This window comes from uncultured Brevundimonas sp., from assembly GCF_963977465.1.
Lineage (GTDB): Bacteria > Pseudomonadota > Alphaproteobacteria > Caulobacterales > Caulobacteraceae > Brevundimonas.
In genome coordinates, this window is sequence record NZ_CAXBOQ010000005.1 from 111405 (window position 1) to 166608 (window position 55204).

Here is a 55204-nt window from a genome sequence, read left to right on the forward strand (position 1 = left end):
GCGGCGTGCCAGGAGGTCGCGAATGGAGACGCCCGGTCAGCTTGAGACGGGTCTGGAGGGCTTCCGGTTCTGGCCCGGTGCGCTGGGGCCGCTGGACCAGACCTGTCTGTTGGCGCAGGTCCGGGCGGCTGTGGCCCAGGCCCCCTTCTATCGTCCCGAAACCCCGGGCGGGCGGCCGTTTTCGGTATTGATGACCAATTGCGGTCCGCTGGGCTGGGTCTCTGACCGGACAGGCTATCGCTATCAGCCGCTCCATCCGCTGACCGGGCGGCCGTGGCCGCCGATTCCGCCGCTGCTGCTGGCCCTGTGGGACCGTCTGACCGGTCTTGAGTCACCGCCGGACGCCTGTCTGGTCAATCTGTACCGGGGTCCGGCCCGGATGGGGCTGCACCAGGACCGGGATGAGGCCGACCTGACGGCCCCGGTCCTGTCGGTCTCGCTCGGCGACACGGCCATGTTCCGTATCGGGCCGGCGGCCGGCGGTGCGACCCGCGTGGTGCGGCTGGCATCCGGGGACGTCTGTGCCCTGACCGGACCGGCGCGTCTGGCCCGCCACGGAATCGACCGGACCCTGCCGGCGACGTCCCGGCTGCTGACCGGCGGTGGGCGACTGAACCTGACCCTGCGCCGGGCGCGTTAGGTCCGGACCGGGATCAAGGGCCGGGATCCGGGCCTTGGATCAGGGGTTCGTGACTCGACACCCGGACCGGGTCAGGGTCACTGTCGGTGTTCCCGTCCGTGTCCGGAGCTTCCCTGATGACTGTGCTGATCCGGCCGGAAGGCCAGACGTCCGATGATTTCCGTTTCAGCCGCCGCGCCCTCGGTGGTCTGTTCTTCGCGGGCTATGCCACCGCGGCCCTGGCCCGGGACGCCCAACCGGTGACGACCAGTGCCGACGGACTGACGCTGGCCGATGTCAGCTATCGCGCGCCTGACGGTTTCGAATTGCCCGCCTATGTCGCCCGCCCCGACGGGGAGGGGCCCTTCCCCGTGGTCATCGTCGTCTCCGAGATCTTCGGGGTGCATGAATATATTCGCGACGTCTGTCGCCGCCTGGCGCAGGCCGGTTATGCCGCGATCGCGCCGGCCTTCTTCGTTCGGGTCGCGGACCCGGCTCCGCTGGACGACATGCAGCAGGTCCAGGCCATCGTCGCCGCCGCCGGTTATGAGCAGGTGATGGGCGATGTGGCGGCGACCCTCGACTGGGCCAGCCAGCAGCTCTGGGCCAACAGCGACCGGGTCGGGATCACCGGCTTCTGCTGGGGCGGCAAGGTCGTGTGGCAGGCGGCGGCCCGGTTCGCCGCGATCGACGCCGGGGTCGCCTGGTACGGGCGCCTGGCGCCGCCGGACAGCGCGACGCCGGATCAAAGGGCGGCGGGCGCGCCCTGGCCGGTCGATCTGGCCGCCGACCTCAAGGGTCAGGTCATTGGCCTCTATGGCGAGCTGGACCGGGGTATTCCCCTGTCGAGCGTCGAGACCATGCGCTCGGCCCTGGCCCGGGCCGGGGCCGGTGGCGACGAGATCACCGTCTATCCCGGTGCGCCGCATGGTTTTCATGCCGACTACCGGGCCAGCTATACGCCCGAAGCCGCAGCGGACGGGTGGCACCGGTTGCTCGCCCTGTTCGCAGCGAAGCTCAGGGCCTGACCTCAGGCGGTCTCGTCGAACTGACCGCCGGTTTCATCGGCCTTGTCATAGGGGTTGGAGCCCGCAGCACCCGTTCCCGCCGTCGGGCCCGAACCGCGGGCCGCCACGACGACCATGGCCGGACGCACGGTGCGGCCGAACAGGGCGTAGCCGGGCTGCAGCGTCTGGACGACCGTCCCGCCCGCAACCGTGTCGGAAGGCTGTTCCATCACCGCCTGATGCTGATGCGGGTCGAAGGTCTCGCCGGCCTCGGGGGCCACCCGCTTCAGGCCGTTGGCGTCAAAGGCCGAGAGCAGGGATTTCTCGATCAACTCCAGGCCGGTCACCAGATTGGTGGCCACCGGATCGGCGTCGCGCGGTGCGGCGGTCAGGGCCCGCTGCAGGCTGTCGGCCACGCCCAGCAGGTCCTTGGAGAAGCGCTGGATGGCATAGGCCCGCGCGTCGTTCATCTGGCCCTCGGCGCGGCGGCGGGTGTTGTCGGCCTCGGCGGCGGCGCGCAGGGCGCGGTCCTTCCACTCATCGCGTTCGGCGATCAGGGCGTCGATCGGGCCGAGTCCGTCGTCGTTGTGGTCGGCCGGGTGCGCGTCCAGTCCGGCCTCGGCGTTGGCCTCAATCTCGGGGTCGAAGTCGGTGTCGTTGATGTCGTTCACGTGTCTTGTCCGTCCAGCATTCTTCCCAGCACCCGGGCGGTATAGTCCACCAGCGGGATGACTCGGGCGTAATTCAGTCGCGCGGGGCCGATGACGCCGATGGCACCGACGACCCGTTGTCGGCCCGTCATATAGGGTGCGGCGATCAAGGCGGAACCCGACAATGAAAACAACCGTGTTTCTGCCCCGATAAAAATGCGCACCCCCTGGGCCTCGGAGACGCCGTCGAGCAAACCGATCAGCTGTTCTTTCTGTTCCAGATCGTCGAACAGGACCCGTACCCGTTCCAGATCCTCGGCCGTCTCGCGATTGTGCAGCAGGTTGGCGCGTCCCCGCACGATCAGCGCGCGGTCGCGCTCGGCCCCGCCGGACCAGGCGGCCATGCCGTCCTCGACCAGACGGGCGGCGGCGGCGTCCAGGGCCTGACGGGCGGCGGCCAGTTCGGCCCCCATCTCGCTGCGGGCCTCGGCCAGCGGACGGCCCTTCAGCCGGGCATTGAGGAAATTGGACGCCTCCTGCAGGGTCGAGGGGGTGACCCCGGCCGACAGGGGCATGATGCGGTTCTCGACCGAGCCGTCATCGCCGACCAGCACGGCCAGCGCCTGATCATGGCCGAGGGCGACGAACTCGACGTGTTTGACGCCGGCGTCGCGCACCGGCGAGGCCACGATCCCGGCACCACCGGCAAGGCCGGACAACAGGTTGGAGGCCTCGTCCAGGGCGTCCTCGAAGTCGCGACCCCGTCCGGCGAGGCGGCCGTCGATTTCGCGCCGCTCTTCCTGACCGATGTCACCGATCTCGAGCAGGCCGTCGACGAACAGGCGCAGACCGGCGTGGGTCGGAATGCGACCGGCCGAACTGTGCGAGGCGGCCAGCAGGCCGGACAGGGTCAGGTCCTGCATGGTGTTGCGGATCGAGGCCGGGGACAGATGCACACCGCCGCGCGACAGGGTGCGCGATCCGACCGGGTCGCCGGTCTCGAGATAGGATTCGACGATCCGGCGGAAAATATCGCGGGCCCGACCGTCAAGCGCGGCCAGTCCGCCCCCTGCGGCGAGGGGGGTGGGGCCGAACGGCGAACGGTTGGGGGCATACAGGCTCACCCTTTCAGGATAAGCAGCGCCGCTGCCGCTTGCCAGAAGGAACGTCAAATGACTTCGATCCGCCCCTCGGAACGTCAACCCGACCAACTGCGTACCGTGACGCTGGAAACCGGCGTCAACCGCTATGCCGAGGGTTCGTGCCTGGTGACGTTCGGCCATACGAAGGTACTGGTCACGGCCTCGGTCGAGGACAAGGTGCCGGGCTGGATGCGCAACAGCGGCCAGGGCTGGGTCACGGCCGAGTACGGCATGCTGCCGCGGGCGACGCATACGCGGGGCCGGCGCGAGGCCGCCAGCGGTAAACAGTCCGGCCGCACCCAGGAGATTCAGCGCCTGATCGGCCGCTCGATGCGGGCCGTGGTCGACATGAAGGCGCTGGGCGAGCGTCAGGTGGTGCTGGACTGCGATGTGATCCAGGCCGACGGCGGCACCCGTACAGCAGCGATCACCGGGGCCTGGGTGGCCATGGCCAGTGCCTTTGACTATCTGCGCGCCGAGGGGGTGATGAAGACCGATCCGATCCTCGACCAGGTCGCGGCCGTGTCGTGTGGCGTGTTCCAGGACCTGCCGGTGCTGGACCTCGACTATGAAGAGGATTCCAACGCCGAGGCCGATTCCAACTTCGTCCTGACCGGCGCCGGCCAGATCGTCGAAATCCAGGCCACCGGCGAGAAGCGCGGCTTTTCGCGGCCCGAGTTCGACCGGCTGTTCCAGCTGGCCGAGGGCGGTTGCGCCGATCTGTTCGCCCTGCAGCGCGCCGCCCTGAAGCGCTAGAGGGGTCGGCGGACCCGGCTTGCGGCTTCGGGGTATCGTCGTGCGGCGAACCGGGGCATCGTGGGGGACCCGATCGACCGGAGACCCGCCATGCGCCTTGCCCCCGCCTTCGCCCTTCTCGCCGGCCTGTTGATCCTGTCGGCTTGCGACAAACCCGCCGAGACCCCGGTCGATGCCGTCGAGGTCGCGCCGGTGCCGACGACCGTGATGCCGGCGGACGCCCCGCCCCAGGAAGAGGTCGATCCCGGCCTGACCCCGGCCGCGGCGGGGATCAAGGGGTCCTGCCTGTCCGAGGTCGGGGCTGCGGCCTCTGCCCGTCTGGTCGAACGGTGCATCCAGGTCAGTCCGGCCACCCATCCGCCGTGTAACGTCCAGAACAGCTGTGCCCTGATCCAGGGTGAAATCGACCGGTCCTGCGCCATGTTCGGACCGGACGAGACCCGCCCGCCCGAATGCACGGCCTGACCGACGGCGTCTCAGCGAGACATTCCGTCGGGCGGGAAGCAGGGTTCCCCGACGGGTGAGATGTCAGACGGGCATGCAAATGACCATTTGACATTGTTCGATGATTAGCTAATCATTGATGCATGAACCGGGTATTCAAGGCACTGGCTGATCCGACGCGCCGCAAGGTGCTGGAGTTGTTGCGGGCACAGCCCATGACGGCGGGGGCCCTGTGCGACCATTTCCCGGTATCGAAGCCGACCATGTCGGCCCATTTCGCGGTCCTGCGCGAGGCCGACCTGGTCGACAGCCGCAAACAGGGCACCACCGTCACCTACCGGCTCAAATTATCGGTGCTGGAAGAGGCCCTGCTGGGCTTTTCCCAGAGTTTCGGCATCGGGGCCGGGTCGGATCCGGCACCGCCGCGCGTCAACCCCCTCAAAGGACCTGTCCCATGACCTTCAAGACCCTGTTACCTGCCCTGATCCTCGCGGGACTGCTGCTGGCGCTGGCCGCGGGCCTGCGCCTGGCCGAGGGCAATGGCATGATCGATGGCGAAACCGCCCGACGTGGCGTCCAGGTGGCCATCGGTCTGATCCTGGCCGCCTTTGCCAACCGCATGCCCAAGCAGATCCGGCGCTGGCGCGGGGAACAGGCCGACATCCGCGAACAGCGGGCGCTCCGGGTCGGCGGCTGGTCCCTGACCCTGGCCGGTCTGGCGCATGCGGGCCTGTGGGCCTTCGCGCCCCTGACCGTCGCCGACACCATGGCCATGGTGGTGGTCGCCGCAGCGACTGTGCTCACACTCGGCTTTGCCTTCTGGTCCATGGCCCTGTGCCGTTCGACCGATGCGGGGTCGGCCCACTCCTGATCGAGACGGCTCGTCGCGTATGAAAAAGGCCCCGCCGTCACCGGCGGGGCCTTCGTCAATTCAGACCGGATACCGGTCCGATAGTGTCCTAGTCGCGACGCGGACGGCTGCGACCGCGATCACCGCCACCGCCTTCACGCTTGCGGCCACCACCGCCGGTGTCCTCGGTCAGCGCCGGTTCGCCACGTTCGGCGCGGTCGGCGTTGATCTTGTCGGTCAGGTCCTCACCGGTGGTCTGGTCGACGACCTTCATCGACAGCTTGGTCTTGCCGCGATCGTCGAAGCCGAGGAACTTCACTTTGACATCCTGGCCTTCGGACAGGACGTCAGTCGGGTTGGCGACGCGTTCCAGAGCGATCTGGGACACGTGAACCAGACCGTCCTTGGCCCCGAAGAAGTTCACGAAGGCACCGAAGTCGACGACCTTCACGACCTTGCCGGAATAGATGGTGCCGGGCTCGGGCTCGGACACGATCGACGAGATCCAGGCCTTGGCGGCGTCGATCTTTTCCTGGTCCGAAGCGGCGATCTTGACGGTGCCGTCGTCCTCGATGTTGACCTTGGCGCCGGTCTTTTCGACGATTTCGCGGATGATCTTGCCACCGGTGCCGATGATGTCGCGGATCTTGTCGGTCGGGACCTTGATCGACTCGATCTTGGGCGCGTACTCGCCGAGCTCGGTGCGAGCACCGTCGATGGCCTTGTCCATCTCGTCGAGGATGTGCAGACGGCCGGCCGAAGCCTGGGCGATCGCCTTGCGCATGATCTCTTCGGTGATGCCGGCGACCTTGATGTCCATCTGCAGGCTGGTGATGCCTTCGCGCGTGCCGGCCACCTTGAAGTCCATGTCACCCAGGTGATCTTCGTCACCCAGGATGTCGGACAGGATGGCGAACTCACCGGTGGGCTCGAGGATCAGGCCCATGGCGATGCCGGAGACCGGACGCACCAGCGGAACGCCGGCATCCATCAGGGCCAGCGAGGCCCCGCAGACCGTAGCCATCGAGGACGAGCCGTTGGACTCGGTGATCTCGGACACCAGACGGATGGTGTAGGGGAAGTCTTCCGAGGTCGGCAGCATCGGACGGATGGCCCGCCAGGCCAGCTTGCCGTGACCGATTTCCCGACGACCCGCGCCGCCCATCCGACCGGTCTCGCCGACCGAATAGGGAGGGAAGTTGTAGTGCAGCAGGAACTTCTCTTTGTAGGTCCCTGCCAGGGCGTCGACGTATTGCTCGTCCTCGCCGGTGCCCAGGGTGGCGACCACTATGGCCTGGGTCTCACCACGGGTGAACAGGGCCGAACCGTGGGTCCGCGGGAAGATGCCGACTTCCGAGACGATCGAACGCACCTTGTCGAGGGCACGGCCGTCGACGCGGTGGCTGTTGTCGATAATGTCGCGACGCAGGACGTTGGCTTCGCATTCCTTGAAGGCCACGCCGAACCGCGAGGCGTCGACGCCGTCGGGGTTCTCGTCGGTCTTCACCAGGGCAGCGGAGGCCTTCTTCTTGGCCGTGCCGACCGCTTCGTGGCGGGCGTGTTTGGCGACGTGGGTGTAGGCGGCCTTGATGTCGTTTCCGACCAGCTTCTTGATGTCGGTGACGATGGCGGAGACGTCATCGGCCTGGAAGTCGAACGGCTCCTTGGCGGCGTGCTCGGCCAGGTCGATGATCGCGTCGATCACCGGCTGCATGCCGCGATGCGCGAACATCAGGGCATTGAGCATGATGTCTTCCGACAGTTCCTTGGCCTCGGACTCGACCATCATCAGCGCGTCCTGGGTGCCGGCGACGACGAGGTCGAGCTGGCTGTCCGGGAGCTGGTCGAGGGTCGGGTTGAGGATGTACTCACCGTCGATATAGCCGACGCGCGCGGCACCGATCGGGCCCATGAACGGGACGCCCGAGATGGTCAGGGCGGCCGAGGCGGCGATCATGCCCAGCACGTCCGGATCGTTTTCCATGTCGTGCTGCAGCACGGTGATGACGACCTGGGTCTCGTTCTTGAAGCCCTTGACGAACAGCGGCCGGATCGGACGGTCGATCAGGCGCGAGACCAGGGTCTCTTTCTCGGTCGGGCGACCTTCACGCTTGAAATAGCCACCCGGGATCTTGCCGGCGGCGAAGGTCTTTTCCTGGTAGTTGACGGTCAGGGGGAAGAAGTCGAGGCCGGGCTTGGGCGCGCGACCGTAAACGACCGTGGCGAGCACGACGGTCTCGCCGTAGGTAGCCAGAACGGCGCCGTCGGCCTGGCGGGCGATACGGCCCGTCTCCAGCGTAAGCGGGCGTCCGGCCCAGTCGATCGTCTTGCGTTTGATGTCGAACATGATTTGTCTTTCGTCGTCCCGCGGGCGGATTCCGCGCGGGGTCCCATAATCGGGTGGAGCGTCGGGCGTTCAGTCCTTCGATCCGGAGGTCGCCGCGCCATCGCGGAAGACCCGGGAGTAAAAGAGGACCGGTCTGGCCCTCGCGTCATGCGCCGGAAAAAACCTGCGGCGCGCAGGGAGGTCGTAGGTGCGGAACGAGGCGCGGACGTGACCGTCGCGCGCCTCGAGAAATGTTTCCGCGGAGAACCGGGGCCTAGCGGCGCAGGTTCAGCTTGCCGATCAGGGCGGTGTAACGCTCGCGATCGACCTTGGTCAGGTGGTCAAGAAGGCGACGACGCTGCGAGACCATCTTGAGCAGGCCGCGGCGCGAGTGGTTGTCCTTCTTGTGGGTCTTGAAGTGCTCGGTCAGGTTGGCGATGCGCTCGGTGAGGATCGCGACCTGGACTTCGGCGGAGCCGGTGTCGCCCGAGGTGCGGGCGTTGTCGGCGATAACTTCGCCCTTGCGTTCAGCAGTAATCGACATCGGGTGGCTCCTTGATGGGCCTATCGCGCGCCGCGCTACTTGAGGCGGAGACGGGCAGGCTAGAGGTTAAATACGCGGTCGGGTTCAAGCCGACCGGCCCGCATCTCGCAGAGCGCCACGAGCGTCTGACCCTGAAAGGCGGAAACAGTTCTTGAGCCCTCCCGAAGGCGGCTCTTGAGTGTTTCGACCTGTCTGGGGAGCAGTACGATCGGCCGTCCCTGCCGAAGCGAGAAGGCATCTTGATCCGTAACGGCCAGCTCCGGGATGTCGTCCAGGGCGGTCGCCACGGGAAGAAGACCTTCCAAGGCGGCGTCCCTATGCACCAGATCGGCGAGAATATCCAGTGTCACCGCGTTATCGGTCGAGAACGGACCGACCCGCTCGCGACGCAGGGCCGAAACATGCCCTTCGGCCCCCAGCATCACGGCCAGGTCGCGCGCCAGGGACCGGACATAGACGCCCTTACCGGTGCGGATGGTGATCTCGACATGGTCAGCGTCAGGACTGGCCGAGACGGCCGCCTCATGGATGGTGACGCGGCGGCTGGCCAGTTCGAACTCGGCCCCGTCGCGGGCCAGGTCATAGGCGCGCTGGCCGTCGACCTTGATGGCCGAGAAGCGCGGCGGGGTCTGGTCGATCTCGCCGACGAAGGCGGGTAGGGCGGCGCGCACGGCCTCGATGGCCGGCCGCACGTCCGAACGGCCGATGATCTCGCCCTCACGATCGAGGCTGTCGGTCGAGGTGCCCCAGTTGATCGTGAAGCGATAGACCTTCTGCGCCTCCATCATCTGCGACACGGTCTTGGTCGCCTCGCCCAAGGCGATGGGCAGGATGCCACTGGCCAGCGGGTCGAGGGTTCCGGCGTGGCCGGCCTTTTGGGCGTTGAACAGGCGGCGTACCCGGGTGACGGCCTCGGTCGAGCCCATCCCGAACGGCTTGTCGAGACAGACCCAGCCGTGGATCGGATCGCCCTTCTTGGTGCGACCCATCAGAAGTCTTCCTTTGGCCCTATCGCGCTTCGCGCTACTTGAGGACCGTCTTCCTTTGCCCCTACCGCGCCTTGCGCTGCTTGAGGGCCATCTTGGGTTTCGTCGTCTTCGACCGGGACGCGGAACACATCGGCCTGGACGCGCGGGTTGTCGAGGATGCGGTTCAGCCGTTCGGCGGCGGCGAAGCTGACATCGTGGCGGAAGCGCAGGTCCGGGGTGAAGCGCATGTCGATATGGCGACCCAGGGCGCCGCGCAGGAATTTGGCGTGGACGTTGAGGGCCTTGACGATCTCATCGACATGGCCGGCGACGGGGTCGGTCTCAATGCCGGCTCCGAGCGGTTCGACGAAACAGGTGGCGTGTTTCAGGTCGGGTGACAGCCGCACCTCGGTGACGGTGATCGACACGCCGGTCAGGGCCGGATCGCGAATCTCGTTTTCGCGCATCACCTCGACGAGGGCGTGGCGGATCATTTCCGAGGCGCGCAGCTGGCGCTGGCTGACGGTGCCGGCCTTGGCGGCAGGCTTGGCACCCTTGGGCTTGCGATTACTCATGCGATGTCCTCCACGCTCGCCGGGGATCGGACCCGGACGGAAAAGCGAAGGGGCGGGGTCTAGTCCCCACGGGCCGCCCTGTCCAATTTCGTCATCCGGCCGTCTAGCGCTTGGCGGGCAGAGGGGCAGGCTCGTCGAGGCTGGGGCCGGCCGGCGGCATCGACCACTCCCCGCGCCAGTTGTAGGCCAGTCGCACGCAGTGCCGCAGGGTGCCGTCAGACCAGCGGCCGACGGCGTGCATCTCGAGCGGGCGGGCCAGGCGCACGCGACCGACCGCTAGCCAGGTCTCGTCGGCCCCGGGGCACAGGGCCCGGCTGAGGCCGCGGCCGTCGCCTTCCGGAGCGATGCTGTAGATGTTCGGGGCGTTGACACCCTCAGGCAGGGCCTGACGCACGCGGTCGGGGCCGCCGTGGCGGATCTCGGCCGAGCCGCGCTGGGACGTAGAGATCAGGCGACGCACGCTGATGGATCCGAACAGGCTGCGCTCGACCTCGAGGGTCACACCGCGGGTCAGGGCCTGGGTTACGCGATCGGCGGCGTCATAGGCGAGATAGCGGGTCTCGGCGGCGGCGGCGGGGCCGGCCGGGATCGTCAGGAGCAGGGCAAGGATCAGCAGGGGACGCATGACATCATCATCCGGTCCGGTTGCGGCGGAAGTCGGGCGGGGCCTCCCCGCCGCGTTGTGACGGGGAGGCCAGCCGGATTACAGCGTGCGCTGGATCTCTTCGACGGTGAAACACTCGATGTAGTCGCCGGCCTTGATGTCGTGGAAGCCCTGGAAATGCATACCGCACTCCTGGCCCGCCGGGACTTCGTTGACCTCATCCTTGAAGCGTTTGAGCGTCGCGAGCGTGCCCAGTTCCAGCACCACCACGTCGTCGCGGATGATACGGACCTTGGCCCCCTTGCGGACCACGCCCTCGGACACCCGGCAACCGGCGATCTTGCCGGTCTTGGAAATGTCGAACACCTGGAGCACCGCGGCATTGCCGAGGAAGGTTTCGCGCTGGAGCGGAGCCAGCATGCCCGAGAGCACGCCTTTGATGTCGTCCAGCAGGTCGTAGATGATCGCGTAGTAGCGGATCTCGACGCCTTCACGCTCGGCGAGTTCGCGGGCCTGTTTCGAGGCACGGACGTTGAAGCCGAGGATGGGCGCGCCGGCCGACTTGGCCAACTGGACATCGCTTTCGGTGATACCGCCGGCACCGGACATGATGGTGCGGGCGCGAACCTCGTCGTTGCCCATCTTGTCGAGCGACCCGACGATGGCCTCGGCCGAACCCTGGACGTCGGCCTTGATGAGGACCGGCAGTTCCGAGACCTTCTTGGACTGCAGCTTGGACATCATGTCGACCAGCGACACCTGGTTGATGCCGCCGGTGGCCTTGTCGCGACGCAGACGGTCACGATAGTCGGTCAGCTCGCGGGCGCGAGCCTCGGATTCGACCACGGCGAAGGGTTCACCGGGGCCGGGGGCCTCATCGAGGCCGAGGATCTCGACCGGGATGGCGGGACCGGCAGCGTCCAGTTGTTCGCCACGCTCGTTGAGCAGGGCGCGAACCTTGCCCCAGGCGGAGCCGGCCACGACGATGTCGCCGCGCTTCAGCGTGCCGCGCTTGACCAGGACGGTACCGACCGGGCCGCGACCCTTGTCGAGCTTGGATTCGATGACCACGCCTTCGGCCGAACGTTCCGGATTGGCGCGCAGGTCCATCATCTCGGCCTGGACCAGGATGGCCTCGATCAGACCGTCCAGATTGGTGCGGTTCTTGGCCGAAACCTCGATGATCTGGGTGTCACCACCCAGGCTCTCGGAGATGACCTCGTGCTGCAGCAGCTCGTTGATGACCTTCTGCGAATTGGCGTCCGGCTTGTCGATCTTGTTGACCGCCACGATCATCGGAGCCCCGGCCGCCTTGGCGTGCTGGATGGCCTCGATGGTCTGGGGCATGACGCCGTCGTCGGCAGCCACAACCAGGACCACGATGTCGGTGACATGGGCCCCGCGGGCCCGCATGGCGCTGAATGCCGCGTGACCCGGGGTGTCGAGGAAGGTGACGCGGGCGTCGTTGGGCAGACGAACCTGGTAGGCCCCGATGTGCTGGGTGATGCCACCGGCCTCGCCTGAAGCGACGTCGGTGGTGCGCAGGGCGTCCAGCAGCGAGGTCTTGCCGTGGTCGACGTGGCCCATGATGGCCACGACCGGCGCACGCGGCGTGGTCGCACCGCTGTCGTCGTCGGGGGCGAGGAAGCCGGTCTCGACGTCGCTTTCCGAGACGCGACGCACGGTCATGCCGAATTCGTCGGCCACCAGTTCGGCGGTGTCGGTGTCGATGACGTCGGTGATCTTCACCATCAGGCCCTGACGCATCAGGAATTTGACGATGTCGACACCGCGCACGGCCATCCGGTTGGCCAGGTCGCCAACGGTGATGATGTCGGGAATGATGACTTCACGCGGGCGGTTCGGCGCATCGGTGGATCCACCCTTGCGCTTTTCCTTCTCGCGTTCGCGGGCGCGGCGGACCGAGGCCAGCGACCGCATGCGCTCGGCAGTATCGCCGTCACCGGCCAGGGCCTGGATGGTCAGGCGGCCTTCGCGGCGCTTGGGCTCGCCACGGGTCCGGGACACGGCCTTGCCGGCGTCGGAGAAGCGCTTGTCGCGGTCATCCTCGGGCCGGATCGGACGACCGAAGCCGCCACCGGGGGCGCGGCTGGGACGGGCCACCTCGGGCGTCGACGGCGGCTGGTTGGCACCACGCGGACCGGCGGCACCCGGACGGGCGGCTCCGGGGCGGGTGGCACCGGGTGCCGGTCGCGGCGTCAGGGCCGAATAGCGGACCGGTTCGGCCGGACGTCCGGCCGCGCCTTGCGGGCGGGCTGCCTGCGGACGATCGGAATAGGCGCGTTCACCGCCGCCCATGGCTTCTTCACGGGCCGAGCGGCCCCCGAAGGCCGGACGATCGGCCGGCGCGCGCGGTGCGGCCGGAGCCTTGGGCACGCGTTGACCGAAATTGACCACCGGACGAGCCGGGGGGGCCGGGCGGGCAGGTGGAGCCGGCGTTTCGGCAACCGGGGCGGCCGCCACAGGGGCCGCAGCCTCCGGGGGCGGCGCGACCGGAGTCTCGACAGGCGGTGCGGCGGGCGCGGCCTTGGCCGGGACCAGAGCCTTGGGGGCGCGGGCCGGGGCCTTGGCGGCCGGGGCGTGCTTGGCGGCCTCGGCGCGCGCAGCCTCGGCGGCGGCGCGAGCGGCGGCGGCGTCAGCCTGGGCGGCGGCGGCGGCCTTCTCGGTCGCAGACGCCTGTTCGCGGGCGGCCGCGTCGCGGCGGGCCTGTTCCGCAGCCGCGGCCTCGGCGCGTTCGGCCTGGGCCTTGGTGGCCAGTTCGATGGCGCGGCGGCGGGCTTCCTGCTCCTCGGATGACAGACTGCCGCCGGCGGGCTGGGCTGCCGTCGGACGCGGGGCCTGGGGTGCCGGGATTTCGGTACGCGGACGGGCGACGTCAAAGCCCTGGGGGCGTTGATGTCCGGGCGTCGCGCCGGGACGACGCTTGGTCTCGACCACGACCGTCTTGGTCCGGCCGTGACTGAAGCTCTGGCGCACGGTGCCGGTCGAGACCGAGCCCGTCGGGCGCGGTTTCAGGCTCAGCGGCGCGCGGGGGCCCGTCTGGGACGGCGTCGTGCCGCCCGGTGCCGGGGTGCCCGGGTCCTGGCCTTCGTTGGTCTTGTCGATCTCGTCGCTCATCCGGTCGCTTTACTCGGGGCGGAGAATCCCGCCATCGTCTCGTTCAAACACAAATAGCCGCGCGCTGCCCCACCTCCCCGTTCAGGAGGCGGAACCCCGCCCGTCAAAACCCATTCCAGGGGTCTCGTCCGACCCGCTCTCGGTCTCGGTTCCAGGACGTTCCTGGAGCCAGTCCCGAGGGTGGAGCGGTCGAAATCCCGCCAGTCGCTCGACCTCTACGGTCCAGCGATCGGCCCGCCCGCCCACAAGCAGGACGGCGTGTATCGCATTTTCCAGCCCAAGGGCCAAACTCAAATCGTCCGCGCTGAAGGTGCCGCAGACTTTGGGAGGCGGTTGCTGGTGCCGGGCGAGGCCCAGAAGCTTGCCGCGACCGTCCTGTGAACCGTCGCTGGCCTCGACCAGCCAGGCCGCCTTGCCGGAGCGGATCGCCGCCGCCGATTTTTCGAACCCGGAGATAAGCACACCTTCGCGCCGGGCAAGGCCCAGCTGGTCGAGAACCCGGCGCACCAGCAGGGTTTCTACCGTGTCGGCCAGGTCAGCGGCCGGCTTCAGCGGGGCCTTGGCGGCCCGCGAGAACAGGTTTTTCTTTACTGCGGCCTCAATCGAGACCCTGTCAGCGGCGACCCAAAGGCCGCGGCCGGGCAATTTGCGCCCTAGGTCGGGGGCGACCGAGCCGTCCGGGGCGGCGACGAAACGGATCAGGCGAGATTCCTCCATGACCTGGTGCGTGACCAGGTCGCGGCGTTCCCTATCGATCGTTGCGTCGCGCAATCCCATGAACGGCCCGGCTTCCCATCACGCGTCGCTGGGGGTTTCGGGATCCCCGGCGGGGACCTCCGTTTCGATGTCGTCTTCGGCTTTGACTTCGGCTTCCGTCTCAGCGTCAGCGTCAGCCTCGGCCGGGGTCTCGAACACCGCTTCAGCGTCGAGCACCGCATCTTCGCCGGTGTCTTCGTATTCAGGCTCGGGTTCCGGCTGCGGCAGTTCCGAAGCGTCGATCCAGCCGGCGGCCACACGGGCCTGGAGGATCAGCATTTCGGCGTCGGCCTGGACCAGGTTGAAGCTTTCCAGCACGCCCGGGAGCTTGATCCGTTCGCCATCCTTGATGTCGAAGCCGCCGCGGATCTCGTCGGTGGCCAGGTCAGCCAGATCGTCGACCGTCTTCACGCCACCCTCGCCGAGGGCCACGGCCATCGGCAGGGTCACGCCCGGAACCTGCAGCACGGCGTCTTCGACGCCCAGCTCGATGCGTTTGGCATCCAGCACGGCGGCCTGTTTGGCCAGATAGTCGGCGGCGCGAGCCTGCAGTTCCTCGGCCGTGTCCTCGTCGAAGCCTTCGATCTCGGAGATTTCATAGGCCTCGACAAAGGCCAGATCCTCGACCGTGGCGAAGCCTTCGGTGACCAGCAGCTGGGCGATGACCTCGTCGACGTCCAGCGCGTCCTGGAACAGCTGGGTGCGTTCGGCGAACTCGCGCTGGCGACGCTCGGAGTCCTGGGACTCGGTGATGATGTCGATCTGCCAGCCGGTCAGCTGGGAGGCGAGACGCACGTTCTGGCCGCGACGACCGATGGCCAGCGACAGCTGCTCGTCGGGTACCACGACCTCAACGCGGTCAGCTTCCTCGTCCAGCACGACCTTGGAGACCTCGGCCGGGGCCAGGGCGTTGACGATGAAGGTCGGCTCGTCGGGGTTCCACTGGATGATGTCGATCTTCTCGCCCTGAAGCTCGGCGACCACGGCCTGGACGCGCGAGCCGCGCATACCGACGCAGGCCCCGACCGGATCGATCGAGGAGTCATTGGACAGGACGGCCATCTTGGCGCGCGAGCCGGCGTCGCGGGCAGCGGCGCGGATCTCGATGACGCCATCGTAGACCTCGGGCACTTCCTGGGCGAACAGCTTGGCCATGAAGCCCGGATGGGCCCGCGACAGCATGACCTGCGGGCCCTTGGCCTCGGCGCGGACATCATAGATGTAGGTGCGGATGCGGTCGCCGATGTTGAACACCTCGCGCGGGATCGAGTCGTTGCGGCGCATGATGCCCTCGCCCCGGCCCAGATCGACGATAGTGTTGCCGTATTCGACGCGCTTGACCGTGCCGTTGACGATCTCGCCGACGCGATCCTTGAACTCTTCGTACTGGTTGGCGCGCTCGGCCTCGCGGACCTTGCCGGTCACGACCTGGCGGGCCATCTGGGTCTGGACCCGGCCAAATTCGAACGGCGGCAGGACCTCGACATATTCCTTGCCGACCACGGCCTCGGGGTCGCGCTTCATCGCGTCGGTCAGGCGCACCATGGCGCTGTCGTTGAATTCTTCCAGCTCGTCTTCCGGCTGCCAGTCGTCCTCGACGATGGTGACGTGACGGGTCAGCAGCATCTCACCGGTCTTGATGTCGATCTTGGCGCGGATGTCGTGATGCGCCCCGTAGCGCGACTTGGCGCCCTTCTGGATCGCTTCCTCGATCGCCTCGACGACGATCTCCTTGTCGATGTTCTTCTCACGCGCGACAGCGTCCGCGATCTGCAGAAGTTCGAGGCGGTTGGCGGAAATACCGGTGACGGCCATCAGGCTTTGTCCCTTTTGGTCTTGGTTGTCTTGGGGGAAGGGGTCTTGAGAAAGGTCTTCTTGGGCTGGGCCACGCCGCGCTGCGGCAGGTCCGGATCGTCAGCCGGGCCACCGCCGGGCTCGTCGGATTCACCGCGCGCGGCGCGCAGGGCGGCCCCGCGGTTGAGCAGGGCGTCGGTCAGAACCAGTTTGGCGTCGAACAGCCATTCGAACGGCAGCAGGGCGGTGTCGTCCTCGCCGTCGAGGTCGATGGCGACCGTGTCACCCTCGGTCCCGGCCAGGATGCCCTTGAAGCGTTTGCGGCCCTCGACCATCCGGTCGGTCTCGATCCGGGCCTCGAAGCCCTCGAACAGGTCGAAATCCTTGAGGCGGGTCAGCGGGCGGTCGACGCCGGGCGACGACACTTCCAGCAGATATTCACCGGCGATCGGGTCGGCGGCGTCCAGCACTTCGGACACGGCGCGGCTGAGACGGGCGCATTCCTCGACGGCGATGTCGTTGTCTACGGCCCGCTCGGCCATGATCTGCAGCCGTCGGCGCAGGGTGCCGCCCATCAGGCGCACGCGTACGATCTCCAACCCGAGGCTTTCAGCGATCGGGTCGATCATCTCGAGCAGTTTGCGGTCTTCGGGGGTCTTGGCGCGCAAGGCGGGCATTACTCAATAAAAAAGCGGCTGGCCGTCCCCGGGCCGCCGCTGTGAACGACGCCGTTGGACGCCGGTCTAACGATGTGGGAGGCGGTATAGATGGCCTTTCTGACAAATGCAAAGTGGCAGACGCTGATCCGTCGATTGTTTGCCGTGGCCGGGTTTGCCGGGCTGATGGCGCTTTGCGCCCAGGTCGCGGTGCCGATGGTTCCGGTTCCGATGACGCTACAGACTTTCGCCGTCCTGCTGGCCGGGGCGGTGCTGGGTGGAGGTTGGGGCGCTGTGGCGGTCCTGATTTATCTGGCGCTCGCGGCGCTCGGCCTGCCGGTGCTGTCGGACGGAGCCGGGGGCTGGCAGCGTTTCGCGGGTCCGACAGCCGGCTATCTGATCGCCTTCCCGACCGCGGCCTTCGTCGCCGGGAGCTTGGCCCGCCGGCCGATGTTCGCCGCCCCCGCGGCCGGCGTCGCCCTGATGATCGGGGCGCATCTGCTGATTCTCGGACTCGGCACCGGCTGGCTGGCAACCCGGATCGGGGTGTCGGCGGCGATAGCGGCGGGCTTGACGCCCTTCCTTGTCGGAGCCGTGGTCAAGTCGATCGCGGTGGTGGCCGGTGCCGCCGTCCTGCACCGGACGTCGTGGTTCAGGCGCGGCTGAATTCCAGGAAGATGGGGGCAGTGTCGCCCAGCTTCTTTTCCTCATAGCGGGTCACGACATGGTCGGCGGGCGGGGTCATGGCCCGTTGCGGCCAGTCGCCCTCGCCCACTTCAATCTCGGTCAGGCCGGGGGTGCGCTGCAGCCGCTCCAGCGCCCAGTCGGCATAGTCGGCCCAGTCAGTGACGAACCGCACCCGCCCGCCGGGTTTCAGCACCCGGGCGATGACCGCGGCGGTTTCATCATTCAACAGGCGGCGCTTGTTGTGGCGCACCTTGTGCCAGGGGTCGGGGAACAGGATCATGACCCGGTCCAGCGACGCATCGGGCAGGGCGTCCAGCACATCGCGGGCATCGTCGGCGTGCAGCCGGACATTCTTCAGGCCACGATCATCGATATGGCGCAGGGCCGAGGCCACCCCATTGAGGAACGGCTCACAGCCGATCATCAGGGTGTCCGGATGCCGGGCGGCCTGTTCGGCCAGATGTTCGCCGCCGCCGAAACCGATCTCCAGCCAGACCGCCCTCGCACCGGGCATCAGGGCGTCGGGGTCGAGCGGGCCTGTCTTGGGATCGGGTACGACGATGTCCGGCAGCAGGGTGTCGAACAGGGCCGCCTGACGCGGCTTGATCGCGCGCGACTTGATGCGCCCGAAGGAGCGCAGCGGACGGTCGATGAATGGGTTGTCGGGGTCGGAGGACATGGGCGGCCTATAGCGCCCCCGCCCCGCGAAGGGGAGGGGCGCCTGGCGCTGGTGCTAGACCAGTGCCTTGAGGCGATCGACCAGATCGGTCTTTTCCCAGCTGAAGCCGCCGTCGGCGTCCGGCTCGCGACCGAAATGGCCATAGGCGGCGGTGCGGGCATAGATAGGCCGGTTCAGGCCCAGGTGCTCGCGGATGGCGCGGGGCGTGGCTCCGCCGATCATTTCCGGCAGGGCTGTTTCCAGCGCCGCCTCAGCGATCTTGCCGGTGCCGTGCAGGTCGACGTGGACCGACAGCGGCTTGGACACGCCGATGGCATAGCTGATCTGGATGGTGCAGCGGTCGGCCAGGCCGGCGGCGACGACGTTCTTGGCCAGGTAGCGGCAGGCATAGGCGGCCGAACGGTCGACCTTGGTCGGATCCTTGCCCGAGAAGGCCCCGCCGCCGTGTGGAGCCGCGCCGCCGTAGGTGTCGACGATGATCTTGCGCCCGGTCACCCCGGCGTCACCATCGGGTCCGCCGATCTCGAAGATGCCGGTCGGATTGATGTGCCATTCAGTGGCGTCGTCGGTAAAGCCTTCCGGCAGAACCGCGAGAATGTGCGGCTTGACGATGGCCGCGACCTCTCCGGCCGACAGTCCCGCCGCGTGTTGGGTCGACAGCACGATCGAGGTGGCGCGCACGGGCACGCCGTTCTCGTACAGGATGGTGACCTGGCTCTTCGCGTCGGGCTCCAGCTTCGAGCCGCCGGCGTGGCGCACTTCGGCCAGACGTTTGAGGATGTTGTGGCTGTATTGCAGGGTGGCTGGCATCAATTCGGGGGTCTCGTTCGAGGCATAGCCGAACATGATGCCCTGGTCGCCGGCCCCTTCATCCTTGTTGCCGGCGGCGTCGACGCCGACGGCGATGTCGGCCGACTGGCCATGCAGGCGGTTGATGAATTCAAACGTCTCCCAGTGGAAGCCGGTCTGTTCATAGCCGATGTCGCGCACGGCGGCGCGGACGGCGTCCTCGATCTCTTTCTCGACGCCGGGGGCCCACTGGCCGTCCTTGCCCATGATGCCGTTGCCGCGGATCTCGCCGGCCAGCACCACCAGATTGGTCGTGGTCAGGGTCTCGCAGGCCACCCGGGCCTCGGGGTCCTTGGTCAGGAACAGGTCGACGACGGTGTCGGAAATGCGGTCCGCGACCTTGTCGGGATGGCCCTCGGAAACGCTTTCGGAGGTGAAGAGGAAAGAGGAACGGGACAAGCAAGGGCTCCTGGCCGGGGGGATCCATCGGGGAATCCGGCAAACATATAAAGATATGCTTATATGTTCAAGCGCGCTGGAGTTAAGGCTTCGGCTGGCGCGGCGGCGGACGGCGGCGCCTCCAGACTGCGGAAGCGCTGGCGGGGGTCTCGCCGGCCAGGATACGCTCCAGTACACCGCCCAGCAGGCAGTAGAGACCCAGGACGCCGAGGACCATGATGGCGACAATCCCGGACCGGGTGCTGAAGCCCGGAACCAGCATCGCGCCGACATAGACCAGCATGACCATGACCTGGAGGGCCGAGGCCACCAACGGCCACCAACGTTCCCGCTTCAAGGCCAGCCACACCACTCCGATCAGGAAGGTGAGATCGATCAGGGCTGGAGCCAACAGCGGGTTGCCGATCTGGATATGCTGGGTCAGGCGACCGAGAATATACAGGCACAGGTACAGGGCTACGCCCGCCCGTTCGGTATGCCCACCCCCCAGCCAGGCCAGGGGGAAGACCACCAGGATGGAGACCAAAAAGAAGGCCGGAAGCGGGTCCATGAAGGTTCAGTCCGGTTCGGCGAGCGACCTCTACCGTCAGGGTGATGCGGGATCGATCGGATGAGTGGCTTGGGTGACACTAAGGTCAATCTCGCTGACCTGGTGCTGATAGCGAACCAGCATTTCGAAGACACCGACCAGCATCACGGTGCCGAACACGATGATGAGTCCGATGATCAGCAGACGGAGCGCCCAGCCGCCGGGTGGGGGTCTGTAGCCGAGGCGCCGACCTGAGCCAGGACCCAGGCCGTGCTCAGCACCTGGGCCAGCAGGTCCGGCGGTGTCGTCGAGCTCGCGTCCGAGCGCAGGCCGTCCAGCAAGTGGCTGCGCAGCATCTCGAGCTGGCGTGTCTGATCGAACTGACCGAGGGCCGTTTCCAGGTCGTCCCAGGTCCAATGCGGCAGGGGTTGTGTCATCGGGGGCATGGTGGATTTCCGTTGGTGTCGACGCATCAAGCGCCGGCCCTGGAAATTCGTCCATGGGGTCCTTCGTAGCCGTTGGTACCTTTGGTTCCAGAAGGGCCAGGGCCGCCTTGCGCCGGTTGACCCCCAGGCGCTGGCAGGCGGCGTGGACGTGCTTTTTCACCGTCGCTTCGGACAAGCCCAGTTCGGCGGCGATTTCCTTGTCGGTCCGGAATGTCGTCAGGCGCAGGCATTCTTCCTGACGCGCGGTCAACGAGGACAAAATCAATCGCCTATCGGAATGCAAGCCAAGGGGGTCAGCCGGTTCATGATATGGACCGGACCGAGCGGGAGGGGAAGATCGATGTGCGGCTAGTCGTGGCGATCAACCAGCCCTAGGGCGTCGGAACGACTACGGATAACTGCGTAGCATTCACACGCCTCGACCTCAAGGCCGGCCGGGTCCAGAATCGTCACCTGACCACGACTGTAGCCGATCAAACCCTTCTGCTTGAGTCGGTTGGCCACGCCGCTGATCGTGGTGCGCTGGACCCCCACCATGACCGCGAGATAGGTCTGGGTCAGGGGGAACTCCGACGCGCCGATGCGATCCATCGTCATCAGCAGCCAGCGCGCCAGCCGGGCGGGTGCCTCGTGCAGGGCGTTGCAGGCCACGCCCTGCCCCGCCTCGACCTGACTCGCCTGAAGACGCTGGAGTAGCAGATTCAACAGGGCGGGGCTGATGAGCGCCCGCGCCTTCAGGGCGTCTGCGGGCAGGGTGATCAATCCGCCGGCGATCTGGGCGAACAGACGCTCGTTCGAAGGTTCGCCGGTCAGACACGCCAGTCCGCCGCCGAGCCCTTCGGTTCCGAGCGTGGAGACCTCACACTGACGTCCGTCCTGCAGAACGATGACGCTCGAGAGGACCGCACTGCTGGGAAAATAGACCTGGGTGACCTGCGTGTTCTCAGCGATCAGGATCTGCCCGCGTGACACGCAGATTTCGCGCAGATGTGGTCGCAGGGCGACAATATCTTCTTCCTTGATAGATGAAAGTACGCGGTTTCGAAAACGCACGATGAACTGACCCCATCAAAGAGATCGCTGGAACTACAAGAAATTGATATTCAGGGACAGCCATACTTTTGTCGGCTCAGAAACCGACAAATAAATACGCAGCCTGACGTTGATGATTATTTACCAGACATTTTATGTCTGATTGCCAACATTTATTTGAAGCACGTGACAAGCACCGGCACGCATCACCTCAAGGCGATGCGATCGATGGGATTGCGGCCCCTACTCAGGATCTAGTCGGCGCAGTAGCGCGATCAAATTATCTGTCTGCTTTCCGCTGAGGTCAACAAGCGCATTTTCAGCAAGGGCGAACCGGCGCGAAATCAGTTGGTCGACCAGGTCCTGACCTTTTTGGGTCAGCGCTGCCTTCGAGCGCCGTCGGTCTTCCGCATCTTCGGACCGGCTGATCAGCGACTGTCGCTCGAGTCGTCCGAGACAGGCCGTCATCGCGCCAGACGTGAGCAGGACGCTCTGCTGCAACTGTGTGGGCGTCCGGGCGTAGGGCGGGCCGGCGCGGCGGAGCGTCGCGATCACGTCGAAGTCGGAATAGGACAATCCGTAGGGTCGAAGCATGGCCGAAACCTCATCCTGATAGGCCCGGCCCAGACGGATGATGCGACCCACAACCTGCATGGCACCGGTGCGCAGGGCGGGGTTCTCCCGGTGCCAGTCCGCAACCAGCGCATCGACCCGGTCGGTCGCGAGAGTCTTCTTCATTGGCACGCTCAATCCGGCATAGCCCCGGAGGGCCATCTGACAGGGGGGTTATCTTCACATGAAGATAGTTGTTGACTCAGAAACCTTCATATGAAGATAAATCAGCTGAAAACCAAGGGGGCTGGCAATGGCGACGGACATTATTCTGGGCAATGCGGGGTGGTTGGCACCGGGCCGGCTTCGCTGGCTGAAAGCCCTCAGCTGGATGCTGGTTCTGGCGGTCCTGTGCATATTGGCGTTCAATGTCGCCGCCGATGCCACCCTGCGCCTCTCCGCCATGACGTCGGGCAGCGTGTTCACCTCGCGCGCCGAGGCCCCGACCGGCGCGCGGCTGCTCGCTGTACTCGTCGGTTCGGTCGGGATGCTGGCCATCTATGCCTTGGCCGTCCGCGTCGTCGAACGCCGCCAGATCCCTGAACTCGGACTTCGCCGCATGCTCCCCGACCTTGCGGGCGGGACCGCCATCGGCGGACTGCTCATCGCCGCGATCATCGGCATCCTGTGGGCCGCCGGCTGGGTCACCGTGGTCTCGACGCCGATTACGGAGGTCGCCGAGTCCCTGAAGCAATCCGTGCAATCGGGGGTGATCGAGGAAGTGCTGATGCGGATCATCATCTTCCGCCTGCTTTGGCGCGCCGTCGGCGTGCTTCCCGCCCTCATCGTCACCGCCCTGCTGTTTTCCGGGCTTCACCTGTCAAATCCCGACGCGACCGTCTTTTCAGCCCTGTGTCTGCTCGCCGGCGAGGGAATCGGCACCGGACTCTATCTGCTGACCGGCCGGGTCTGGATGTCGATCGGCATGCACGCGGGCTGGAATTTTGCCCAAGGCTGGCTCTTTGGCGGCGCGGTTTCGGGCCTGGATGTTTTCGCCGGTGGCCCCCTGCTGACCCGTCCGGTTGAGGGTGTCGCAGCGACGCTGAGTGGGGGCGGTTTTGGTCCTGAGTCCTCATGGGCGGCGCTGATCATATCGCTTCTGGCGAGCCTGGTGCTGCTTGGCCTGTCATGGAAAAGAGGGCGATTCATACCGGTGGCGGACCGGTGACGGGTGTTCTCTTACCGGACCGGCAGAACTGACACGTTAGAAGCCTCCCAGCCCGGACCCATGCGGCTTCCCGGCTCACGGCCCGTCCGCCGCTCGCCTGCCGGCTTCCTACCTAGAGTGCCATTGGAGTGGTGGTGCCGCTTAGGTGACTCGAACACCTGACCCCCGCATTACGAATGCGATGCTCTACCAGCTGAGCTAAAGCGGCCTCAGTGCGCGGACGACGGGGCCCGGCGCGAGGAGCGCTGTTTATACGGGCCGGACGGGGTTGCCAAGCGCCGCGAGCAGCGAGTCTTCGGTCGGACGGGCCGCGATACGGATTTCGGCGAAGCCGGCCTGCGCCAGCGGCGCGGCGGCGGCGGCTGAAATCGCCACCAGCAGGCGATTTCGGCCGTCGGCCGGGGTCAGGCTGGCCGCCAGGGACCGGGCCGCACGCGGCGAGTGTATCAGCACGACATCAAGGTTTTCGGGTACGGAAACGTCGGTATCGACGGCGGCATAGAGGGCCACGGTGCGCACTGCCACCCGTCCGGCGAGTTGCCCGGTCAGGTCGCCCGCCGGCTCGCGTGCGCCCGGGGCCAGGATCAGGCCACCGTCCGCGGGCCAGGCGGCGGCGATCAGGGCGACGAGATCGTCCAGCGCCCCGCCGGCCGAACGCACCCGGGCAAAACCGCAGGCCCGGGTCGCGTCGGCAGTGGCGTCGCCGACGGCGAAAACCGGCCAGTCGCGACGCCCGGTCCGGGCGGCGAAGGCGGCGACGCCATTGCGGCTGGTGAAGGCCAAGCCGGCCACATCGCTCAGGTCGAGGGGCGTGTCGAGCGGCACCAGGGCGATGACCGGCGCGCTGATCGGGGTGAAGCCCCGCGCCGTCAGGACCGCTGCCGTGCGTTCGGTCCCGGGACAGGCCCGGGTGATCCAGACGCGGGGGCCGGCCTCGTCTGCCCCGGCCATGGTCAGAGGTCGATCCGCTGGTCGCCGGCGGCGTCATGGATCTGGCGGCCGACGGCCAGGCCCATGGCGTGGGCAGCCGGGACGACGTCGGCGGCGGTGATGTCGCCCAGCTCCCCGGATCGCCGCCAGCGGGCCGAACCGTCGGGGCTGAGCAGTTCGGCGGTCAACAGCAATCGGCCGTCGGCCCGGGTGGCATGGGCCCCGATGGCCGAGCGGCACGAGCCCTCCAGCGCCGTCATGGCCCCGCGTTCGGCGGCCACGGCCAGGGCAGTCAAGGGGTGGTCGAGGGCCGCGACCCAGGCGGCTGCGGTCTCGCCGGCGCGGGTCTGCAGGGCCAGGGCCCCCTGGCCCGGGGCAGGCAGGAATTGGTCGAGCGACAGGCGCTCGCGAATGACCCCGGCGCGGCCGAGGCGGTTGAGGCCGGCTGTGGCCAGCAGGATGGCGTCGAAATCGCCCTCAGCCAGCCGGCGCAATCGGGTATCAACATTGCCGCGCAACATCTCGATACGCAGGTCCGGGCGCAGGGCCAGGGCCTGGGCCTGGCGGCGCAGGCTGGCGGTGCCCAGCCGGGCCCCTTCGGGCAGGTCGGCGAAGGAGGCGAAGGCCTCGCTGATGAAGGCGTCGCGCGAGTCCTCGCGCTCGGGCACGGCCGCGATACACAGGCCGGGTGGCTGTTCGGCCGGGACATCCTTCATCGAATGGACGGCGACGTCGACACGGCCATCGATCAGGGCCTCCTCGATCTCCTTGGTGAACAGCGCCTTGCCGCCGATCTCGAGCAGGCGACGGTCCTGGATCCGGTCGCCGGTCGTCACGATCTCGACCAGGGGCACGGCGCTGGCGATCTCGGCCTCGGGCACGCCCATGGCGGCGGCGATGGCGCGCTGCATCATGCCTGACTGCGTCATGGCCAGGGCGGAACGTCGGGTGCCGATACGGATCGGGAAGGTCATGAGGCGTTGCGCACGGGGGAAGGGGTCGTTAGCTGGACCCGATGAACATGGTGGCGGACTATAGCAGCGAGGCAGGGCGGGCAACCGAACCGGCACGGACGCTGACCGTGCTGGGTCTGGAAACCAGCTGTGACGAGACCGCCGCCGCCGTGGTGCGGCTGGATCCGGACGGCACTGCCACGGTTCTGTCCTCAGTGGTGCACAGCCAGATCGACGACCATGCGGCCTTCGGCGGGGTCGTGCCCGAGATCGCCGCGCGCAGCCATGTCGAGATGATCGCCGGGGTGACCGGCCGGGCCATGACCGAGGCGGGCCTCGGCTATGACGGCCTCGACGGGGTCGCGGCCACGGCCGGGCCCGGCCTGGTCGGTGGGGTCATGGTCGGCCTGGGCTTCGGCAAGGCCGTCGCCTTGGCGCGGGGCCTGCCGCTGGTGGCGGTCAATCATCTGGAGGGTCATGCGGTGTCGGCGCGGTTGGGGCGCAACCTGGCCTATCCCTTCCTGCTGCTGCTGGCCTCGGGCGGCCACTGCCAGTTGCTGGAGGTGCGCGGCATCGGCGACATGAGCCGGCTGGGCTCGACCATCGACGACGCCGCCGGTGAGGCCTTCGACAAGATCGCCAAGGCCCTGGGGCTTGGCTATCCCGGCGGCCCGGCGCTGGAACGGCTGGCCGAGACCGGCGACGGCAGCCGCTTCGACCTGCCGCGGGCCCTGCTGGGGCGCAAGGACTGCGACTTTTCCTTTTCCGGGCTGAAGACGGCGGCCTCGCGCCTCGCTCAAACCTGCGAGACCGATCAGGACCGGGCCGATCTGGCCGATGCGGTCCAGAGCGCCATCGCCCGCCAACTGGCCGAACGTTCGCACCGGGCCATGCAGGACTGGATCGACAGCCACGGCACCGCGGCGACCCGGCCGATGTTTGTGGTCGCCGGCGGGGTGGCGGCCAACCGGACGGTGCGGGCCGTGCTGGAAGCGGCGGCGGCGAAGAACGGCTTTGATTTTCTGGCCCCGCCGATGGCCTATTGCACCGACAACGCGGCGATGATCGCCCTGGCCGGGGCGGAACGCCTGCAGCAGGGTCTCGTTTCGGATATCGATACGGCAGCGCGCCCGCGATGGCCGCTGGATGAAAACAAGGCGCTCAGCGACCCGATGCACAAGCCGGGTCGCAAGGGGGCCAAGGCCTAGGGAAACGATCGATGGAATTTCGTACCGCAGGGGTGATCGGCGCCGGTGCCTGGGGCACCGCCCTGGCCCAGGTAACTGGCTGGGCCGGGCTGGACACCCTGTTGCACGCGCGCGAATCCGAGGTGGTCGACAGTATCCGCGACCACCAGGTCAATGAGGCCTTCCTGCCGGGCGTCACCCTCGACGACCATGTGAAGGTGACTGGCGATCTGGCCGACCTGGGGGCGTGTGACGTGATCCTGGCCGTGCCTCCGGCGCAATATATGCGGGCCACTCTCGCGGCCTTCGCCCCCTTCCACCGTGCCGGTGTGCCGGTGGTGCTGTGCGCCAAGGGCATCGAACGTGGCTCGCTGAAGCTGATGACCGAGGTCCTGGCCGAGACCCTGCCTAACGCCCCGGCGGCGGTGCTGTCAGGCCCAAGCTTCGCCGGAGAGGTCGCTCGCGGCCTGCCCAGTGCGGTGACCCTGGCCTGCGCCGACGAGGCTCTCGGTCAGAAGCTGATGGTGGCCCTGTCGGCCCCGACCTTCCGGCCTTATCTGGCCACCGACCTGATCGGGGCCGAGGTCGGGGGGGCGATCAAGAATGTGCTGGCCATCGCCTGCGGTATCAGTGAGGGCCGGGGTCTGGGGCGCAGCGCCCATGCGGCCCTGATCACCCGCGGCTTTGCCGAGATGACCCGGCTGGGCGTAGCCATGGGCGGTCGGCCGGAGACGGTGGCGGGCCTGTGCGGGCTCGGTGATCTGGTGCTTACCTGCTCCAGTCCGCAGTCGCGCAACATGAGCCTGGGTCTGGCCCTGGGTCAGGGCCAGACCGTCGAACAGGCGCTGGACGGCAAACGGTCGGTGGCTGAAGGCTATGAAAGCGCCCCCGCTGTGCGCCAACTGGCGGCGAAGCTGGGCGTGGAGATGCCGATCTCGGAAGCGGTCGCCGCCCTGCTGAACGGCGAAACCACGGTGGACGCGATGATCGGCAATCTGCTGTCGCGCCCGCTGAAGGTCGAGCGGCACTGATGGACGCGGCAATTCCGGTTGATCGCAAACGGGTCTGGAAGACGCCGCCCGGCGTGACCCTGTGTGCCGAGACGGACATCGCCGATCCCGGGTCGCGCGGCTTCGTGCTGCAGATCGGCGAGGCGTATTTCCATGGCTTCGTCGTGCGAAAACAGGGACAGGTGGCCGGCTATGTCGACCGCTGTCCGCACCAAGGTCATCCGCTGGCGATCGAACTGGACCGCTATCTGACGCCGGACGGCGATCTGATCCTGTGCGGCTGGCACGGAGCGGTGTTCACGCCCCTGACCGGGGCCTGTGTCGGTGGTCCCTGCGCCGGGGCGAAATTGACGCCGTGGCCGGTTGTGGCCGACGGCGGCGTTGTCCGGACGGCTTGAGCCGGCCGGTCTAGCGCTTCAACCGTTTGGCATTGGCCACAGCCGTGCGGTGGATCGGATCCAGCGCCTGGGCCTGGGCCTTGAGCAGCTCGGTATTCAGGGTCAGCATCTGGCCGGTGGCCCGGCCCCACCAGCCGACCGCATAATTGTATTGCAGGGTGGCGAGGGCTGCCGGATCGCTGGCGCTGGCCATGGCCGAGGCCGCACGGCTGGCCAGGTGCATCTCATTGGCGGCGGACCGGGTCATCCGGTCGGACAGGTCGCCGAAATTGCGGGTCACCGTCGAGGCTGAGGCCGACATGGCCTCAACCTTTTCCGAACTCATCAGAGCCATTTCCGCGAGGTCGGTCCTGGCTGGATCCGCCATGCCGGCGGCCATGATTTCGAGCCGAGCCGAGATGACCTCGCCCGAGGCCTGCAGCATCTCGCCGCCCGCGACGGCCGTGTCGGCGGCGGACTGGTTGTTGCTGGCCAGGCGTCGGCCGTTGCGGGCCGCCTTCTTGATATGAGTCATGGCCGAGCCTTGGGCCGCATTCGTGTCCGGGGCAAGGCCCGGCACGGTCTAGGGCAGGACCTCGGCCGAGAAGTCCGCCACGTCCTTGAGCAGGGCGGTGACTGAGGCGTCGATGATGCGTTGGCCCTTTTCCGGACTCGCCTGGGCCGGGTCCGAGCCGATGCGGCCGTCGGGGAAGCGGGCGCGGTAGTCCAGGGCGTCGCGGATCGGGCCGACCGGAGCGATCTTGGGTGAATAGTCGGCGGTCTTGATGCGGTCCGGATAGGCGGCCTGGGTCACGGCGATCTCGGACGGGGTGGCGTGCATGCCGTGGCCGACCGGGAAGATCGAGCTGCACAGGCTGTGGACGCCGGGCAGGTCCCACCAATTCTTCAGCTTCAGGATGAAGGGTGGCTGCTCCTCGACGAAGCTCCACTCGGCATAGATCTCGGCGAAGGTCGCCTCGATGGTGGCGACATTGCCGCCGTGACCGTTGAGGAAATAGATGCGCTCGAAGCCGTGCCGGCTCAGCGACGAAACCCAGTCGGTAATGGCGGCCATGAAGGTCGAGGGGCGCAGGCTGATGGTGCCGGCGAAGGCGAGATGATGCTGGGCCATGCCGATGTTGAAAGTCGGGGCCACGATCAGGCTGTCGTCGGTCTTCTCGGCCGCGTTGGCGATGATCTCGGGGCACAGCCAGTCGGTGCCCAGCAGGCCGGTCGGGCCATGCTGTTCGTTCGATCCGATCGGCACCACGATCGTCTTGGTCGTCTTCAGACGAGCGTCGATTTCGGGCCAGGACGACAGATGGATCAGCATGGGTGGCAACTCCGGTACAGGGGACTGGCCCGCCTCCTACGCCGATCCGGGCCTGTCGCCAATCCGTAGTGGACGCGATCGGATCAGTCCGGCGTGAAGGCGCGGATGAAGCGGCGTGCGGTCTCGCGGGCCCGTTCGGGAATCCGATCGCCGTCCGGATGTTTGACCCCGAGCAGGGTGCGCAGATGGCTGTGGCCCAGCGCCATGCCCGAGAACATCTCGGCCGCGAGATCGGGATCGGGCACGCGCAGCAGGCCGCGCCGGTTCTGGTCCGCCAGCCAGGCCGACAGGCGACGCAGGCTCTCGCCGGGGCCGCTGTCATAGATGGCCCCGGCGATGTCGGGAGCCTTGGGCGAGACCATGGCGAGGCCGCGCAGCGACGCTCCCGCCTCGCCGTGGACGATCTTCTCCAGCAGGGCATAGGCATAGGCCGTCAGCACGGTCTCGGGATCGCCCTCGGAGCGCAGCGGTGCAGTGACCGCGTCGGAGCGCCGTGCGGCCAGGGCCCGGGCGATGTCCAGCTTGGAGCCAAAGCGGTTGTAGAGCGTCTGCTTCGACACCCCGGCGCGACGGGCGATCTCGTCCATGGTCGCGGCCGTCCCCTTTTCCCCGAACAGGTCGGTGGCGGCGTCGAGGATGGCCTCGCTCTTGCGGGGGTCGATCTGGCCGACGGCGCGGGACATCAGTGGGCCTCCAGGGGCGGTGTGCCCGCGGGCGTCTTCACCGGCCGGGCGAACAGGGTGACGACAGCGGCGACGGCGCAGGCGATGGCCAGCATGGCGAAGGCGTCACCGAAGGCCAGGGTGGTGGCCTGTCGCTGCAGCATACCCCAGACCGCCTTCAGGGCCGCACCGTCCGGGTCGATCGAGCCGGCGAACCGCTGACTCATCCCGGCCAGCATGGCCTGCATCTGCACATTGGACTGGCTGATCCGGTCGGTCAGCTCGCCCATGTGCACGGCCGTATTGGTGGTCAGGGAGGTGTTGAGGAAGGCCAGGCCGAAGGCCCCGCCGACGTTGCGTGACAGATTGACCAGACCGGAGGCGTTCTTGACCATGTGATCGGGCAGGGTCGACATCGTCACCTGCTGGGCGGCGATCATGGCCAGCATGACCCCGGCCCCGCGCATGGCCTGGACCCCGGCAAACTCCCAGTAGCCCCATTCCGCGGTCAGGGCCCGGGCGTCCCACATGCCCCAGGCGCACATGATGAAGCCGACGAACATCAGGATGCGCAGGTCCAGCTTGCGCACCAGCCGGCCGGCGAAGGGGGCGGTGAGGAACATGGCCAGGCCCGACACCACCATGGTGGTGCCGACCTCCGAGGGCGAATAGTCGAGCACCCGTCCGAGGAACAGCGGCAGCAGGAAGGTGCCGCCGAACAGGGCCGCGCCGACAATGAAGGTCATGATGACGCCGACGGTGAAATTGCGGTTGGCGAAGGCGCGCAGCTCGACGATCGGATTGTAGTAGGTCAGCGAGCGCCAGATGAAGGCCGGGCCGGTAACGGCGGCGACGACGGCGAGCGCCAGGATGGCGGTGTCGGCGAACCAGTCATTCTTCGAGCCCTCCTCGAGCACGAACTGCATGCTCATCAGGAAGACGGCCATCAGGCCGAGTCCGAACCAGTCGAACCCCTTGGCCAGCGAGAGATCACCCTTGTCGAAATTGGCGTAGCGACCGACCAGGAACAGCACCAGCAGGCCCGGCACCACATTGATGAAGAACAGCCAGCGCCAGCTGAGCCATTCGGTCAGGTGGCCACCAAGGGTCGGGCCGACGGTCGGGGCCAGAGTCACGATCAACCCCATGACCACACTGGCGGTGACCCGTTTGTCGGGCGGGAAGGCGGTGAAGGCGACGGCGAAAACGGTCGGGATCATGGCCCCGCCGACGAAGCCCTGAAGCGCCCGAAACAGGATCATCATGTCGATCGAGGTCGACAGGCCGGTGGCCACGCTCATCACCAGGAAGCCGGTGCAGGAAACCAGAAAGACCTTCTGCGTGCCCCACAGCCGCGACAGATAGCCGGACAGCGGGATCATCACGACCTCGGGGATCAGATAGGCGGTCTGGATCCAGCTGATCTCGTCGGCCGAGGCCCCGATGCCGGCCTGGATCTGCGGAAGCGAGGCTGCGACGATCTGGATGTCGAGGATGGCCATGAACTGGCCGATCACCATCCCGGCGAAACCGAGCAGCAGGAAGGTCCAGTTGATCTCGGGGGCGGCGGTCCCGGACGTGGGGGTCGGTATGGTGCCGCCGCTGGCGGCCGCGGTCATTTGCGGACGGCCGGAACGGTCATCATCTCGGCCAGACGCGGCTCATCGCTGCCGACCTGGGCGAAGCTGGGTCCGCCGGCGCTCCTGAGGTCGACGCGAACCTCGACCGACAGGCCGGGGCGCAGGGCTGTGGCCCCGTAGCCGGCCCGCTCGACGACGATGCGCACCGGCACTCGCTGGGTGACCTTGGTGAAGTTTCCGGTGGCGTTCTCGACCGGGATCAGGGCGAATTCAGAGCCGGTCGCGGGCGCGAAGCTGTCGATCCGGCCGCGGATTGGCTGGCCCGGAAAGGCGTCGGCGGTGATTTCGACGGTCTGGCCCAGACGCAGGCGGTCCAGCTGGGTTTCCTTGAAATTGGCCACGACAAAGGTGTCGCCCAGCGGCACGATCGACAGCATCTGGGCCCCCGGATTGACGTACTGGCCAGCGCGTACGCCGCGCGCCCCGACCACGCCGCCGACCGGTGCGCGGATGATGGTGCGGTCCAGGGCGGTGCGAGCCTGGTCGACGGCGGCGCGGGCCTGTTCGACGGCGGCGACACTCTGCTGGCGGGTCGAGCCCAGCACGGCGGCGGTGCGCTGTTCGGCGATGAGGGCGGCCTGGGCCTGGGCCACGGCGGCCTGGGCCGTGACGGCACCGGCCTGTTCGGTCTGGATACGCTGCTGCGACACCCAGCCCTGTTCGGCCAGCTTGCCGTAACGGTCGACCTGCGCGCGGGCCAGACCAGCCAGGGCCTGGGCCTGGGTCACGCCGGCGGCGCGCGAGGCGATCATCGCCTGTTCCTGGGCGGCGCGGGCGTCGACGTTGCCGACGGCGGCGATCAGGGCCTGCAGATTGGCCTCGGCCTCGGCCAATTTGGCGCGGGCGTCGGCGTCATCCAGCCGGACCAGGATCTGGCCGGGCGTGACGCGTTGATTGTCGGCGACCAGCACCTCGATGACATAACCGCTGACCTGGGGGCTGACGAGGGTGGTGTCGGCCTGGACGAAGGCGTTGTCGGTGGTTTCCCAGCGCTGGTTGCCCAGCCACCAGATCGTGCCGCCGACGATGACGGCGAGGCCGACAATCACGGCGACGATCAGCGGAAGACGCTGTTTGAGGGTGGTGGAAACGGTCATGGACAACTCGGAATCTGGTCGGGGCCGGGGAGGCTGATCGCTAAAATGGACTACAACGTCTAAAAATCAATAACGCTGTGTGCGCCGCATCAAACACATCATGTTTCAGCATCCGTCGCCGGGCCCGGCTTGACCCGGCCGGCGAGGACGGCGAAGGCCTTGGCCATGGCCGAGCCGAAACCCCGCACCCGCAAACCGGTATCTCGGGCTCCGGCGTCCGGGGCCGTCGTCTTCCCGCCCGATCCCGACCGGGTCGAGGCCATCTTTGCGCGGCTGGCGGCGATCATGCCCGAGCCGAAAACCGAGCTGCATTTCCACGATGCCTATACGCTGACGGTGGCCGTGGCCCTGTCAGCCCAGGCCACGGATGTCGCGGTCAACAAGGCCACTGACAAGCTGTTCGCCGTCGCGGACACGCCGGCGAAGATGCTGGCCTTGGGCGAGGCGGGGCTGACGCCCTACATCGCCTCGATTGGTCTGTACCGGAACAAGGCCAGAAACGTCGTCGCCTTGAGCCGGATCGTGCTGGAGCAGCATGGCGGGGTGGTGCCGCTGAACCGCACCGACCTGCAGGCCTTGCCCGGCGTGGGACGCAAGACCGCCAGCGTGGTCCTCAATGAGCTGGGCATCGAACCCGCTATCGCCGTCGACACCCATGTGTTCCGGGTCTCGCACCGGCTGGGTCTGGCCAATGCCGCCACCCCGGACAAGGTCGAGGCCCAGCTGCACCGGATCGTGCCCGAGGCGTATCTGGCCAAGGCCCACCACTGGCTGATCCTGCACGGCCGCTACACCTGCACGGCGCGCAAGCCCAACTGCGGCGGCTGCCCCGTCGCGGATCTGTGTCCGTCGCGGGCGGGGCTGATGTCGGTCGGGTGACGGTGTCCTCAGGTCCCCGGGATCAGAGTCGCGCCTTCACTGCCCGGGCGAGGCCCACCCCGGCGTCGGGAGCGTGGTCAAGATAGAGGTCAGGCTCGATCAGTTCGGCCTCCATCAGCAGCCAGTTTCCGTCGGCGTCGGGCACCATGTCGATACGCGCATACAGCAGGGGCTCGTCGATCGCCGCCAGTACCTGTCGGGCCAGGGCCATGGCCCCGGCGGGCGGATCGGCCACCGGCGTATAGAGACCGCCGAACTGGACCTGAATCCGGAAGTCGCCGCCGACCGGACGCTTGTTGACCGCGTGGCTGAAGGCACCGCCGAAGAACAGCAGGGAGGTCTCGCCCACAGTTTCGATGGTCGGCAGATAGGGCTGGATCATCGCCGACCCCTCGGGCACTTCGCCGAGAGGCTGGCCCGGCGACAGGCGCAGTGTCCGCCACGCCCCGCCGGAGACAGTCGGCTTGACGATCAGCTGGTCGGCCCCGGTGTCGGTGAAGGCGGCGGCGACCGTGTCGGCGGTAACCCGGTCGCTCCAGATGGTTTCGGGTATCGACACGCCGCGTTCGGTAAGGCGGGCGAGGTAGGACTTGTCCGAATTCCACGCCAGCACCGACGCTGGATTGGCCAGCGGCAGCCCTGCCGCCGTCCAGGTCGCGCAGGCCTCAAGCCAGCGCCGGTGGTCGCGGTGATAGCCCCAGACAATCATCGGCAGGATCAGTGGAAACCCGGCCAGACCCGCAGCATCGTCGATGTGGTCGGTCCACGGCGTGGCCACGGCCTCGATCCCTTCCAGCGCCAGAGCCGCCGCCAGCCGGTTGCGGACACCGGGCCACTGGCTGGCGTAGGAGAGATCGGCGGGGTCGGGGGTCAGGACGGCGATACGGGTCATGGGGCGTTTCCTGACCCGAAAAGGCCCGACCCCGCAACCGTCCCGGCTGGCCAATTCGGAGCGTGGCCGCTAAGGGGCGGGCCATGACCCAGACAAACACCTCCGCTACGACCGCCGCCCGCTTCGACGTCTGCGCCGTCGGCAATGCCATCGTCGATGTTCTTGCCCCGTGCTCACCGGAGTTTCTCCGCGCTCAGGGCCTGGCCCCCGGCTCGATGTCGCTGGTCGACGAGGCCCAGAGCGCGGCCCTGTATGACGCGATGGCCGCCGGGGTCGAAGCCTCTGGCGGATCGGCCGGTAATACGGTCGCGGGCGTCGGTTCGTTCGGCGGGCGCGCCGCCTATCTGGGCAAGGTCGCTGACGACACCCTGGGTCAGGTCTTCACTCATGACATCCGTGCCGCCGGCGTGGCCTTCGACACCCCGGCCCTGACCGGCGGTGCCGGCACCGGCCGCTGCCTGATCAATGTCACCCCGGACGCCCAGCGCACCATGTCGACCTTCCTCGGTGCGGCCAACCAGCTGACGGTGGCCGACATTGATGCGGCGGTGATCGCCGACAGCGCCATCCTGTATCTGGAAGGCTATCTGTTCGACCCGGCCCCGGCCCGCGCCGCCTTTGTGGCCGCGGCCGAAGCCGCCCACGCCGCCGGACGCAAGGTCGCCATCACCCTGTCGGATTCGTTCGTCGTCGGACGCTGGCGCGTCGAGCTGCTGGCCTTCATTGAGGCCTCGGCCGACATCGTCCTGGCCAATGAGAGCGAACTGCTGGCCCTGTTCGAAACCGACGATTTCGAGGCCGCGGCGGCCCGTCTGGCCGCGATCGTCGAGGTCGCGGCCATCACGCGCAGCGCCGACGGTTCGGTCATCGTGCGTGGCGACGACCGGGTCGCGGTCAAGGCCGCGCCGGTCGGCAAGGTGATCGACACCACCGGTGCCGGTGACCAGTATGCGGCCGGCTTCCTGCTGGGCCTGGCGCGCGGCCTGACCCTGGCCGAGGCCGGGGCCCTGGGCTCGCTGGCCGCGGCCGAGGTCATCGCGCACTGGGGTCCGCGCCCGATGGTGTCGCTGGAAAGTCTGGCTACCGAGGCAGGGCTGAAGCTGGAAGCCTAACCCGGCCGTTTCAGCGTCACATACAGAGCCCCGTCGCCACCGTGGTGGCGGGCCGCAGCGGCATAGCCCGAGACCACGCCGCGCAGGGCTGGGCCGGTCAGCCATTCATGTACCGAGCCGCGGATCACCCCGGTGCCGCCGCGTCGCCCCTGTCCGGTGATCACCAGCACCGCGCGATAGCCGCGTGCCTGGGCCGTGGTCAGGAAGGCGGTCAGGGCATCCTGGGCCTGGAAGCGGCCATAGCCGTGCAGGTCGATGCGGGCCTCGATCGGATCGCGTTCGCGTGACAGGCGCCGCTGCCGTCGCGGCTCCAGCGATTCCGGCACGCCCCGGGTCGCGGACGGTCGGACCGCGCCGGGCGGAGTCGCCGCCGGAGCCACCGGCCGCGGGGCCGGTCTGGGCATCGGTCGGGGCGGGGCCGGCGTCGTGGCGGGATCCGCGACCGGACCGGCGACGGCGATGCGCGGAGCCTTGACCGGTTTGGCCGGGCTGACCGAACCGGTGACCCGGGTCCAGATGCGCCGGTCCTCGGGAGTCAGGTCGCCGCCGCGTCGCGTGGCCATCAGGCGTCGTCGTCGTCGTCGTCGAACGCGTGGACCGCATCCTGCGGGCCCGGCTCATAGACGACCAGATCGCCCGGCTGGCAGTTCAGCTCACGGCACAGGGCGTCCAGCGTGGTGAAACGAACGGCGCGCGCCTTGCCGGTCTTGAGGATCGACAGATTGGCCAGGGTGACGCCCACGCGATCGGCCAGCTCGGTTAACGACATGCGCCGTTCGAGGAGGATGCGATCAAGCTGGATGCGGATAGCCATGAGGTCCTCCTACCTGCCGCGTGCCGTGGCGAAAAGTGCATAGCGTGTGAAGCGTGCGGCCATGTCAGATCGTCAGTTCGGATTCGCGACGCAGACGGGCACCCTCACGGAACACCTCGGCCAGGACGAAGACAACGAGGACGGAGAAGGCCGGGGTCAACAGGTCGGTGAAGCCCTGGGCATCCATGATGCCGGGGGCCAGGCGGTCGGCCACCAGGCCCTGGGCCAGCCATTTGCCGCCAGTGACCACGGCCAGGGTCAGGCCGATCTGGCGCAGACGGCGCACATTGGGGGGCTGGAACGGATCGCCCAGCGTCAGGGTGCGGAAGATCATCCGCAGATTACGCAGGATCAGCATGAAACTGCCGAAAAAGGCGGCGAAGGCCCCGACCCCGAAGATCAGCAAAGGGCGGGTCAGCGGTTGCTGCAGGCCGCCGGAATCGTCGGACACAGTGAGATTGAGGTTGGCGAAAGGAATGAAGACCGCGACGACCAGGCCGATGATCAGGCCGCCGGTGATGATGCCCAGCAGGACATAGGCGACGTCCAGCGCGATTTTCAGCAGGCTGGAGACCGAGCCCGGTCCGAGGGTTTTCAGATTGGGGGCGCGCAGCCCATTGTCGGGCAGACGGGGCAGGTGGAACCCGAGAGATGAGAACTTCGGGCGGCGCATGAGGTAGACCTCAGGTCGGGGGAGGGGCGCGATTACCGCGTGAGGTCCGACTGACTCTCACGCGGTTTAATCTTCGCGGGCTTTGGCGACGACGTCAAAGCGACGGCGATCAAAATGCCTGAACCAGGCAGGCGACCAGGGCGGTCGGCAGGGCGGCCAGCAGGGCAGCGTTGACGATCGCGTGGCCGACCTTTTCCATCCACAAAGAGGCGCTCATGGTATCCATCGTCTATCTCCATCTGTTCGGTGGGGGTCGTTTTTGCCCCTCATCCGGTTAACCGCTGCAAGTCTGTTGCTCTTGTTGGCAATCAGGGGAACGGTGCGGCTGCCGTTCTTGAGGATCATAGATAGGCCGTGCGTGTCGGGAAGTCATGTTACATATCGTTTAACGATATTAAACTTTGGCAAGGAATTGTTGCGAGGGCGTGATCAGAATGAATCTCAAATTAATCAAGGGAATGCGGCTGGTCGCGGCCACGCATAACCCCGGCAAGGCGCGCGAGATCGCCGCCCTGCTGGACGGAAATTACGAAATCGTCACGGCCGGAGCGCTGAACGTGCCCGAACCGGACGAGACCGAGAGCAGTTTTGCCGGCAATGCCATGCTGAAGGCCCGGCATGCGGCGGCTTTTTCCGGTCAGGTCAGCCTGGCCGACGACTCGGGACTGTCGGTGACGGCGCTGGACGGGGCTCCGGGCATCTTCTCGGCGCGATGGGCCGGTCCGGACAAGGATTTCACCCAGGCCATGGCCAAGGTTGAGGCGCGGCTGGAGGAGGTCGGGTCCCGGGATCGCAGCGCCTGGTTCACCTCGGCCCTGGCCGTGGCCTGGCCGAACGGCCCCTGTGTCGTGGTCGAGGGCCGGATCGACGGCCAGCTGACCTTCCCGCCGCGCGGCGAGCGGGGCTTCGGCTATGACCCGATCTTCGTTCCCGACGGCCACGAGATGACCTTCGGCGAGATGGACCCCGCAGCCAAGGACGCCATTAGCCACCGGGCCCGGGCTTTCGAACTATTGAAGGCGGCGCTGATTGACTGACGCCCCGCCCGCCACCGGCTCGGACGGCGCTCAAGCAGCGATGCGCCGCGCGCATCGCGATAGCGCCTCTCGAGATGATCTCGCCCTCTATGTTCACTGGCCGTATTGCGCGCGCATCTGCCCGTATTGCGACTTCAACGTCGTGCGTGACCGGGGCCGGGTCGAGGAACAGGCGGGGCTGGTGGCGGCCATCCTGTCCGACATGGAGGCGCAGGCTGCCCTGACCGGACCGCGCCGGCTGGCCTCGATCTTCTTTGGCGGTGGCACGCCCTCGCTGATGGATCCGGCGGCGGTGGCGGCGGTGATCGACCGGGCGAAGGCCCTGTTCCCGCCGCGCGGTGACATAGAGATCAGCCTTGAGGCCAATCCCACCGACGCCGAGGCCGGGCGGTTCAACGCCCTGGCCGCCGCCGGGGTCAACCGGCTGTCGATGGGGGTGCAGGCGCTGGACGACGACGCCCTGTCCTTCCTCGGCCGCAACCATTCGGCCGACGAGGCGCGCCGTGCCGTGGCCGTGGCGGCCCGGTCCTTTGACCGGCTGTCGATCGACCTGATCTACGCCCGGCCGGACCAGAGCGTGGAGGCGTGGACCGCCGAGCTGACCGAGGCGCTGGACATGGGGTTCGAACACGTCTCGCCCTATCAGCTGACCATAGAGCCGGCGACCGCCTTCGGTCGGGCCGTGGCGCGCGGCAGCTGGACCCCGCCGGACGAGGACCGCTCCGCCGCTCTTTATGAGACCACCCAGACGGTGCTCGAGAGTGCGGGCTTCGACGCCTATGAGGTGTCCAACCACGGGCGCGGTGTCGCGGCCCGCTCGGCTCACAATCTGCACGTCTGGCGCGGCGGCGACTATCTGGGCCTCGGCCCGGGTGCGCACGGGCGACTGACCCTCGACGGCGCGCGCACCGCCACCGTCGCCCATCGCGGCATCGCGGATTATGTCGCCGGCGTCGCGGCAGCCACGCCGTGGAGCGAGCACGAAACCCTGGACCCGCGCGCGGCGGCCGAGGAGCGGGTGCTGCTGGGTCTGCGCACGGTCGAGGGGGTGGCGCTGGCGGAATTGGCGACGCTGGACCGGCGCGTGGAAACAGGGGCCCTGGCCGGGCTGGTCACGGACGGCTTTCTGAGGGTGGCGGCGGACCGGGTGGTGGCGACCTCGACCGGGCGACCGGTGCTGGACGGGGTGCTGCGGGCGCTGCTGGTGTGATGTTCCGCCCTCTCCCGGCGGGAGAGGGCTTGAGCGCCCGGGAGCGAAGCGAGCGGTTGCGCGAAAGGGTGAGGGGCTCCCTGTCACGGTCCAGCCCCTCACCTGGCCGCGCCAGGACGACGGCTGGTGCCGTCGCGCGCGGCCTCCCTCTCCCACCGGGAGAGGGAGTGGTGCTGGAGGAGGGGCGCGCGCCGCTGGGTCCCGGCCTTCGCCGGGATGACGAAAGCGAATGGAGACCTTGAGCCGTCCGCGCCCCGCTGGCACGGTCTCGCGGATGACTGATCCTTCGCCATTTCCGCCGACCGCCCCGCCGCCGCGCCCCGTCGCGTCCGGCCTGTATCTGGTGGCGACGCCGATCGGCAATCTGCGCGACATGACGCTGCGGGCGCTGGATGTGCTGGCGGCGGCCGATCTGGTGCTGGCCGAGGACACACGGGTCACGGGCAAGCTGCTGTCGGCCTATGGGGTCAAGGCGAAGCTGGAGCGGTGCGACGACCATACCTCGGCCCGGGCGGCCGAGGGGGCGATCGAACGGCTGCGGGCGGGTGAGGTGGTGGCGCTGGTCTCGGACGCGGGCACGCCGATGGTCAATGATCCCGGCTTCGTCGTGGCCCGGGCGGTGATCGCTGCGGGCCTGCCGGTGCATCCGATCCCCGGGGCGTCCAGCCTGCTGGCGGCGCTGTGTATCGCCGGGCTGCCGGCCGACCGGGTGCTGTTCGCCGGCTTCCTGCCGCCCAAATCCGGCGCGCGGAAGACGATGCTGGAAGAGCTGCGCACCGCGCGCCAGACGCTGGTCTTCTTCGAGAGCGGCCCGCGGCTGGCCGACAGCCTGGCCGATATGGCGGCGGTGCTGGGCCCGCGTCCGGCCGCTGTGGCCCGCGAACTGACCAAACTCTACGAGGAATGTGTGCGCGGGACGCTTGCCGAACTGGCCGTTGATCCGCGCTGTCAGGGGCCCAAGGGCGAGATCGTGGTGGTCATCGGCCCCGGTGAGGTCGAGGTGGCCAGTGAGGCGGATGCCGACGCGGCCCTGACCGAAGCCATGACCCGGCTGGCCCCGGGACCGGCGGCCTCGGAAGTGTCCCAGGCGCTCGATCTGCCGCGCAAGGCCCTGTACCGCCGGGCGCTGGAGCTGCAGGGGCGGGGATGAAACGGCTGCGCCCCGTTCCGGCACCGGTACGGCCCGTTTCGGGTCGGCGGCGGGCGTCGGGGCAGGCGGCGCACCGTAGCGGTCATGCCGGGGAATGGCTGGCCGCCCTGTGGCTGATGTGTCGCGGTTATCAGATTCTGGGTTTTCGCCTGAAGAGCCGGGCCGGGGAGATCGACATCCTGGCACGACGCGGCCGGGTGCTGGCCGTGGTCGAGGTCAAACGCCGCGCCACGCTGGAGGCCGCCCTGATCGCCCTGGGTCCACAACAGCTGGCGCGGCTGCGGGCATCGGCCCAGGCGGTGGCGCGCGGACGACCCGGTCTGGCCGGTCTGACCCTGCGGCTGGATATGGTGGCGCTGGCCCCCGGGCGCTTTCCGCGTCATGTTAAGGATATCGAGACCGGGGGGGCCGATTTCCGTGATCCATCAGGACGCGACCACGACCTTGACGGCGGCCGGACTGGCCGATGACGAAGACTTCCCGCTGCTGGAAGCCGCGATCGCCTGCGCCCTGCATGACGATCCGATGCGCGAGGCCGAGCCGGTGCGGCTGCTGGCCCAGCAGGCGGCCGAGCGGCTGCTGGAGCGGATCGGCGGCGAGCCGGTCGAGGACGCCCTGACCGAGACCCTGTCAGCGGATCTGCGACTGACGGGTGACCTGATCCACGGCAGCGATCCGGCCAACACCGACATCATCGCCGTGGCCGAGCGGCGGCGCGGCCTGTCCGTCGCCCTGGCCGTCTTCTATCTGGATGCCGCCCGGCAGGCCGGGATTCCGGCCACCGGCGTCGACTTTCCCGGCCATTTCCTCGTGCGGGTCGAGACGGAGGACGGGCCAGTAGCGCTGGACCCGTTCAGCCAGGGCCAGGTGGTCATGCCGTCGGAGCTGACGCGCCGGGCCCTGTGCGCCGGTCTGACGCCGCATGTCGCCGACCGGCTGGACCTGCTGATGGCCCCGGTGACGGCGCGCCAGGCCCTGATCCGGCTGCAGGCCATGCAGTTCAGCCGGGCCATCGACGCCGGCGACTGCGAGGGGGCCGAACGGTCGGCCCTGCGTCGGGCCCTGCTGGACCCCGACGATCACCGTCCCTGGCTGGACGTCGCCGCCGCCCGCGAACGCTGCGGGGCCCTGAACGGGGCGATGGAGGCCCTGGCCCGGGCCGAGGATCTGGACGGTCCGGCCATGGTCCGCCGCCAGACCAGTTTCGACCGGGTCCGGCTGCAGCTGAATTAGGCGAATCCGCCCCGTGTCGCGTCCACCCCTTGAGAGACGCCGTCCGGCTGGTCACATAGGGTCCGGTCCAGCATTCGAGCCGACCGACCCCGATAAAGGATAGTTGCATGCTCAAGGTCGCGATCCAGATGGACCCCATGGAGGCGGTCGACATCCTGGCGGACACCACCTTCATGATGGCGATGACGGCCCAGGACCGGGGCTATCCGCTGTGGGTCTATGATTTCCGCACCCTGGCGCTGGAGGAGGGTCGGCTGTCCTGCCGGGCCCGGCCGATGACGGTGCGGGCCGTGGCCGGCGACCACGTGACCTTCGGTGACGAGGTGAAGCTGGATCTGGGCACGGACGTCGACGTGATCCTGATGCGTCAGGACCCGCCGTTTGACATGGCCTATGTCACCGCCACCTATCTGCTGGAGACGGTCCATCCCAGGACCCTGGTGGTCAATGACCCGGCCGAGGTGCGCAGCGCGCCCGAGAAACTGCTGGTCACGCAGTTCCCCGGCCTGACTCCGCCGACCCTGATCAGTTCCGACCCGGTCGCCCTGGTCGCCTTTCACAAGAAGCATGGCGATGTGGTGCTGAAACCCCTGCACGGGGCCGGGGGCTCGGGGGTGATCCGTCTGAAGGCGGACGATCCCAATCTGGAAGCCCTGATCGAGATCCACGCCGTCGGCAGCCGCGACCCGCTGGTGATCCAGAAATTCCTGCCGGCGGTGTCGAAGGGCGACAAGCGCATCCTGCTGATCGACGGCGAGCCGGCCGGGGCCATCAACCGCATCCCGGCGGCCGGTCAGGTGCGCTCGAACCTGCACGTCGGCGGCACCGCGGCCCCGGTCGAACTGACCGCGCGCGACCACGAGATCTGCGCCGCCATCGGCCCGACGCTGAAGGCGCGCGGCCTGATCTTCGTCGGCATCGATGTGATCGGTGACTGGATGACCGAGATCAACGTCACCTCCCCGACCGGTGCCCAGCAGCTGAAGGCCTTTTCCGGCGTCGACGCCTCGGCCCTGATGTGGGACGCGATCGAGAAGAAGCGGGCGGGGTGACGTCCGCAGCGGCGCAGGGCCGAGGTTAGACTGAAAGGTGATCCGTGGACTGGTTCAAATACCTCGCCCTTGTTGCTGCGCTGTACGCCGTATTCTTTTTTCTTCCCGGCCAGAATATCTTGAGGGCGTCCACGTTTTATGGTGCCCGGATGACCCGGGTATTTGAAGAATTTGATATCTGGAACAGGCGCAGGGTTGCCGTTTCGGCGGGCGGACTGATGCTGTCTGCGGTTGTGCCGGTCTTTGCCGGCGTGTCGCTGCTGGTTCCAATAGTGATTTTCTGCGCCTTGCTGCTTCTGGCGGCGACGGACTTTTTGCAGGCGCGCGACATTATCCGACGTCATTCCGAACCGGGTGGGACTTGACCCTCATCCGAGTTCGTGATTTGTTCTTTTCCCGTATAACGGGAGGGCGCAATGGTCGCTCGCGTGGTGACGGTGGCGTTCGACGGGGTCGAGGCGCGTCGGGTCGATGTTCAGGTGCAGCTGGTTGGGGCGGCCCAGCCCAGCTTCACCATCGTCGGCCTGCCGGACAAGGCGGTGGCCGAGAGCCGCGAGCGGGTGCGCGGGGCCTTCGCCGGTATCGGCCTGGGCCTGCCGCCGAAACGGATCATCGCCAACCTGGCCCCGGCCGACCTGCCCAAGGAGGGCAGTCATTTCGACCTGGCTATCGGTCTGGTGCTGATGGCGGCGCTGGGGGTGATCACGCCCGATGCGCTGGATGGCTGGGCCGCGATCGGCGAGCTGGGGCTGGACGGCCAGATCGCCCCGGTCGGCGGGGCCCTGCCGGCGGCGGTCGCGGCCGCGGCCATGGGGCTGGGCCTGATCTGTCCCGAGGCTAACGGGCCCGAGGCGGCCTGGGCCGGGGATGTCGCCATCCTCGCCCCGCGCTCGCTGATCGGGCTGATCAACCATTTCAAGGGCAGTCAGGTGCTGCGCCCGCCCGAGCCGGGGCCGGTGCGCGCCGGCGGGGTCGTGCCGGACCTACGCGAGGTTAAGGGCCAGGAGAGCGCCAAACGCTCGCTCGAGATCGCCGCCGCTGGAGGGCATAATTTGCTTTTTGTCGGCCCGCCGGGCTCGGGCAAGTCGATGCTGGCCCAGCGGCTGCCGGGCCTGTTGCCGCCGCTGACCCCGGCCGAGCTGCTGGAGACCTCGATGGTCTGGTCGGTGGCCGGTCTGATCGAGCGCGGGGCCCTGACCCGCGACCGGCCGTTCCGCAGCCCGCACCATTCGGCCAGTATGGCGGCCCTGACCGGCGGCGGGCTGAAGGCGCGGCCGGGTGAGGCCTCGCTGGCCCATAACGGGGTGCTGTTCCTGGATGAGCTGCCGGAATACAGCGCCCAGGCCCTGGATTCCCTGCGCGCCCCGCTGGAGACCGGCGAAATCGTCGTGGCGCGGGCCAATGCCCATATCCGCTATCCGGCCCGGTTCCAGCTGATCGCGGCGATGAACCCGTGCCGGTGCGGGATCGGCGGTGGCGGTCGCGGGGCTTGCGGCAAGGCCCCGCGCTGCCAGCGTGACTATCAGAACCGCATCTCCGGCCCGATGTTTGACCGCATCGACCTGACGGTCGAGACCCCGCCGGTGACCGCCGCCGACATGGCCCTGCCACCCCCGGCCGAGGGCACGGCCGAGGCCGCGGCCCGGGTCGCCGTGGCCCGGGGCCTGCAGGACGAGCGGGCGCGATCCGCCGGCCTTGCACCCGATCAGGCCCTGAACGCCCGGGCCTCGGGCGATACCCTGGACCGGTTCGCCGCCCCCGATGCGCCCGGCCGGGCCCTGCTGATGCGAGCGGGCGAGGCCGGGGGACTGACGGCCCGGGGCTGGGTGCGGACGCTGCGGCTGGCCCGGACCATCGCCGACCTGGAGGGGGCGACCGGGGTGGTGCGCCGCCACATTGCCGAGGCCCTGGTGCACCGGCGCACCGCGGTCGGGCCCGGCGTCGGCGATACCGTGCCGTGGTCCGGATCCGGCGTGTTGTCGACCCCGGCCGCACGACCCCCGCCTTGAGCCTCCCTTAACGGTTGTTCTGCATGGTGGCGGTCGGAGATTGCTGATGACACGACCGGCGAAGAATATCGCAACAGCCCCCACGGGAACCCCGCAGCCGCCCGACGGGGCCGAGCAGCAGTTCCTGCGCCTGATGAGCCATGAGATGCGCACCCCGTTGAACGGGGTCATCGGCATGCTGGGTCTGTTGACCCGAACCCGGTTGGATGGGGCCCAACGCGCCTATGCCGAGGCCGCGCGCCAGTCGGCCGAGCACCTGCTGGGCCTGGTCAACGACCTGCTGGACTATGCCCGACTGGAGGCCGGCAAGCTGGAGTTCGATTCCGCCCCGGTCGACATCGAGACCCTGGTGCGCAGTGTCGCCGAACTGTTGAGCCCGCGCGCCCATGACAAGGGGCTGGAACTGGTCTGGTCGGTCGCCGCCGACGCCGTCGATGTGATGGCCGACGAGGGCCGTCTGCGTCAGGTGCTGTTCAACCTGGCCGGCAACGCCGTCAAATTCACCGAAACCGGCGGGGTCCACATCACCGTCGAACGGGTGCCCCGGGCCGGAAACCGCCCGCGGCTGGCCTTCATCGTCGAGGACACAGGGCCCGGAATTCCGCCTGAGGCGCGCGCTCGCATCTTTGAGGAGTTCGGCCATGTCGATGCCTCGGACGCCACCCGTTTCGGCGGGGCCGGACTGGGTCTGGCCGTGGTCAAACGCTTGGCCGACGCCATGGGTGGCAAGGTTTCGGTCAGCAGTCGCGGCCGGGGCAAGGGCTCGCGCTTCCGTTTCGAGGCCTGTTTCACCGCTGCCACCGACCTGCCCGAACGCGGTCGACCGCTCGAGGGACGGAGCGTCGCTGTGCTGTCGCCCGACGACATGGTCCGCCAGGCCGCGATCGATCAGATCGAAGCCTCGGGCGGCAAGGTCCACCCCGGTGCCCCGGTCATCCTGGTCGACCACGCCCTCGCCGCCATCGCCGGCGAATCCCTGGCGCCCCGGCCCGAGAAGGGTCGGGCCATCGTGCTGCTGCGACCGTCGGAGCGGGATCTGATCGCCCGTTACCGCACCGCCGGCTTTCATGGCTATCTGATCAAGCCGCTGCGGCGCGCCTCGCTGGCCGAACGGGTGCTGGCCGTGGCCAATCCGACCACCACCCAGATTCCCGGCCTGCCGCCGCCGCCGTCGGCCGATGACGACCGCGTGGCCACCATCCGCTTCGCCGGAACCCGCGTGCTGCTGGTCGAGGACAATCCGGTCGGGGCCCTGCTGGCCGCGACCCTGCTGCGCCGCGAGGGCTGCGCGGTCGAGACCGCGGCCAACGGTCATGAGGCCGTCGCCGCCCTGACCCGGGCCCGCTACGACATGGTCTTCATGGACATGCGGATGCCGGGCATGGACGGCCCGACGGCGACCCGGGCGATCCGCGCACGCGGCGACGCAACCCCGATTGTGGCCCTGACAGCCAACGCCTTCGCCGAGGACCGTCGCGCCTGTCTGGAGTCCGGTATGGACGATCATCTGGTCAAGCCGCTTGCGCCCGAGAGCCTGCGCCGGACACTCGCCCGCTGGACGAACCGGCAAACGCGCGCCAAGGTCGTCGGCGAATAGACGCCGGGGGCGTCTGACCGAAAGACGCAACCTGCATGACCGAGACCAGCAGTACCGACAAGCCCGCAGGCCGGTTCGGGGGATTGGCCGTTTACGCCGAGCGTCGCGTCTTCATCATGCTGCTGCTCGGCTTTTCGGCCGGCCTGCCCTATCTGCTGATCTTTGACACCCTGTCCGCCTGGCTGCGCGAGGACGGACTGTCGCTGTCCGTCATCGCCTTCTTCGGCTTGGCCACGCTCAGCTACACGCTCAAATTTATCTGGGCCCCGTTGATCGACCGGACGACGATCCCGATCCTGACCAAATGGCTGGGACATCGCCGATCATGGATGGTGGTCACCCAGGCCATGGTCATGTTCGGCCTGTGGTCGATCTCGGGCCAGAACCCGTCCAGCTCACTGGCCTCTGTGGCTCTGTTCGCCGTGCTGACCGGGGTGTTCGGGGCGACGCAGGATATCGTGATCGACGCTTGGCGGATCGAGGTTGCCGACGACTCGCGCCACGGGGCCATGGCCGCCGCCTATCAGCTGGGCTGGCGCTTCGCCCAGATCCTGGCCGGGGCCCTGCCGCTGATCCTGGCCGAACTCTACAATTGGAACCTGTCCTACGCGGTGATGGCCGCCCTGATGGGAATCGGTATCGCCGCAGCGGTGTTCGCCCCGCGCGAGAAAGCCCACGCGATCCGACCGATTCCGGTCGGAGACATTCCGTCCCGGCCGCCGCTCGAGGTGCTGGAATGGACCGTCCGCCTGCTCCTTATCGTGATCGCGGCGCTGATCGTCGGTTCGGGTTTGACCGGAGGCGCGGACATGCTGGCCAGCGGCCTGCAGATCGTCGGGCTGTCGACGACCGACGCAGACGCCTTGAAGGCGGCGTGGACCGCCAAGCCGGAAGGCGTCTACATCCAGGTCGCCGCCACCTTCGGCGGCCTCGGGCTGCTGGTGTTGGCCTGCTGGCCGATCCCGCGTGTGCCGACCCGTCCCGGGGCCTATCTGGCCGGATCGTTCGGTGATCCGCTGAAGGATTTCTATGACCGGTTCGCCGGGGTCGCGACCCTGATCCTGGCGCTGATCTGCCTGTACCGGCTGTCCGACTTCGTCCTCAACATCATGAACCCCTTCTATCTCGACCTCGGCTTCGACAAGGTCGAGGTGGCCGAGGTGCGCAAGGTGTTCGGCGTCTTCGCCACCACCTTCGGGGTCTTCTTCGCCGGTTGGGCGGTGGCCAAGCTGGGGCTGATCCGGACCATGGTGATCGGGGCCTTCATGAGCCCGCTTTCGAACCTGGTGTTCGCCTGGCTGGCCGTCCAGGGGCCCGACCTCGGGGCCCTGTTCATCGCCATCGGCGTCGATAATGCCGCCACCGGCTTCGCCGGGACCGCCCTGATCGCCTATATGTCCAGCCTGACATCCCTGGGCTTTACCGCGACCCAGTACGCCCTGTTCAGCTCGCTTTACGGCCTGCCGGGCAAGCTGGTCGCCTCCCAGTCCGGGCGCATCGTCGAGGGTTCGGCGCGCGCAGCCGAGGGTGGCGGTCTGTTCGCGCCCCTGACAGGGCTGTTCTCCAACATGCCGGCCGGCTCCCTCGTCGAAGGCGCGGCGACCAGCGGCGTGACCCCTGCAGCGCTCGGGGCCGGCTATGTGGTCTTCTTCCTGTATTCGACCCTGATCGGGGTCTTCGCGGTCGTGCTGGCCTTTATCGTGGCGCGCAAGCAGACCGCGCTACAGGTGCGTCAGGCGGAAGAGGCGGCGATCGAGGTTGGCGACCCCCGCCCGTCCTGACGGCCCTAGCTTTCGCGGACGCCCTCTTCATAGGCAGCGAAGGTGGCGGCGTTGATCATCTCGCTGACCGAGGCACCGAGCGACACGATCTGCACCGACTTCTCGAGCCCGACCAGCAGCGGGCCGATCACGGTCGCCCCGCCCAGGGCCTGGACCAGACGGGTCGAGATCGAGGCCGAGTGGATGCCGGGCATGACCAGGATATTGGCGTCCTTGGACAGGCGCATGAAGGGATAGGCCGAGCGGGCTTCGGGATCGAGCGCCAGTTCGGCCGGCATCTCGCCCTCGTATTCGAAATCGACGCCGCGCTGGTCGAGGATGCGGATGGCCTCGCGGATCATCTCGCCGCGGTCACCCGGGGGGTCACCGAAGGTCGAATAGGACAGGAAGGCCACGCGCGGACTGCGACCCATGCGTCGCACGGCGGCAGCGGCCTGGATGGCGATCTCGGCCAGTTCGGTCGCGTCCGGCAGTTCATGGATCGAGGTGTCGGCCACGAACAGGGTGCGGCCCTTGGCCAGCACGATCGACAGACCGACCAGCCGCGAGGTGACGTCGAGGACGCGCCGGACCTCCTTCAGCACCATGTTGAAATTGCGGGTTGTGCCGGTGACCACGGCATCGGCGTCGCCCTGGGCCAGCATGGTGGCGGCGAAATAGTTGCGGTCCTGGTTGATCATCCGCTGCACGTCGCGACGCAGATAGCCGCGGCGCTGGAGTTTCGCATAGAGGAAGTCCGTGTACTGATTGTTCTTCTCGGACACGCGGGCATTGACGATCTCGATGCCAAGATCGTCGAAATTCAGCCCGGCCTCGGTGGCGTTCTGACGGATCAGATCCTCGCGTCCGACCAGGATGGGGGTGCCCAGCTCGGCCTGTTTGAAGGCCCAGGCGGCGCGGATCACGGTGGTCTCCTCGCCCTCGGCGAACACGATCCGCTTGTTCGGGGCCGCGCGCACCGCCGAGGCGATCTTCTGCATCAGGGCCGCCGACGGATCGACGCGCTGGCGCAACTGGATGCGATAGGCGTCCATGTCCTCGATCGGCTTGCGCGCCACGCCGCTGTCCATCGCCGCCTGGGCGACGAACGGCGGGATGTACCAGATCAGGCGCGGGTCGAACGGCGAGGGGATAATGTAGTCGGGGCCGAATTTCAGCTTGCGACCACGATAGGCGACGGCGACCTCGTCCGGCACGTCCTCGCGCGCCAGCAGGGCCAGGGCGTGGGCGCAGGCCACCTTCATCTCGTGATTGACCCGGCGGGCGCGTACGTCGAGGGCCCCGCGGAAGATGTAGGGGAAGCCGAGGACGTTATTGACCTGGTTGACGTAGTCGGAGCGGCCAGTGGCCATGATGGCGTCGGAGCGCACCGAGGCGACGTCCTCGGGCGTGATCTCCGGGTCCGGGTTGGCCATGGCGAAGATGATCGGATTGGGGGCCATCGAGGCCACCATCTCCTTGGTGATCGCGCCCTTGGCCGACAGCCCCAGGACGACATCGGCCCCGACCATGGCCTCGGCCAGGGTGCGGTGCGAGGTGTCGGTGGCGTGGGCGGCCTTCCACTGGTCGACGTTGTCACGGCCCTTGTAGACGACCCCGTCGCGGTCGACGATGACGGTGTTCTCAGCCCGGACGCCGACCGCCTTCATCAGGCCGATCGAGCTCAGGCCGGCCGCACCGGCCCCGGCCAGCACGACCTTGATGTCCTCCAGCTTCTTGCCGGTGATGTGGCAGGCGTTGATCAGGCCGGCGGTGGAGATGATGGCGGTGCCATGCTGGTCGTCATGAAAGACCGGGATGTCGAGCAGGTCCTGCAACTCGCTCTCGATGACGAAACACTCCGGAGACTTGATGTCCTCGAGATTGATGCCCCCCCAGGTGTCACCGATGTTCTTGACCACGGTGATGAACTCGTCCGGGTCGGTGGTCTTGACCTCGACGTCGAAGCTGTCGACGTCGGCGAAGCGTTTGAACAGGACGCATTTGCCCTCCATCACCGGCTTGGAGGCCATGTGACCGAGGTTGCCGAGGCCGAGGATGGCCGTGCCGTTGGAGATCACGGCGACCAGATTGCCCTTGGACGTATAGTCATAGGCCTTGTCGACATCCTCGGCGATGGCCAGGACCGGTACGGCCACGCCCGGCGAATAGGCCAGGGACAGGTCGCGCTGGGTCGCCATCGGCTTGGTCGGGGCCATGGAGATCTTGCCCGGGGTCGGCGAGCGGTGGAATTCCAGCGCGTCCTCGTCGGAGAAGGTCTGTTTTTCGGTCAGGTCGGGCATCAGCGTCTTTCGGGTCTCGGAGGCGGTCATCTGTTCCTGGAGCGAAATCGGTTGGATTGGACGCAGTCCAACCCGGCTTAGATTTCGCTCCAGCTTGATACTGGACCATTTTTTGGTTTCGGGTCGATTCGACCCGATACAAAAATGGTCTAGAGCGGGCGACGGGGGGCGACAACCGGGCCCCCGTCGCATTCTTTACGCAGGGGCAGCCTGGAGAGTCAGGGTACCGGTGCGTTCGATCTCGACCGGGCCGGTCATGAAGACGTGACCGGTGGTCTCGTCCCAGTCGATCAACAGCGTGCCACCGTCGACCTCAAGCGTGGCCGAGCGCCCGGTCAGGCCCCGGCGGGCGGCCGCGACCAGGGCAGCGCAGGCTCCGGTGCCACAGGCCTGGGTCAGCCCGGCCCCGCGTTCCCACACCCGCAGGCGGATTCGGTCAGGGGCCAGCACATTGGCGAAGCCGACATTGACTCCCTCGGGAAACAGCGGGTGGTGTTCGATCAGGGAGCCGGAGCCGCTGACGAAGGCGTCGTCCTGACGGTCGGTGAAGAAGACCACGTGGGGATTGCCCATCGAGACGGCCCCGGGCGTGTGCAGCAGCGGCGCGTCGATCGGACCGACCTGCAGCTCGATGCCGCGGGTGTCCATCGCCTCTTCCAGCGGGATCTCGGTCCAGTCCAGACGCGGCGCGCCCATGTCCACCTTGACGTGGGCCGTGGTCGTCGGCCCTTCAGGACCTCCCGACCCGACACGGCCTGGGACGCGCCAGGCCGTGGCGGGGCCGCCGAGGGTGTCGATGGTGACACTGTCCTTGCCGGTCGACTGCATCAGCAGCCAGCCGACACAGCGCAGGGCGTTGCCGCAGGTCTCGACCGCCCCGCCGTCGGCGTTCCACACCCGCATGAAGGCGTCGGCGCGGTCAGACGGCTCGATGGCGATCAGCTGGTCGCAGCCCTGGCCGGTCTCCCTGTCGGCAATGGCGCGTGCCTCCGCCTCCGTCGGGGCGAACGGGGTTTCGAGCGCATTGACGACGACGAAGTCATTGCCGGCGCCGTTCATCTTGACGAAGGGGCGTTGCATGGACCCCGAGCCTATAGACCCGGAACGTCCCGCGGCGAAGGGGGCTGTTTCCGGTGACGACAAAGCGGGGTATCGCTGGCGCATGAGCCGTACTGACGACGCCGAAAAACCGGAGGGTCTGCGCCTGCGCGCGCGGATTCGGGCCCTGTATCACGGCTCATCCGAGATGGCTGTGCGCTTCCGGCTGGCCGTGCTCGTCATCGACGTCATTATCGTCGGCTTCTTCGTGGCGGCCCCGCTGCTGAAGGGCGAGTCGATGATTTTCTATGTCATCGACTATGTGATCGCGGCGGTCCTCGCGCTCGACCTGGCCGCCCGGGCCTGGGCCTTTTCGGACGTCAGGGCCTGGCTGAAGAAGCCGATCGTCTGGGTCGATCTGTTCATCCTGGCGACGCTGCTGTTCCCGGCCTGGCTGTTCAACCTCGGCTTCCTGCGGGTGCTGCGACTGTGGACCCTGATCAATTCGGAGTTCTTCTGGCGCACCATCGGCCGGCGCTATGACGACACCCGGGTCGAGGACACGACCAAGGCGGTGGTGGCCCTGGTGACCTTTGTCTTTGTCGCGACCGGCTTCGTCTACACCAGCTTCATGGGTCGCTACGAAGGTATCACCGGCTATGTCGACGCCCTGTATTTCACCGTCACCAGCCTGACCACCACCGGCTACGGCGATATCCTGCTGCCTGGCAACTGGGGACGACTGGTGTCGATCGTGATCATGCTGGTCGGGGTGACCCTGTTCGTGCGTCTGGGGCAGACCCTGTTGATGCCGCACAAGGTGGTCTTCCCCTGTCCGACCTGTGGTCTGCAGCGCCACGATCCCGATGCCGTCCACTGCAAGGCGTGCGGCGAGACCATCTGCATCCCCAATCCCGGCCGCTGAATTGTGATGACAAAACCGTAAGGTCACCGCGCATTGCCTTGTCCGCCGGCGGTCGGGGGTTAAGGTGGCCGGTCCCAAGCTCTGGAAACGCCTGCATGATCCGTCCCGCCGCCACGCTCGCCATTCTCCTGGCTTCAACCGCTCTCGCGACAGGCGTCATGGCCCAATCTCCCATCTCCCCGCCCAATCCACCGCTGGCCGAAGGGGCCTTCGCCACGTCGGACGCCACCGACCCGTATCTGTGGCTGGAAGAGATCGACGGCGAGCGGGCCATGGCTTGGGTCAATGAACACAATGCCCGGTCGCTGGGCGTGCTGCAGGGCGACCCCCGCTATGAGCCCCTGCATCAGCAGGCGCTTGAAATCGTCCAGTCGCGCGACCGCATCCCCTATCCGGGCTTCAACCACGACGGCACGGTCGATAATTTCTGGCAGGACGCCGAACACGTGCGCGGCGTCTGGCGCACCACCACCCTGGACAGCTATCGCAGCGCCGATCCGGCGTGGGAGACCATTGTCGATTTCGACGCCCTGTCAGCCGCCGAAGGCAAGAACTGGGTCTACAAGGGGGCCACCTGCCTGCCGCCGCACGAGACCCGCTGCCTGATCTCCCTGTCGGACGGGGGCAAGGACGCGGTCACGGTGCGAGAGTTCGACCGGACGACGCAGACCTTCGTGGCCGACGGTTTCGTCCTGCCGGAATCCAAGGGTGGGGCCAGCTGGATCGACGCTGATACCCTGCTGGTGTCGCGCGACTTCGGTCCCGGCACCTTGACCAGTTCGGGCTATCCGATGATCGTCAAACGCCTGCGCCGTGGCCAGACGCTGGATCAGGCCGAAACCCTGTTTACCGGACAGCCCACCGATGTCTCGGTCAGCGGCTACACCCTGCGTGACGCCGATGGCGTTATCCAGGCGACGTTGATCAACCGGGGCGTCAGTTTTTACGAGGGCGAGACCTGGCGGCTGAACGCCGACGGCACCACGACCCAGCTGGCCCTGCCCGCCAAGTCGGACATCGAGGCCCTGGTCCAGGGGCAGCTGGTGGTGACCACCAAACAGGACTGGACCGCCCCCTCGGGTCAGGAATTCAGGACCGGCGATGTCTTCGCCTGGAATCTCGACGCCTGGCTGGCCGATCCGGCGACCCCGGCGCGGCTGATCATCCGCCCCGGCCCGCGCGAGGCGATCGAAGGCATCAGCGCCACCCGCAACCGGCTGGTCGTGGCCCTGTTCGAGAACGTCCGCGGCGGGGTCTATGTCTATGAACCGAACGCCGACGGCGACTGGGCCCGCACCCGGCTGGACCTGCCGCAGAACGTCACCGTCGGGGTCGGCTCGGCTTCGGAGCGCGACGACCAGGTGTTCGTCAGCGTCGCCGGCTATCTGAACCCGTCCAGCCTGTGGCTGGCCGATGCGACTACGGGCGCGGTCGACCAGGTCAAATCCCTGCCGGCCAAATTCGACGCTGATGGCATGACCGTCGATCAGTTCGAGGCGCGCTCGGCCGACGGCACCATGATCCCCTATTTCGTCGTCCATCGCGATGCCATGGCCAGCGACGGCTCGAACCCGACCCTGCTGTATGGCTACGGCGGCTTCCAGAACTCCCTGCTGCCCGGCTATTCGGCCACGGTCGGCAAGCTGTGGCTGGAGCGCGGCGGCGTCTATGTCGTGGCCAACACCCGTGGTGGTGGCGAGTTCGGGCCCAATTGGCACGATGCCGCCCTGCAGGAGAACCGCCAGCGCGCCCATGAGGACTTCCAGGCCGTGGCCCTGGACCTGATCGCCCGCGACATCACCAGCCAGCCGAAGCTCGGCATCATGGGCGGGTCCCAGGGCGGGCTGTTCATGGGGGCGATGCTGACCCAGCGGCCGGACCTGATCAACGCGGCCGTGATCCAGGTGCCGCTGTTCGACATGCTGCGCTTCAACAAGCTGCTGGCCGGGGCCTCGTGGCAGGGCGAATACGGCAATCCCGACATTCCGGAGGAGCGGGCCTGGATCCAGGCCTATTCGCCCTATCAGAACCTGCGCGCGGGCCAGCCCTATCCCGAGGTCTTCATCCATACCTCGACCAAGGACGACCGGGTCCATCCCGGCCACGCCCGCAAGGCGACGGCGCGGCTGGAAGACCTGGGCTATCCGGTACTGTTCTACGAGAACACCGACGGCGGCCACGCGGCCGGCGCCAATCTGCGCGAGACGGCCCGCCGCATCGCGCTGGAATATACCTATCTGACCCGGCGATTGATGGACACGCAGATCCCCGTGCCGGACTAGCAATCACTTCCGCTCATCCCCGCGAAAGCGGGGACCCAGTGCTTTCGTTGAAGCATCGGCGGCTGGGATCAGCGGACTGCAACACCGGCGACGCCGATCGCCCACAGATCTGGGTCCCCGCCTTCGCGGGGATGAGCGGAGTTTAAGTCCATGCGTCACCTGATCCTGTCCGCCGCCATCCCGGCCTTGCTGCTGGGGGCCTGCGCCACCCTGCCGGGCGATGCCGCCGCGCCGCCGCCGATCATGGCCGAACGCGCGCCCCCGCCGCATTTCCCCGCCGACCTCAGCCCGGCCGGTGTGGCCGCAGCCGACGATCATCTGGATCTGGAACAGGTGCACGGCGATGCGGCCATGGCCTTTGTCGCGCGCGAGAACGCGGCTTCGCTGGCGGCCCTGACCGGTGACCCCCGCTATGAGACCTATCGTCAGGAGGCCTTCGCCATCCTGTCGGCCACCGACCGGATCCCGGGCCCATCCTTCCTCGGCGAGGGCATCGGCAATTTCTGGCAGGACGCCGCCAATCCCAAGGGGGTGTGGCGGCGCACGACCCTGGATTCCTACCGTTCGGCCAATCCGCGGTGGGAGACCCTGCTCGACATCGGGGCCCTGTCGGCGGCCGAGGGCAAGGACTGGGTATTTAAGGGGGCCAACTGCCTCGCGCCGGACGAGACCCGCTGCCTGGTCAACCTGTCCGACGGCGGCAAGGACGCGGTGGTGGTGCGTGAGTTCGACCTGACCACCAAACAGTTCGTTGCCGGCGGCTTCGTCCTGCCCGAGGGCAAGCACCGCATCAGCTGGCTGGACCAGAACACCCTGCTG

Annotated in this window: 57 protein-coding genes and 1 tRNA gene (1 of these 58 running past the window's edge); 26 read left to right on the forward strand and 32 right to left on the reverse strand. The window is 67.8% G+C overall.

Annotated features, from left to right (window positions below):
* The first annotated feature begins 22 nt into the window (after positions 1 to 22).
* Together AAC067_RS11650 and AAC067_RS11655 are read left to right on the forward strand one after the other, a co-directional pair.
* The gene (locus AAC067_RS11650; protein ID WP_339932695.1) at positions 23 to 640 is read left to right on the forward strand and encodes an alpha-ketoglutarate-dependent dioxygenase AlkB; all 618 of its coding nucleotides are present in this window, start codon (positions 23 to 25) and stop codon (positions 638 to 640) included.
* A gap of 116 nt (positions 641 to 756) precedes the next feature.
* Entirely contained in the window at positions 757 to 1647 is an 891-nt protein-coding gene (locus AAC067_RS11655) for a dienelactone hydrolase family protein (protein WP_339932697.1), read from the forward strand.
* Between the two features lie 2 nt (positions 1648 to 1649).
* Here the strand turns inward: AAC067_RS11655 and grpE are convergent, their stop codons facing one another.
* Both grpE and hrcA read right to left on the reverse strand, forming a co-directional pair.
* Positions 1650 to 2297: a nucleotide exchange factor GrpE gene (gene grpE / locus AAC067_RS11660; protein WP_339932699.1), complete on the reverse strand. Its 648-nt coding sequence runs from the start codon at positions 2295 to 2297 to the stop codon at positions 1650 to 1652.
* On the reverse strand, positions 2294 to 3337 hold the full coding sequence (gene hrcA / locus AAC067_RS11665; protein ID WP_339933182.1) for a heat-inducible transcriptional repressor HrcA: 1044 nt from the start codon (positions 3335 to 3337) through the stop codon (positions 2294 to 2296). The genes grpE and hrcA overlap by 4 nt, the downstream gene beginning before the upstream one ends.
* A gap of 120 nt (positions 3338 to 3457) precedes the next feature.
* Between hrcA and rph the strand changes: the two genes are divergently transcribed.
* The 4 genes from rph (at position 3458) to AAC067_RS11685 (ending at position 5489) form a co-directional block, all read left to right on the forward strand.
* On the forward strand, positions 3458 to 4174 hold the full coding sequence (rph, locus tag AAC067_RS11670; RefSeq protein WP_339933183.1) for a ribonuclease PH: 717 nt from the start codon (positions 3458 to 3460) through the stop codon (positions 4172 to 4174).
* Positions 4175 to 4264: 90 nt separating this feature from the next.
* Positions 4265 to 4639, forward strand: a complete 375-nt coding sequence (locus tag AAC067_RS11675; RefSeq protein ID WP_339932701.1) for a hypothetical protein — start codon at positions 4265 to 4267, stop codon at positions 4637 to 4639.
* 122 nt (positions 4640 to 4761) lie between these two features.
* Positions 4762 to 5076, forward strand: coding sequence for an autorepressor SdpR family transcription factor (locus tag AAC067_RS11680; RefSeq protein WP_339932703.1), 315 nt, complete (start codon positions 4762 to 4764; stop codon positions 5074 to 5076).
* Positions 5073 to 5489: a hypothetical protein gene (locus AAC067_RS11685; protein ID WP_339932705.1), complete on the forward strand. Its 417-nt coding sequence runs from the start codon at positions 5073 to 5075 to the stop codon at positions 5487 to 5489. The genes AAC067_RS11680 and AAC067_RS11685 overlap by 4 nt, the downstream gene beginning before the upstream one ends.
* An 88-nt stretch (positions 5490 to 5577) precedes the next feature.
* Here the strand turns inward: AAC067_RS11685 and pnp are convergent, their stop codons facing one another.
* From pnp to rimP, 9 genes are all read right to left on the reverse strand, one after another.
* Positions 5578 to 7815 carry a polyribonucleotide nucleotidyltransferase gene (gene pnp, locus AAC067_RS11690; RefSeq protein WP_339932707.1) on the reverse strand — a complete coding sequence of 746 codons (2238 nt, stop codon included), beginning with the start codon at positions 7813 to 7815 and terminating at the stop codon, positions 5578 to 5580.
* A gap of 253 nt (positions 7816 to 8068) precedes the next feature.
* Positions 8069 to 8338, reverse strand: a complete 270-nt coding sequence (gene rpsO, locus AAC067_RS11695; protein ID WP_339872428.1) for a 30S ribosomal protein S15 — start codon at positions 8336 to 8338, stop codon at positions 8069 to 8071.
* 59 nt (positions 8339 to 8397) lie between these two features.
* Complete coding sequence (gene truB, locus AAC067_RS11700; RefSeq protein ID WP_339932709.1) at positions 8398 to 9327, reverse strand: tRNA pseudouridine(55) synthase TruB; 930 nt, start codon at positions 9325 to 9327, stop codon at positions 8398 to 8400.
* Positions 9327 to 9881, reverse strand: coding sequence for a 30S ribosome-binding factor RbfA (rbfA, locus tag AAC067_RS11705; RefSeq protein WP_339932711.1), 555 nt, complete (start codon positions 9879 to 9881; stop codon positions 9327 to 9329). The genes truB and rbfA overlap by 1 nt, the downstream gene beginning before the upstream one ends.
* Positions 9882 to 9984: 103 nt before the next feature.
* A complete protein-coding gene (locus tag AAC067_RS11710; RefSeq protein WP_339932713.1) occupies positions 9985 to 10506 on the reverse strand; it encodes a hypothetical protein in 522 nt (173 codons plus the stop codon).
* Between the two features lie 78 nt (positions 10507 to 10584).
* On the reverse strand, positions 10585 to 13623 hold the full coding sequence (gene infB, locus AAC067_RS11715; protein WP_339932715.1) for a translation initiation factor IF-2: 3039 nt from the start codon (positions 13621 to 13623) through the stop codon (positions 10585 to 10587).
* Between the two features lie 81 nt (positions 13624 to 13704).
* Entirely contained in the window at positions 13705 to 14400 is a 696-nt protein-coding gene (locus AAC067_RS11720) for an RNA-binding protein (protein WP_339932717.1), read from the reverse strand.
* 18 nt (positions 14401 to 14418) lie between these two features.
* Positions 14419 to 16194 carry a transcription termination factor NusA gene (nusA, locus tag AAC067_RS11725; protein WP_339932719.1) on the reverse strand — a complete coding sequence of 592 codons (1776 nt, stop codon included), beginning with the start codon at positions 16192 to 16194 and terminating at the stop codon, positions 14419 to 14421.
* The gene (gene rimP / locus AAC067_RS11730) at positions 16194 to 16841 is read right to left on the reverse strand and encodes a ribosome maturation factor RimP (protein ID WP_339933185.1); all 648 of its coding nucleotides are present in this window, start codon (positions 16839 to 16841) and stop codon (positions 16194 to 16196) included. The genes nusA and rimP overlap by 1 nt, the downstream gene beginning before the upstream one ends.
* 99 nt (positions 16842 to 16940) lie before the next feature.
* Between rimP and AAC067_RS11735 the strand changes: the two genes are divergently transcribed.
* Positions 16941 to 17495 carry a biotin transporter BioY gene (locus tag AAC067_RS11735; protein ID WP_339932721.1) on the forward strand — a complete coding sequence of 185 codons (555 nt, stop codon included), beginning with the start codon at positions 16941 to 16943 and terminating at the stop codon, positions 17493 to 17495.
* On the opposite strand, the gene trmB is transcribed toward AAC067_RS11735, so the two are convergent.
* The 7 genes from trmB to AAC067_RS11770 all read right to left on the reverse strand — a co-directional run bounded on the left by trmB (position 17482) and on the right by AAC067_RS11770 (position 22188).
* Positions 17482 to 18195, reverse strand: coding sequence for a tRNA (guanosine(46)-N7)-methyltransferase TrmB (gene trmB / locus AAC067_RS11740; protein WP_339932722.1), 714 nt, complete (start codon positions 18193 to 18195; stop codon positions 17482 to 17484). The genes AAC067_RS11735 and trmB overlap by 14 nt on opposite strands.
* Positions 18196 to 18249: 54 nt before the next feature.
* Positions 18250 to 19443 carry a methionine adenosyltransferase gene (metK, locus tag AAC067_RS11745; protein ID WP_339932724.1) on the reverse strand — a complete coding sequence of 398 codons (1194 nt, stop codon included), beginning with the start codon at positions 19441 to 19443 and terminating at the stop codon, positions 18250 to 18252.
* Between the two features lie 82 nt (positions 19444 to 19525).
* Positions 19526 to 19993, reverse strand: coding sequence for a hypothetical protein (locus AAC067_RS11750; RefSeq protein WP_339932726.1), 468 nt, complete (start codon positions 19991 to 19993; stop codon positions 19526 to 19528).
* A 36-nt stretch (positions 19994 to 20029) separates the two neighbouring features.
* Positions 20030 to 20152 (reverse strand): hypothetical protein, encoded by a 123-nt coding sequence (locus tag AAC067_RS11755; RefSeq protein ID WP_339932728.1) that lies wholly within the window; start codon positions 20150 to 20152, stop codon positions 20030 to 20032.
* A gap of 17 nt (positions 20153 to 20169) precedes the next feature.
* Positions 20170 to 20418 carry a hypothetical protein gene (locus tag AAC067_RS11760; RefSeq protein ID WP_339932730.1) on the reverse strand — a complete coding sequence of 83 codons (249 nt, stop codon included), beginning with the start codon at positions 20416 to 20418 and terminating at the stop codon, positions 20170 to 20172.
* A 348-nt stretch (positions 20419 to 20766) separates the two neighbouring features.
* Positions 20767 to 21390, reverse strand: coding sequence for a Crp/Fnr family transcriptional regulator (locus tag AAC067_RS11765; RefSeq protein ID WP_339932732.1), 624 nt, complete (start codon positions 21388 to 21390; stop codon positions 20767 to 20769).
* A 303-nt stretch (positions 21391 to 21693) separates the two neighbouring features.
* A complete protein-coding gene (locus tag AAC067_RS11770) occupies positions 21694 to 22188 on the reverse strand; it encodes a MarR family transcriptional regulator (RefSeq protein ID WP_339932734.1) in 495 nt (164 codons plus the stop codon).
* A 127-nt stretch (positions 22189 to 22315) separates the two neighbouring features.
* Here AAC067_RS11770 and AAC067_RS11775 point away from each other — a divergent pair, with 127 nt between their 5' ends.
* Entirely contained in the window at positions 22316 to 23230 is a 915-nt protein-coding gene (locus AAC067_RS11775) for a CPBP family intramembrane glutamic endopeptidase (protein WP_339932736.1), read from the forward strand.
* A gap of 132 nt (positions 23231 to 23362) precedes the next feature.
* On the opposite strand, the gene AAC067_RS11780 is transcribed toward AAC067_RS11775, so the two are convergent.
* The 3 genes from AAC067_RS11780 to hemC all read right to left on the reverse strand — a co-directional run bounded on the left by AAC067_RS11780 (position 23363) and on the right by hemC (position 25134).
* Positions 23363 to 23438 (reverse strand) — tRNA-Thr (locus AAC067_RS11780).
* 41 nt (positions 23439 to 23479) lie between these two features.
* Positions 23480 to 24181, reverse strand: a complete 702-nt coding sequence (locus AAC067_RS11785) for a uroporphyrinogen-III synthase (protein ID WP_339932738.1) — start codon at positions 24179 to 24181, stop codon at positions 23480 to 23482.
* 2 nt (positions 24182 to 24183) lie between these two features.
* A complete protein-coding gene (hemC, locus tag AAC067_RS11790) occupies positions 24184 to 25134 on the reverse strand; it encodes a hydroxymethylbilane synthase (protein WP_339932740.1) in 951 nt (316 codons plus the stop codon).
* A gap of 47 nt (positions 25135 to 25181) precedes the next feature.
* Between hemC and tsaD the strand changes: the two genes are divergently transcribed.
* From tsaD to AAC067_RS11805, 3 genes are read left to right on the forward strand one after another with little or no spacing between them, the layout of a single operon-like run.
* Positions 25182 to 26321, forward strand: a complete 1140-nt coding sequence (gene tsaD / locus AAC067_RS11795; RefSeq protein ID WP_339933187.1) for a tRNA (adenosine(37)-N6)-threonylcarbamoyltransferase complex transferase subunit TsaD — start codon at positions 25182 to 25184, stop codon at positions 26319 to 26321.
* A gap of 11 nt (positions 26322 to 26332) precedes the next feature.
* Positions 26333 to 27331, forward strand: a complete 999-nt coding sequence (locus AAC067_RS11800) for an NAD(P)H-dependent glycerol-3-phosphate dehydrogenase (protein ID WP_339932742.1) — start codon at positions 26333 to 26335, stop codon at positions 27329 to 27331.
* Positions 27331 to 27708 (forward strand): Rieske (2Fe-2S) protein, encoded by a 378-nt coding sequence (locus tag AAC067_RS11805; protein ID WP_339932744.1) that lies wholly within the window; start codon positions 27331 to 27333, stop codon positions 27706 to 27708. The genes AAC067_RS11800 and AAC067_RS11805 overlap by 1 nt, the downstream gene beginning before the upstream one ends.
* A gap of 10 nt (positions 27709 to 27718) precedes the next feature.
* Here the strand turns inward: AAC067_RS11805 and AAC067_RS11810 are convergent, their stop codons facing one another.
* The 5 genes from AAC067_RS11810 to AAC067_RS11830 all read right to left on the reverse strand — a co-directional run bounded on the left by AAC067_RS11810 (position 27719) and on the right by AAC067_RS11830 (position 32419).
* A complete protein-coding gene (locus AAC067_RS11810) occupies positions 27719 to 28222 on the reverse strand; it encodes a phasin family protein (RefSeq protein WP_339932746.1) in 504 nt (167 codons plus the stop codon).
* Between the two features lie 48 nt (positions 28223 to 28270).
* On the reverse strand, positions 28271 to 29020 hold the full coding sequence (locus AAC067_RS11815) for a creatininase family protein (protein ID WP_339932748.1): 750 nt from the start codon (positions 29018 to 29020) through the stop codon (positions 28271 to 28273).
* Between the two features lie 83 nt (positions 29021 to 29103).
* The gene (locus AAC067_RS11820) at positions 29104 to 29703 is read right to left on the reverse strand and encodes a TetR/AcrR family transcriptional regulator (RefSeq protein ID WP_339932750.1); all 600 of its coding nucleotides are present in this window, start codon (positions 29701 to 29703) and stop codon (positions 29104 to 29106) included.
* A complete protein-coding gene (locus tag AAC067_RS11825) occupies positions 29703 to 31301 on the reverse strand; it encodes a DHA2 family efflux MFS transporter permease subunit (protein ID WP_339932752.1) in 1599 nt (532 codons plus the stop codon). The genes AAC067_RS11820 and AAC067_RS11825 overlap by 1 nt, the downstream gene beginning before the upstream one ends.
* Entirely contained in the window at positions 31298 to 32419 is a 1122-nt protein-coding gene (locus AAC067_RS11830) for an HlyD family secretion protein (RefSeq protein WP_339932754.1), read from the reverse strand. The genes AAC067_RS11825 and AAC067_RS11830 overlap by 4 nt, the downstream gene beginning before the upstream one ends.
* A 165-nt stretch (positions 32420 to 32584) precedes the next feature.
* On the opposite strand from AAC067_RS11830, the gene nth reads away from it, so the two are divergent.
* A complete protein-coding gene (nth, locus tag AAC067_RS11835; protein WP_339932756.1) occupies positions 32585 to 33298 on the forward strand; it encodes an endonuclease III in 714 nt (237 codons plus the stop codon).
* A 22-nt stretch (positions 33299 to 33320) separates the two neighbouring features.
* Here nth and AAC067_RS11840 read toward each other — a convergent pair whose 3' ends face one another.
* Positions 33321 to 34190 carry a transporter gene (locus AAC067_RS11840; protein ID WP_339932758.1) on the reverse strand — a complete coding sequence of 290 codons (870 nt, stop codon included), beginning with the start codon at positions 34188 to 34190 and terminating at the stop codon, positions 33321 to 33323.
* An 83-nt stretch (positions 34191 to 34273) separates the two neighbouring features.
* Here AAC067_RS11840 and AAC067_RS11845 point away from each other — a divergent pair, with 83 nt between their 5' ends.
* Complete coding sequence (locus AAC067_RS11845) at positions 34274 to 35302, forward strand: adenosine kinase (protein WP_339932760.1); 1029 nt, start codon at positions 34274 to 34276, stop codon at positions 35300 to 35302.
* On the opposite strand, the gene AAC067_RS11850 is transcribed toward AAC067_RS11845, so the two are convergent.
* The 3 genes from AAC067_RS11850 to AAC067_RS11860 form a co-directional block, all read right to left on the reverse strand.
* Complete coding sequence (locus tag AAC067_RS11850; protein WP_339932762.1) at positions 35299 to 35865, reverse strand: Smr/MutS family protein; 567 nt, start codon at positions 35863 to 35865, stop codon at positions 35299 to 35301. The genes AAC067_RS11845 and AAC067_RS11850 overlap by 4 nt on opposite strands.
* Positions 35865 to 36116 (reverse strand): helix-turn-helix transcriptional regulator, encoded by a 252-nt coding sequence (locus tag AAC067_RS11855; protein WP_339932764.1) that lies wholly within the window; start codon positions 36114 to 36116, stop codon positions 35865 to 35867. The genes AAC067_RS11850 and AAC067_RS11855 overlap by 1 nt, the downstream gene beginning before the upstream one ends.
* Before the next feature lie 64 nt (positions 36117 to 36180).
* The gene (locus AAC067_RS11860; RefSeq protein WP_339932766.1) at positions 36181 to 36789 is read right to left on the reverse strand and encodes a DUF2975 domain-containing protein; all 609 of its coding nucleotides are present in this window, start codon (positions 36787 to 36789) and stop codon (positions 36181 to 36183) included.
* Between the two features lie 434 nt (positions 36790 to 37223).
* On the opposite strand from AAC067_RS11860, the gene rdgB reads away from it, so the two are divergent.
* From rdgB to AAC067_RS11910, 10 genes are all read left to right on the forward strand, one after another.
* Complete coding sequence (gene rdgB, locus AAC067_RS11865; RefSeq protein WP_339932768.1) at positions 37224 to 37826, forward strand: RdgB/HAM1 family non-canonical purine NTP pyrophosphatase; 603 nt, start codon at positions 37224 to 37226, stop codon at positions 37824 to 37826.
* Positions 37827 to 37866: 40 nt separating this feature from the next.
* Complete coding sequence (gene hemW, locus AAC067_RS11870; protein WP_339933189.1) at positions 37867 to 39036, forward strand: radical SAM family heme chaperone HemW; 1170 nt, start codon at positions 37867 to 37869, stop codon at positions 39034 to 39036.
* 274 nt (positions 39037 to 39310) lie between these two features.
* Positions 39311 to 40186, forward strand: a complete 876-nt coding sequence (gene rsmI / locus AAC067_RS11875; RefSeq protein ID WP_339932770.1) for a 16S rRNA (cytidine(1402)-2'-O)-methyltransferase — start codon at positions 39311 to 39313, stop codon at positions 40184 to 40186.
* A complete protein-coding gene (locus AAC067_RS11880; RefSeq protein ID WP_339932772.1) occupies positions 40183 to 40656 on the forward strand; it encodes a YraN family protein in 474 nt (157 codons plus the stop codon). Before rsmI ends, AAC067_RS11880 begins: the two co-directional genes overlap by 4 nt.
* Positions 40604 to 41419, forward strand: a complete 816-nt coding sequence (locus AAC067_RS11885; RefSeq protein ID WP_339932773.1) for a transglutaminase family protein — start codon at positions 40604 to 40606, stop codon at positions 41417 to 41419. The genes AAC067_RS11880 and AAC067_RS11885 overlap by 53 nt, the downstream gene beginning before the upstream one ends.
* 107 nt (positions 41420 to 41526) lie before the next feature.
* A complete protein-coding gene (gshB, locus tag AAC067_RS11890; RefSeq protein WP_339932775.1) occupies positions 41527 to 42471 on the forward strand; it encodes a glutathione synthase in 945 nt (314 codons plus the stop codon).
* Positions 42472 to 42515: 44 nt separating this feature from the next.
* Positions 42516 to 42836, forward strand: a complete 321-nt coding sequence (locus AAC067_RS11895) for a hypothetical protein (protein WP_339932777.1) — start codon at positions 42516 to 42518, stop codon at positions 42834 to 42836.
* 51 nt (positions 42837 to 42887) lie between these two features.
* Positions 42888 to 44480, forward strand: coding sequence for a YifB family Mg chelatase-like AAA ATPase (locus AAC067_RS11900; RefSeq protein ID WP_339932779.1), 1593 nt, complete (start codon positions 42888 to 42890; stop codon positions 44478 to 44480).
* Positions 44481 to 44526: 46 nt separating this feature from the next.
* On the forward strand, positions 44527 to 46077 hold the full coding sequence (locus AAC067_RS11905) for a response regulator (protein WP_339932781.1): 1551 nt from the start codon (positions 44527 to 44529) through the stop codon (positions 46075 to 46077).
* 35 nt (positions 46078 to 46112) lie between these two features.
* Positions 46113 to 47858, forward strand: a complete 1746-nt coding sequence (locus AAC067_RS11910; RefSeq protein ID WP_339932783.1) for an MFS transporter — start codon at positions 46113 to 46115, stop codon at positions 47856 to 47858.
* Between the two features lie 5 nt (positions 47859 to 47863).
* On the opposite strand, the gene AAC067_RS11915 is transcribed toward AAC067_RS11910, so the two are convergent.
* Positions 47864 to 50140, reverse strand: coding sequence for an NADP-dependent malic enzyme (locus AAC067_RS11915; protein ID WP_339933191.1), 2277 nt, complete (start codon positions 50138 to 50140; stop codon positions 47864 to 47866).
* Between the two features lie 195 nt (positions 50141 to 50335).
* Positions 50336 to 51220 (reverse strand): diaminopimelate epimerase, encoded by an 885-nt coding sequence (gene dapF, locus AAC067_RS11920; RefSeq protein ID WP_339932785.1) that lies wholly within the window; start codon positions 51218 to 51220, stop codon positions 50336 to 50338.
* Between the two features lie 82 nt (positions 51221 to 51302).
* Between dapF and AAC067_RS11925 the strand changes: the two genes are divergently transcribed.
* The 3 genes from AAC067_RS11925 to AAC067_RS11935 form a co-directional block, all read left to right on the forward strand.
* Positions 51303 to 52103: an ion channel gene (locus tag AAC067_RS11925; RefSeq protein ID WP_339932787.1), complete on the forward strand. Its 801-nt coding sequence runs from the start codon at positions 51303 to 51305 to the stop codon at positions 52101 to 52103.
* A gap of 95 nt (positions 52104 to 52198) precedes the next feature.
* Positions 52199 to 54385: a prolyl oligopeptidase family serine peptidase gene (locus AAC067_RS11930; protein WP_339932789.1), complete on the forward strand. Its 2187-nt coding sequence runs from the start codon at positions 52199 to 52201 to the stop codon at positions 54383 to 54385.
* 150 nt (positions 54386 to 54535) lie between these two features.
* Positions 54536 to 55204: the beginning of a prolyl oligopeptidase family serine peptidase gene (locus AAC067_RS11935; protein WP_339932791.1), read on the forward strand. The gene runs 1524 nt beyond the window's last position; 669 of the gene's 2193 nt are visible here — the first part of the coding sequence; it begins with the start codon at positions 54536 to 54538; its stop codon lies beyond the right edge, outside the window.

Excerpts from the sequence above, each read along its gene's own strand:
- AAC067_RS11810 (WP_339932746.1), bottom strand. The coding sequence starts at position 28,222 with ATGACTCATATCAAGAAGGCGGCCCGCAACGGCCGACGCCTGGCCAGC.
- AAC067_RS11880 (WP_339932772.1), top strand. The coding sequence starts at position 40,183 with ATGAAACGGCTGCGCCCCGTTCCGGCACCGGTACGGCCCGTTTCGGGT.
- rpsO (WP_339872428.1), bottom strand. The coding sequence starts at position 8,338 with ATGTCGATTACTGCTGAACGCAAGGGCGAAGTTATCGCCGACAACGCC.
- AAC067_RS11820 (WP_339932750.1), bottom strand. The coding sequence starts at position 29,703 with ATGTCCCGCGCCGTCGGCCAGATCGACCCCCGCAAGAGCGAGGCCATC.
- rsmI (WP_339932770.1), top strand. The coding sequence starts at position 39,311 with ATGACTGATCCTTCGCCATTTCCGCCGACCGCCCCGCCGCCGCGCCCC.
- AAC067_RS11685 (WP_339932705.1), top strand. The coding sequence starts at position 5,073 with ATGACCTTCAAGACCCTGTTACCTGCCCTGATCCTCGCGGGACTGCTG.
- AAC067_RS11845 (WP_339932760.1), top strand. The coding sequence starts at position 34,274 with ATGACCCAGACAAACACCTCCGCTACGACCGCCGCCCGCTTCGACGTC.
- gshB (WP_339932775.1), top strand. The coding sequence starts at position 41,527 with ATGCTCAAGGTCGCGATCCAGATGGACCCCATGGAGGCGGTCGACATC.
- AAC067_RS11675 (WP_339932701.1), top strand. The coding sequence starts at position 4,265 with ATGCGCCTTGCCCCCGCCTTCGCCCTTCTCGCCGGCCTGTTGATCCTG.
- dapF (WP_339932785.1), bottom strand. The coding sequence starts at position 51,220 with ATGCAACGCCCCTTCGTCAAGATGAACGGCGCCGGCAATGACTTCGTC.
- AAC067_RS11680 (WP_339932703.1), top strand. The coding sequence starts at position 4,762 with ATGAACCGGGTATTCAAGGCACTGGCTGATCCGACGCGCCGCAAGGTG.
- rbfA (WP_339932711.1), bottom strand. The coding sequence starts at position 9,881 with ATGAGTAATCGCAAGCCCAAGGGTGCCAAGCCTGCCGCCAAGGCCGGC.
- AAC067_RS11915 (WP_339933191.1), bottom strand. The coding sequence starts at position 50,140 with ATGCCCGACCTGACCGAAAAACAGACCTTCTCCGACGAGGACGCGCTG.
- infB (WP_339932715.1), bottom strand. The coding sequence starts at position 13,623 with ATGAGCGACGAGATCGACAAGACCAACGAAGGCCAGGACCCGGGCACC.
- AAC067_RS11805 (WP_339932744.1), top strand. The coding sequence starts at position 27,331 with ATGGACGCGGCAATTCCGGTTGATCGCAAACGGGTCTGGAAGACGCCG.
- truB (WP_339932709.1), bottom strand. The coding sequence starts at position 9,327 with ATGGGTCGCACCAAGAAGGGCGATCCGATCCACGGCTGGGTCTGTCTC.
- AAC067_RS11760 (WP_339932730.1), bottom strand. The coding sequence starts at position 20,418 with ATGCCCCCGATGACACAACCCCTGCCGCATTGGACCTGGGACGACCTG.
- nth (WP_339932756.1), top strand. The coding sequence starts at position 32,585 with ATGGCCGAGCCGAAACCCCGCACCCGCAAACCGGTATCTCGGGCTCCG.
- AAC067_RS11710 (WP_339932713.1), bottom strand. The coding sequence starts at position 10,506 with ATGCGTCCCCTGCTGATCCTTGCCCTGCTCCTGACGATCCCGGCCGGC.
- AAC067_RS11825 (WP_339932752.1), bottom strand. The coding sequence starts at position 31,301 with ATGACCGCGGCCGCCAGCGGCGGCACCATACCGACCCCCACGTCCGGG.
- AAC067_RS11770 (WP_339932734.1), bottom strand. The coding sequence starts at position 22,188 with ATGAAGAAGACTCTCGCGACCGACCGGGTCGATGCGCTGGTTGCGGAC.
- AAC067_RS11650 (WP_339932695.1), top strand. The coding sequence starts at position 23 with ATGGAGACGCCCGGTCAGCTTGAGACGGGTCTGGAGGGCTTCCGGTTC.
- AAC067_RS11830 (WP_339932754.1), bottom strand. The coding sequence starts at position 32,419 with ATGACCGTTTCCACCACCCTCAAACAGCGTCTTCCGCTGATCGTCGCC.
- AAC067_RS11850 (WP_339932762.1), bottom strand. The coding sequence starts at position 35,865 with ATGGCCACGCGACGCGGCGGCGACCTGACTCCCGAGGACCGGCGCATC.
- pnp (WP_339932707.1), bottom strand. The coding sequence starts at position 7,815 with ATGTTCGACATCAAACGCAAGACGATCGACTGGGCCGGACGCCCGCTT.
- AAC067_RS11925 (WP_339932787.1), top strand. The coding sequence starts at position 51,303 with ATGAGCCGTACTGACGACGCCGAAAAACCGGAGGGTCTGCGCCTGCGC.
- AAC067_RS11910 (WP_339932783.1), top strand. The coding sequence starts at position 46,113 with ATGACCGAGACCAGCAGTACCGACAAGCCCGCAGGCCGGTTCGGGGGA.
- AAC067_RS11750 (WP_339932726.1), bottom strand. The coding sequence starts at position 19,993 with ATGGACCCGCTTCCGGCCTTCTTTTTGGTCTCCATCCTGGTGGTCTTC.
- AAC067_RS11900 (WP_339932779.1), top strand. The coding sequence starts at position 42,888 with ATGGTCGCTCGCGTGGTGACGGTGGCGTTCGACGGGGTCGAGGCGCGT.
- AAC067_RS11860 (WP_339932766.1), bottom strand. The coding sequence starts at position 36,789 with ATGCGCCGCCCGAAGTTCTCATCTCTCGGGTTCCACCTGCCCCGTCTG.
- tsaD (WP_339933187.1), top strand. The coding sequence starts at position 25,182 with ATGGTGGCGGACTATAGCAGCGAGGCAGGGCGGGCAACCGAACCGGCA.
- AAC067_RS11840 (WP_339932758.1), bottom strand. The coding sequence starts at position 34,190 with ATGACCCGTATCGCCGTCCTGACCCCCGACCCCGCCGATCTCTCCTAC.
- AAC067_RS11775 (WP_339932736.1), top strand. The coding sequence starts at position 22,316 with ATGGCGACGGACATTATTCTGGGCAATGCGGGGTGGTTGGCACCGGGC.
- rdgB (WP_339932768.1), top strand. The coding sequence starts at position 37,224 with ATGAATCTCAAATTAATCAAGGGAATGCGGCTGGTCGCGGCCACGCAT.
- hemW (WP_339933189.1), top strand. The coding sequence starts at position 37,867 with ATGCGCCGCGCGCATCGCGATAGCGCCTCTCGAGATGATCTCGCCCTC.
- AAC067_RS11815 (WP_339932748.1), bottom strand. The coding sequence starts at position 29,020 with ATGCTGATCCATCTGTCGTCCTGGCCCGAAATCGACGCTCGTCTGAAG.
- AAC067_RS11655 (WP_339932697.1), top strand. The coding sequence starts at position 757 with ATGACTGTGCTGATCCGGCCGGAAGGCCAGACGTCCGATGATTTCCGT.
- trmB (WP_339932722.1), bottom strand. The coding sequence starts at position 18,195 with ATGTCCTCCGACCCCGACAACCCATTCATCGACCGTCCGCTGCGCTCC.
- AAC067_RS11800 (WP_339932742.1), top strand. The coding sequence starts at position 26,333 with ATGGAATTTCGTACCGCAGGGGTGATCGGCGCCGGTGCCTGGGGCACC.
- hemC (WP_339932740.1), bottom strand. The coding sequence starts at position 25,134 with ATGACCTTCCCGATCCGTATCGGCACCCGACGTTCCGCCCTGGCCATG.
- AAC067_RS11720 (WP_339932717.1), bottom strand. The coding sequence starts at position 14,400 with ATGGGATTGCGCGACGCAACGATCGATAGGGAACGCCGCGACCTGGTC.
- AAC067_RS11905 (WP_339932781.1), top strand. The coding sequence starts at position 44,527 with ATGACACGACCGGCGAAGAATATCGCAACAGCCCCCACGGGAACCCCG.
- AAC067_RS11785 (WP_339932738.1), bottom strand. The coding sequence starts at position 24,181 with ATGGCCGGGGCAGACGAGGCCGGCCCCCGCGTCTGGATCACCCGGGCC.
- AAC067_RS11855 (WP_339932764.1), bottom strand. The coding sequence starts at position 36,116 with ATGGCTATCCGCATCCAGCTTGATCGCATCCTCCTCGAACGGCGCATG.
- nusA (WP_339932719.1), bottom strand. The coding sequence starts at position 16,194 with ATGGCCGTCACCGGTATTTCCGCCAACCGCCTCGAACTTCTGCAGATC.
- AAC067_RS11930 (WP_339932789.1), top strand. The coding sequence starts at position 52,199 with ATGATCCGTCCCGCCGCCACGCTCGCCATTCTCCTGGCTTCAACCGCT.
- AAC067_RS11735 (WP_339932721.1), top strand. The coding sequence starts at position 16,941 with ATGGCCTTTCTGACAAATGCAAAGTGGCAGACGCTGATCCGTCGATTG.